Origin of the sequence: Maribellus luteus (genome assembly GCF_003576475.1) — a bacterium.
Lineage (GTDB): Bacteria > Bacteroidota > Bacteroidia > Bacteroidales > Prolixibacteraceae > Draconibacterium > Draconibacterium luteum.
In genome coordinates this window covers 576714-634384 of record NZ_QWGR01000002.1, presented here as the reverse complement: position 1 = coordinate 634384, position 57671 = coordinate 576714, and the positions used below count along the sequence as shown (strand labels likewise).

Here is a 57671-nt window from a genome sequence, read left to right as displayed (position 1 = left end):
GCGACAGTATTCCTCCGTTCAGCGATTCGTGGGTTTTGTATTCGAAAATTGCCTATGCGGTATCGGATTATCCCGACCGCGATTTTAAATTCCAAAAGATTGTTTTACAGGGACGCGCAGCCGAAGGCGACTCCAGTGCCTGGGACGCGCAAATGGCGCATAACCCGCACCTCCAAAAATTCAACAGCAAATACTACCTCTATTATGTTAGCGGAAAAGATCCGGGACCGCAAGCACCGGGATCTCCCGGCGAGCATGTAAACCTGCGGAACCGCGTTCAGCAAAGCCAGTGCATCGGAGTCATTGAATTTGCTTCGTTTGACGACCTTCTGAGCGGGAATTTCACCCGCTCCGACCAACCGCTTCTTTCGCCCCGTACGCGGGTAAAACCCGACAACATTGTAAACCCGTCGCCGGAAGGAACGGAAGCCAAACCCGACAATATTATTGCAGTGAACCCCTCGGTTGTGCAACGCCCCTCGGATGGAAAATACCTGCTTTATTTCAAAGGCAATTTATACGAGCCACACTGGAAAGGCGTGCACGGCGTTGCCATCAGCGACTCGCCAACGGGTCCTTTTACCGCCACCGATGCATTTGTGTTTGATGTGAGAAACGATGACGGAACACTGGCCAACGGCGAAGATCCCTTTGTGTGGTACCACTCCCAAAACAAAAAATTTTATTCGGTACTGAAAGACTTCACCGGCCGGATTACTTCGGGCAAACCCGGGCTGGCGATCCTGGAATCGGAAGACGGCCTTGCCTGGACCAAACCCGCACATTCGTTTTTCATGAAAAAACAGGTGATACTCGCCGGTGGTGATACGCTGAAAGTAAGCAACCTCGAGCGCCCGCAACTGCTAATCGACGAATCGGGGCACCCGCTTGTGTTGTATGCCGCCTGCTCGGTAGATGCAGTGGGGCAAAAAACCGACGGAAGCACCTTTAACATCCACATTCCTTTACGTTCGGAGTAAAAATTTAGAATACTCACTGCCTATTTCCCTTGCCAGGTGTGGAAATTCGGGTTGCCCGGATTGGAACAAACTCCCGGCAATCAGAATAAATTCTTCTGTTTTTTACAATTTAAATACAAACGATTCGAATTGGGTCGTTTCACTTTTACCCGCATTGAATTTCGCTAACTTTAATGCCGGTTAGAATATCAGAAAACAAGAACAAGTTCACGTACATGAAAACCATTGAAAACAACCCAAAAGGAAAAACCGGAAAGCGAATTATTGCAGGCATACTGGTTCTTATTATTTTACTGATCGTTGCCTTCCTGCTTTTTTCGCCCGGCCTGGCACGAAATTACCTGAATAAACACGGCAAAGAGCTTACCGGACGCAGGCTTTCGATTGAAAAAATCAACATCAACTATTTTACATCACGCGTACAGCTGAGCAATGCAAAAATGTTTGAATCCAACGATCAGGATATTTTTGTGGCACTCGACACCCTGGTGGTTGACCTGAAACCGCTTCGCCTCTTTAAAAAGGAAATCTTTGTTCAGCAGTTCAAAGCGGTCAACCTCGATGCACGAATCACCCAGCAGGATACCTTATTCAATTTCGATGACCTGCTTGCCTTCTACTCATCCGAAGATACGCTTGCCGCAGAAACGGAATCATCTCCCTACAGTTTCGATCTGAACAACCTGGAGATCGACCGGGGCCGTTTAAGTTACACCGACCAAAGCATCCAAAACACCATAACCGTTAAAGACATTACGTTTCTGATCCCTCATCTGTATTGGGGAGGCGAACGGGACAGCAAGGCCGACATTGCCTTCGACCTCGGAACGGGCGGCAGTTTCAGCAGTAGCTTTGATTACAATATTGAAACCGGTGCCTATACCGGCGAAGCCAGCCTCACCGCTGTGGATCTGGAAATAATGCTACCCTACATTCAGCAACAAATGCATTTTAATTCGATCGACGGAACGCTTACGGCCGACATCCGTTTCAGCGGATCGCAGGAAGACCTCTCCGAATTCCTTTTATCGGGAGATGCCCGGATCGACAGCGTTTCCATCACCGACAGCGACGGGAAAAAAGTACTGGGAGTTGCTGAAGCAAAAGCTCACTTAAAAGAAATGAAACCCTTAAAATACCAGGCTGAAATAGGCAAGGTTACATTCGACCAACCCTACATGTACCTGGAACTCGCTGATTCGCTGTTCAATTTTGAAAAGCTGCTGGTAGAATCAACTGAAGATGAAATTACTGAAGACGAGGAAGAAGCCACTGTATATGCATTTCTTATTGACAGCCTGCAGGTAAATAACGGGTGGATCGACTTTAGCGACAAACGTTTCCGGGAAGAGTTTAACTACGAACTTTCCAAAATCGAAGTAAATACCGAAAACCTGTCGCTTGATACCGACTGGCTCACATTAAATGCCAACATGCTGCTGAACAAGCGCGGCAAACTGGAAGCCAGGATCGGAGTGAATCCGTACGACCCGCTTTCAAAAATCGACCTGGAATATGTTTTGTCCGACTTTCAGTTACCGGATATCAACATCTACTCCAAGCATTACACCGGGCTGCCCATATTGTTTGGCGACATGTACTATGTATGCAAAACAACGATCGACAAGCGCCAGCTCAACAGCAAAAACAACCTGATCATCCGCGATGTGGAGCTGGGAAGAAAAAACGGGGGATTGTACGACATTCCGCTAAAACTGGCTTTGTTTATTCTGAAAGACATTAACGGCGATGTGAAACTCGACATTCCGGTAACCGGCGATTTATCCGATCCAAGAACCCGCATCGGGCGAATTGTATGGACCACCCTGAAGCAGTTTACCGTAAAGATTGTTGCCTCACCTTTTAAAGCGTTGGGGAATCTGCTGGGGGCACAACCCGACGAACTGGAAGAAATCACATTTGGTTACGACGACACTTCGCTTACCGGAAAGCAAGGTCGCGGTATTGACTTGCTGCTGAAACTGGAGAAAATGAAACCGGACATGCAGATCGACATGCAATACCTGAACGACCGTAAACTGGAAAGAGTGGATGCTGCAAAGGAAATCGTTCACCAAAACTACCAGCAGGAACGTCAAAAAACGCCCAATTCCAACCGCAAGGAATACGAAGCCTATCTGAAAGAAAAAAGCGGGATGGATTCTTTGCTGATACAGGATTATGAGCAGTTACTGGCACCCAAAGAAAAAGTGGACAGTGTTGTTCTGGCGCGGGAAAGTATGCGTATACAACTGGTGAAAGATTACCTGACCTCTGAGAATGATTCAACTTCTGTTCGGGTGTTGCCATACGCCGCAGACGAAGTTCTCAACATTGGTAGCCGGCCAAGGTTTCTGATAAAATATCTGTTACGCGAAGATACCGAGCCCTCCGGCACCGGAAACTAAGACAAGCAGAAACGATCAGAGGACAATTTCGAAACGGGCACGGATTCCGAACTGCGGCGCTCCTATCACCGACTTTGGCTGTACACGCCACAAGGCTTCGATGCGGGCCATGCTTAAAATATTTTCGACTCCGGCCCCCAACTCAATGTAGGGTTTTTCCATGTCGTGCACCGGCACCGGAAAACTAACTATTTGCTGGTGTTTATCGCTGACCGAGCCCACCAGCAGTTTGGCTGAAAACACCTCCCTGAAATTGGCTCTTTTCAGTATCGGCACCCGCCGGAAAAAGAACCCGTTTAAGTGGTATTCCATGTAGGCATGAAAATATTTATCGTGTACAAACTCGAGGTAGTTCATCAGGTTAAAGTCGTAGCTGTACAAGCCGTAGGTTTCGTTTCCCCGCGGAATATCCAGCATCGTGTAAGGTAATTTACCCAGCCACGCACCGGCTTCCAGCGCATAGTCGAAACGCGCCATTCCCATGTACACTTCCTGCGCAATGGTAGAAGCTACCCGGCCATAATACGAACGTTCGTTGTTGTAATAAGCCTGCCCTGCAGCAACCGTAAAATGAATGATCGGAAAATCGGAGCCCATGTACAGCCGCAAAAACCCTTTATCCACTACCTTTTCCTCGCGCGAAAAACGGGTGTCGAGGCTGATTTCGGCAGCAGCTACTGAGCCCACAGGTTCGCCGTTCCTCAGGAAAGGATAAAACTCGGGAGAATAGTGACGCGTGTAATTCAGCATCAGTTTGTTCATCAAACCCGGATACCACTCTTTTTCGTATTGTGCGGCTATTTTCTGTTCGCGGTACATTTCATCCAGCGGATCGTTCTTCAGCAATTGCGAAACCAGGTTATTCTCGGTGGCTGTAAACGCATTCTCATACAGGTACAGAATTTTTTCGTTTTCGCCGTGACGGATCATTTTATCGTCGTACGATAGTTTAAAAACCTGCCGGTAAATGGTTTTGAATTTATAACCTGCTCCCAGCATGCCCGAAATTTTCTCGTTGCGGGTGCTGTATCCCAGTCCGCCCCAAACCATAAAACGCGTGCTGATTTCCTCGCTGGTTCGCGCGCCAAAAAACAGCTTGCTGCCTTCTACCTTGTTGGTATTGTAAAAGCTGGTAAAAGGCCCAATTTCAAATTTTCCGAGATCGTAATAACTGGTTACCGACATCCGGGCCAGGTTGTTCACCGTGTTTACCTGTCGGATCTGGCTGATCGAATCAATCGCCTGCCCCAAAAGAATTTGCGATTCGGTAAGCGGCTCCAACCGGTTCATCCGCCAATAGGCAGAATCCCTTTCCAGCGCTTCCGGCAATTTTATGGTTTCGTATTTTGCCTTGGGAGTATTTAATTTTATCTCGCCCGCCGGGTCAATAACCACCTCATCGATAGTGGCCATTTGCGTGTAAAAAAGCGACAAGCGTTTGGCATCCTGGTTCCGGGTTTCAAAGGGAATATAATCAAACAAGGCGTCAATTTTGTTTCGCTTGTAGAAAGGCGTTGAATCGTTTACAAAGTAGTATTCACTGTTCAGGTGAAGTTTCCGCAGAAAATTTATCCCGCTTGTGTTGGAAAGATCGCCGTCAATCTCCACAATCGAATAGTATTTGTTTTCGGTGATGAAATGTCCCTTGAAAGTATTTTCGCCTCTCCGGCGGGGCTGAAAATGTACGCGGTAGTGCATTACTCCATCCACAGAAACGCTGTCGGCCAGAAAATACTTGTAATAGTACCAGCCGTTATTGGAAAGCGGACTCACAAAATTCTGGGTGAAAAGCGGAATATGATTGTCGTAAAAATTCACTTCCATGTCCAGGGCACTTGTATAGCCCGAAATCTCCAGGTCGTTGAGCACCCCCACCCCGTTTGTACGGTCGGCCAGCACCGTAGATTTCATTTTCGACGGCACCTTTTGAATCTCGTTAAAAACCAGCTGTTCAGAAAAATAAAGCGGCAGAAAATGCGTACTGTCCTCCCCCATTTTCAAAAGATTCGGGTTGTTTCGAAAGGCCCTCGAATTCCGCAATTTCTCCCCCACATTATTAATCTGGTACTCCCACTGCGTATATTTTTTATACGAAAACTTGTTGTACTGATCCGGGTTGTTGGCCTCCTTCCGTGCCATTATGTGATTAAACAACTCCCGCATGGGTCCTTCGTCGGGGCTAACTTCCACTTCCTGAATATCAAACACTTCCTCGCTCATGATTATCTCCATGAAGCTCATATCCTCGCGCGGGATCAGTTTATTCACTGCCAGGTATCCGATCGCGGAAAATGCAAGTGTGTCCGTTAGCTTTGGAAAAGGAATTTTAAAACGCCCCAGCGTGTCGGTGGTCGTCCCGATCGTTGAATGTTTGATGATAATATTGACAAAAGGAATCGGGTCCCCGGTATAACGGTCAGTAACAACACCGTTTAACATTTTTTGCTGTCCGCTTACGGTATTCGCAAGCAGCATCAACAGCAAAATAAATATTGTTGTAAAACGGGACCTTGAACCAAACAATAAAGTTTGCGATGGCATGTACTTGTTTTCTGTTTCTGACTTTTTCGCTTCTTCTTTTCAGTTAAAGAATCGACGCACCAAAGTTGTACAAAAAAATAATATGTTTGATACCTGCAGGTATTTTTTTAGATAGATTAAACAAAAGTCCAATAGAAAACACAGCAAACAACTCACTAAAAACAGATTACAAACAAGAACAATATCTTAATCCATCCAAAACCGGTTCTTTTTGAAAATACCTTTTGCCCAGTAAACGAAAGGAGTATCGGCAGCAGCCACCACCCATTTCAGAATGTAAGTGGTAATAAAAATCTCGAGCAGAACGATTCCCTCGTACACACCCCAGAAGGCAATCAGTACAAAAACAGAACTGTCAATCAGCTGCGAAACCATGGTACTCAGGTTGTTTCGGATCCAAAGCTGGTTGTCTTTTGAAAAGCGGTTTTTCCAGAAATGGAAAGCCCATACATCGTGCCGTTGCGAAAGCAGATAGGCCGCCAGACTGGCAATGGCAATACGCGGCATTAAACTAAAAATGGTACTGGTGGCCGAATGCGCGGTAGCGGCAAAATCATCGCCCGAAAACGGGATAAACTGCAAAGCCATGTTCATCAGAAGGGTCATGGAAATAAGGCTGAAAAACCCAATCCACACCGCTTTTTTCGCTTCTTTCTTCCCGTAGTTCTCCGAAAGAATATCCGTAACTAAAAATGAAGTCGCGTACACAATGTTTCCAAGCGTAGACACCAAACCAAAAAGCTTTACGGTTTGGATGACCTGGATATTGGCCACAATTACCGAAATGGGAATCCACATGATCAGTCCCCATTTTCCAAACAGGCGGTACGCCAAAATAATCATCAGAAAGTTAGCCAGCAACATGACCAGCCAAAGCAATTCATTCTGCATTTTTTTCTTTTTTGACTCGCAGGGTGATGCCACCTGCGAAAGTTTAACAATCTTGTTTCGTTCGCAAATGTATAAGAAAAAGACAAAAGAGAAAAGCTGTCCGTGCTAGATCATCCCGCCCAGTACCGACGATTTGATAAAATCACTTTTGTTCATATCGTTTTAATTAGTGGCTTTCGTAAGCAGACTGCTATTGTCGAGCATCAATACACACCCGTTTGCAGCCGTTAATTTTAGTTTGAAATCGTCGGCAGTGGCGGTCATCTCCAATTCAAAAGAGACCTTGCTTTCCATCCCTGATTTCGAAACCTGCAGCTCCTCCAGCGAAGCGGCAAACCGCTGATTCTCGTTCCGAAACTGCTGCTGCTTGTAATACACCAGCCAAAGATGCCGTGCCAGCAACTCATCCAAAGGCATTTGAAAAGATACCTTCGTTGTACCAACCGCCTCTTTCGAGAACTGAACCAATCCCCAACGTTCGGGGAAGTGCATATTGATTACTCCCTGCGGACTCCAAACCCAGTTGTTCTCCGGCAAATTCCTGCCGCTTGCTTTGTCTTTCACCCTTACATATTTCCCGTCAACTACCTCGGTATGCCACTGCACACGCGAAAAGTTCATCTTCCACATGTCGCCGTCACCAGCCGGTTCGAAATGCTCATCGCGCGCAAAAGACGCAAACGGAATTTTAACTTCCACACACCATTTACGGTCCTTATCTGCCGGGTTGTTGAGTGTTCCGTCCACATAAACCGCACTTTCAAAACCCGGAGCGTTCCATTCAATATCCGGTTTTGCCCCGTTTCGGTAAGGCTTGTTCAAAAAAAGATCGAACAGGATGTTTTGAGCGTTTAATTCGTATTCAAAATAATTGTAGCAATCCCGGTCGGGATCAATAAACAGCTCAATGTCGTTTTCGTGGAAAACCACCATGTCGTGCCGGTCGTAATACGCCCAAACATGCGGCTCCTGCAACTCAAAATAGTAGTAAAGATTCTGTGCATCCCACAGCATTTTGAAACGGGTTTCATAAGCAGGACGCGGCTTAAGATCGCCTTCAATATCCTCAAAATACTCCGACCATTCGGCTTTTTGCCAACTCTTTTCAGTGGCTTTTCCATCGATACTTATTTCTTCCTGACACTGATAAGTGACATAAGTCCTGACCGGTGTAAACAGGTTTTCAAACCCCTCAAAATCCTGCGCTGAAGCAATACCCGGCAAACCAAGCACGCTCATTATCCCTGCTATCCAAAAACTGTTCTTCATCTGTATACTTAAGTGCAATACACAAAAATATTAAAAAGAATTACAGAAATTAGCGATCTTTGTAAAATTTTTAAAAAAGATTGACAAAATATTTGGGGCTAAAACAAAGATTGCTTCCCCATCTGCTGATGAAGAAGCAATCTGATTAAGAGTTTATATTTTCGTTGGTGCCAGTACAAGGAAATTCCTACTCCATGTCCACATCCCGTGTAATATAGCTGCGGTAATCTTTCAAAATTGGTTCATATTCTTCGTGAAACAACTCGGAAGTTACCATAAAATCGGCCGTAGAACGGTTGGAAGCGGTTGGGATGTTGTAAAGAACCGTGATACGAAGCAAGGCTTTTACATCCACATCGTGTGGCTGCGGCTGCATTGGGTCCCAAAAGAAAATCAGGATATCGACCTTTCCTTCACAAATCATCGCTCCCAGCTGCTGATCGCCTCCCAGCGGCCCCGACTTTAAGCGGGTTACGGTTGGCGGCACTTCGCCATGCTCTTCGCATTTCTCCTTCAAGGCATCTTCCACCAGTTTGCCGGTGGTACCGGTACAAATCAAATCGTGTTGCCTTAACTCTTTCCAGTTAAAAGCCACCCACTCCATGATATCCTTCTTTCGGTTATCATGCGCTACTATTCCAATGTTTTTCTTCTTTTTCATGTTTAAAATTGTTTTCAGAGCCCGATGTTAACTCTCGCAATTTTCAGAGTTCGTCAATAGCTTAACTCTCTTGACCGGCGCACATCGTACCCTTTGCTTCTTGTTAAAATTTGTTTGTGTTCAGGTAAAAAACCTGTCCTCCGGCAGATAGTTTTATTGGAATTGTATTGCTTTTGAAGCGTTTAAATCATTTTCTTTATCTGATCAATAATTTCCTCTGCCAGTCCGGCGGCCTGCTCCATCGATCCGGCTTCGGCATAAATACGTATAATGGGCTCGGTATTCGACTTCCGAAGATGTACCCACGAATCCGCAAAATCTATTTTCACACCGTCGATATCTGTCACCTGCTCGGCTGCGTATTTTTCTTTTACTTTCACCAAAACTCCGTCCACATCGATATCGGGTGTCAGCTCAATTTTATTTTTTGAAATAAAGTAATCGGGATATGTCTTTCTGAGCTCCGAACACTTCATCCTGCTTTTTGCCAGGTGCGATAAAAACAGGGCAGCTCCCACCAGTGCATCTCTGCCGCTGTGGCTGGCCGGGTAAATAACGCCCCCGTTTCCTTCACCGCCAATAACGGCATTGGTTTCGCGCATTTTAGCTACCACGTTCACCTCGCCAACCGCACCCGCGGCATAGCTTTGTCCGTGTTTTTCAGTTACATCGCGCAGCGCCCGGCTCGACGAAAGGTTAGAAACCGTATTTCCGGGAGTGTGAGCAAGTACGTAATCAGCCACTGCCACCAGTGTATATTCTTCGTTAAACATGCTGCCGTCTTCGCTGATGATCACCAAACGGTCTACATCAGGGTCCACCACAAAACCTACGTCCACCTTTTCATTCCGGATGATTTCGGCAGTCTCCACCAGGTTTTCAGGAAGTGGTTCGGGTGTATGCGCAAAATGTCCGGTTGCTTCGCAATTGATTTCTACCACTTTTTCAATTCCTAAAGCTTTGAAAAGTGCGGGCATGGCCACTCCCCCCACTGAATTCACTGCATCAACCGCCACCGAAAAACCGGCTTTGCGGATCGCTTCCACATCCACCAATTCGAGGTTGAGCACGTGTTGGATATGTGTTTCAGTGTAATCTTTTTCGACAACCGTTCCGAGTGCATCCACTTCAGCAAAAACAAAAGATTCATTTTCTGCTATTTCCAGCACCCTTGCACCTTCTGCCGCATCCAGGAATTCACCTGAAGCGTTTAACAACTTTAATGCATTCCATTGTTTCGGATTGTGACTGGCAGTAAGAATGATCCCACCATCGGCTTTCTCTTCGGTTACTGCAATTTCGGTAGTTGGCGTTGTTGCCAAACCAATGTTTACCACGTTGCATCCCATTCCGGTAAGCGTTGCCACTACCAGCGAGCTAACCATAGCACCGGAAATACGCGCATCGCGTCCCACCACTATCGTAAGGTTTTCTTTACCAGCTTTTTCTTTTGCCCAGGTAGCATACGCTGCCGAGAATTTTACTACGTCCAGCGGACTAAGTCCTTCGCCCGGTTTTCCGCCAATTGTACCACGAATTCCTGAAATGGATTTTATTAAAGTCATCTTTCTTTGTTTTTTGCTGCGACAAAGATAAGCATCACCCTAAGATAAATGGCTAAGAAATATCAGTTAGACCACGGAATTTAGCATTCACAATAATCAAGTAACAAATCGGTAATCAAAAATTAAGATTTGTCCGTCTTTTTCCTGAAAACTGACAAAATGTAAATTCGCCAATTGCAGCTGAAACACTTAGGATTAGGTTTGGGAGGTTTTAAACGTCAACTAAAAAAAGGAGTATTATAAATTTTCGTCTTCGATTCCTTCCAGCTCTTTTAGGGTAGCTTTCAGTTTACTGATATAATTTCCGTAGAGTTTACGAAACCCCCACCGAAGGAAAAGAAATATTCCACCCACCAAAATGGTCAACACAAGCAACCCGATTACGATCAGCAGTACCAGTTTTCCGGAATCGATCTGCAATACTTCGCCTGCCTCACTGGCCATACTAACATTTACACCTTGGTAAAGCCCCGATATAAACGCCAGACCAATCGCCACCATAAACGTCGCCAGCGCCAGGTAAAACAGCCTTTTGTATAACTGCAAGGTATTGATGATCTTTTTTAAAGTCTCCCGAAGATCACAAATCACATCGCAGTTTTTTCGTACCCGGTAATATTTAATTACAAAATACAGGAATGTGGTAAATATAAGTGCGTTGCTAAAAACCCCAAGAAATACCAGCCACTGGGGAACATTCACTCCCTCCGGCAAACTTTTCAGCACTGTTGGCGACACGAAGAAATCGTCGAAAGCAAATAACAAGATCAAAGCGAACAACACCAGAAAGCCAATTCTGATATTCCGGTCGATTCGCTCAATCAGGCTGCCGGTGCGCTTGCTCAGCATGCTCCGCAACTGGCTTTCATCCAATTCCTTTCCGGCAGGAAGCTTATTCCAGGTTTTCTTTAGATCGTTTAAATCCATTTGCTATGCTTCTGTATCCATGAATTTCTTTAGTTTCTTCTTGATCCGGTTCATCTTTACGCGCACATAATTTTGCGTGATTCCCGTGATCTCTGCGATTTCCTCGTACTTTTTATCTTCGAGAAAGAGCAGAACAATCGATTTTTCAATACCTGTTAAATAGTTAATCGCCTTGTGTAACTCTTTTATTTTCTCTTCGGTTTCCGTATCGTAAGCTTCATCAACAATCTGAAAATTCTCGTAAGTGAGAAGATTCTGATCGGGCCTTCTTTTACTTTTCTTGAAGGTCGTTATTGCTGTATTCAGCGCAACCCGGTACATCCACGTCGAAACCTTCGACTCCTCTCTGAAAGTTGGGAATGATTTCCAAAGCTGTGCTACAATTTCCTGGAAAAGGTCGCTCCGGTCATCGTCCGTGTCGCAATAAATATTGCAGACTTTGTGGATGATGCCCTGATTTTTCTGTATTATCTGTAAAAAGTCCCTTTCCAAAATCAGGTTATTAGTAGCTAATTTGGGTTTAAATTACACCGCTCAATCACCTAAAACACAGGCTATCATGTTTGGATGTGTTTTCAGAATCAGAGTTTGGCCCTGTCCGGCTTTCTCGTTTTCTGAAAACACGGAATATTTGTGTCGTTGAAATTAATTCATTTTCAGGAATTTCACCTCATTATCTGTTAAAAAACGCCATTTACCGCGTGGCAGATTCTTTTTGGTAAGCCCGGCAAACAACACACGGTCCAGTTTTTTAACCCGGTAGCCCAAATGCTCGAATATACGACGTACGATCCGGTTTTTGCCTGAATGGATTTCAATCCCGATTTCAGTTTTCGCTTCCGCATCAATGTAGCTGATCGCATCGGCAGCTATAAATCCATCTTCCAGTTCAAAACCGTCGGCAACTCTTTCCAGGTCAGCTTTGGTCAACGGTTTGTCCAAACTCACCTGGTACACCTTTTTCATGTTGTGGCTCGGGTGCGTCAGCTTTTTCGACAAATCGCCATCGTTGGTAAAAAGCAGCAGACCGGTGGTATTCCGGTCGAGTCTACCTACCGGGTAAATGCGTTCGTCACAGGCATTTCGCACCAATTCCATCACGGTTCTTTCGGCGTGCGGATCGTCGGTAGTTGTTACAAAATCCTTGGGCTTGTTCAGCAATAAATAAACTTTCTTTTCTGCACTTAGCAAGCGGCCATCAAAACGTACTTCGTCGCCCGGCATCACACGGGTTCCAAGCTCTGTGATCACTTTCCCGTTTATGGTAACCACACCGGCAGTAATGTAAGTATCGGCTTCGCGGCGCGAGCATACTCCGGAATTGGCAATGTAACGGTTCAGGCGCATTCCTTCCGAAGAAAGTGTGCGGTCTTTCGGTTGTTTTACCGTTTTCTCGGCCTGCGTTTTACGTACAAAAGGTTTCTTCTCCCATTTACGCGGAGCAAATTCTTTTTTGGGTTCTTCTTTGACTACCGGTCTCGACTTGCCAACTCTTTTCCCTGTTGGAGCCGGTCCAGTTTTTTTGGGGGGCCGTCCCGGCTTCCCTGTATTGCGGGCGCTGCTTCCGCTTCTGTTGTTTTGCCTGTTCATTGCTGTTTTTACTTTTTGCAAAGATCGATAAAAATTCGGATTACAGATTTTATTTGCCTCAAATCCATTAATTTCGGGAAAACATTTCAAAAAAACATTTTATGCAGTCACACGAAATAGATTACAAGATTATCGGACATGATGTACAACTGGTAGAAGTGGAGTTGGATCCGGGCGAAACCGTAATTGCGGAAGCAGGAGCCATGCTTTATATGGAAGAAGGAATTGATTTTCAGGCTCGGATGGGTGACGGATCGAATCCCGGGGCAGGCTTTTTTGACAAACTGCTTTCGGCCGGATCGAGGCTGATAACCGGAGAATCGCTGTTTCTTACCCACTTTACCAACCGCGGATGGGGTAAAAAACATGTTGCTTTTTCGGCTCCTTACCCGGGAACCATCATTCCGCTGAACCTACCTTCTCATGGTGGCAGAGTGATCGTTCAGAAAGACGCTTTTTTATGTGCTGCGCTCGGAACCAAAATTTCGATCACCTTTAACCGGAAACTAGGAGCCGGATTTTTTGGCGGCGAAGGCTTTATTCTTCAACAACTGGAAGGCGATGGAAAAGCATTTATTCACGCCGGAGGAACGGTTATCGAACGGCAACTAAACAACGAAACATTGCGGGTTGACACCGGTTGTATTGTAGGATTTGAAACATCGATTGATTACAGCATTGAACAAGCCGGAGGATTGCGCTCTATGGTGTTTGGCGGCGAAGGAATTTTCCTGGCCACATTGCGGGGTACCGGAAAAGTGTGGCTGCAAAGTATGCCTATCCGGAAACTGATTGCCGAACTTTCGCCCGCAGGTGGCAATGCACGAAAAGAAGGCCGATCGGGATTACTGAATCAGATTTTGGAAGGATAATTTTTAGTAAGCAGTCGCAGTTGGCAGTTTTCAGAACGAAAGAGCCTAAAGAATAAAAAATGGCGGGAAGTATAAAATCACTTCCCGCCATTTTTTATCGCACAAAACGAATCTTTGGCAAGTAGCGGGCTTCATTCCCCTGATTGATACGAAACGTATTGCGTACAACCAGTACGATATTATACAAATACAAACCGCCAATGGCTATTATTTTATAAACCGGGTTTCCGAGTATTGACAGAGAAACATCGCCTGACTGATGAAGCCGGTAGTACGTACTCCCAATAAGCCAAATGTAGGTCAGTAAAAGTACGATGGTCCAGGTAATCTGAAAATTGAGCACATTTTTAGCCAACTGATCAATTTGTTTCAGCCTGCCTTTTTTCGATATCCACATAATGAGTGGAATAATGATTCCCAACAAAGGAAAAACAATAAACCCAAGTGAAGAGAGATTCAGCGACATCAGGAAACCTTTGTCCTCCTCGGCTTCCCAGTCCATTAAATCTTCGGGCGCCACATCCAACACCTCCGACAAGCGGATCAATGTATCGCCACGGGGTTCTGTTTCCCCGTTCTCGATTCGTTGCACGGTTCGTAAACTAACCTTCGATTTTTCGGCCAGTAATTCCTGTGATAATCCTTTTCGTGTTCTTAATTCCCGAATGTTCTTGGCCAGATTTTGCTTGCTCATTTTTTTTATTTTGAATTCTGCAGCAAATGTATCTTGTGCAGCGCTGCCAGGTAACGTCAAGCCTGCGTCATTTCTGCGTCATATGTGCCAGAACATAAAAACAAGCAAAATACACTCCCTTTTAATCGTTCCGAAAACTGCGACTGCTTACTGATCACAAAACGCTTTCTCAAACAACTCCCGGCAAACTGATTCCTTTGATTTTCCGGTACAGATCGAGGGCAAACACATCGGTCATTCCGGCAACAAAATCAACTACCGACTGTATTTTTGAATAAGTTGATTCATCAGCAGGTTTGTACTGACCGGGCAAGAGCGAAAGGATTTTCTTACTATATTTCTCTTCCGGTGTCATAATCGCCTCCACAAATTCATCCAGCAACGTACCTATAATTTTATAACCTGCGATCTCGATCTCCACTACCGTGCGATGGTTGTACACTTCGGCTACCGATATCTTTTGCACGCGTTTCACTGCTGCATGCTGAACTGCCGGCAAACGATCGATCAGGCTTTTCTTAAAAGTGCCCGCCAGTATTTCTCTTTCGTTTTCCTCAAAAATGCGGATACACTCGTAAATCAACTTCCCAATCACTCCGGCACGCAGGTAGCTGATTTGCTCGTTGCGGTCGGTCACTTTTAGCAGTGTATTTTCAATCCGGTCGAGTTGCGCTTTTTCTGTTTCGGAATCGTAAAAACCCAGAAACAAATCTTTGATGGTATCGTAATTCAGAATTCCCAGCTTGAAAGCATCTTCCAGGTCCATGATCTGGTAGCAAATATCATCCGCTGCTTCTACCAAATACACCAGCGGGTGACGGCAAAAACTTCCGTCTTCGTTCCGGTGTATGGAAAGCGTTTCCGCAATCTTCAGGTAGTTTTCCTTGTCCGACTGAAAAAAGCCAAACTTTGATTTGGTAGCTGCCGTTGATTCAAACGGGTATTTAACAATGCTTGCCAGTGTAGAGTAAGTTAAGGCGAAACCACCATTGCGCTTCCCGTTAAACTGGTGAGTCAGCGTACGAAATGCATTGGCATTCCCGTCAAAATGCGTAAAATCCCGCCATTCTCCGGGGCTCAACTCTTGTTCAAATTTCTTCCCGTTTCCTTTCAGAAAAAAATTGGAAATAGCGGCTTCTCCGGAATGACCAAACGGCGGGTTTCCCAGATCGTGCGCCAGGCAGGCAGTGGAAACAATACTGCCTATTTCATGAATCAACTGATTTTCCGGATATTTTTTGACCAAACGTTCTGCCAGAATACTTCCAAGCGAGCGCCCCACGCTTGCCACTTCCAAACTGTGAGTCAACCGGTTGTGCACAAACACATGCTCGGGAAGCGGAAAAACCTGGGTTTTGTTTTGCATCCTCCGAAAAGGCGATGAAAAAATAATGCGGTCGTAATCGCGCTGAAACTGTGTCCGGTCTTCGTGAGCCGCCAGTGGCTGATGCTCCTCCATTCCCAGCCGTTTGGCAGAAAGCAGTTGGTTCCAATCCATTGTAATCGTTTAAGTCACGAAAATAATGAAATTCCCCGATGAAGACAGAAAAATCAGAAGTATCGGCTGCTCAAGAAGTGAAGCAAACGGATCAGTCCAACATTCGGGTTATTTTTATTTTCAAACCTAAATTGAATCATATTTAATTTTAAGTGAACCCATTCCCTATTGCAGCTCGATATTAATGAGCTCCAGAATTTACCTTTCAGTCTAGTTGCTTTGTCAGCTTATGGACAACACTCCCGCACTCGCATTACTTCAGGTTCCGCCTACAGGAAAATGCGTTAAGAAAGAAAAGTCATGCAGCGTTAAGAAAGAAAAGCTGTTTGAATCCCGATCTTAAAATCGGGATGAGTTTCTTTTCTTTAAGCGGAATGATTTTGATTTTAGCAATTTTCCTGTCAGCGGCGGCTTTTTTGAATACTTTTTCAGCTGAAGGAAAAAGTATTTCCCGTCTGGAAAGACAAAGAGCAATAATACTGTCAGTTGAATTCAGCAATACCAATCACCTATAATAGTAATTGATCCGATTTCTGCCTGAAAAAATATACTCCACCTGTTTTTTTGAACTAAGCCAAAAGTTCTCAGTAAAATCTAAACCTTAACGGCCTGATGGCACTAACGATTTAAACAGGTAAGGTATTTCTGTTATTACTGATTTTTGGCTTATCAGCCGGATTTTACTATTTGTCATGACACAAATAGTAAACACAAAAGTCTAGGCTGCGTCCACTTCGCACGAAAAAACTACGTGTTGCCGGCTAAGAGTTCGGAACTCCCCCGAATGCTCGGGGTCAAACAGCCGAACTCTTTTACGCCGTCTTCACTTGTTTTTCGGCTCACCGGACGAGGCCAACGTATTCCGACCACTATGGCATTTATAGAAATTGCTCCGTCTTACCATATAAAAGATGAAGGCACCCCACAAGAAGAACTGGTAAAATATTTATTGGCAACTTTGTTGATTTCACCCCTGACATTAATCTGGGTGAAGCAAAGCAGAATTAGTCGCGCCAGAAAGTACGGGTAAAAATGATAATCACACTGTAAATCTCCAGCCGCCCGATCAACATCAGGAAAGTAAGAAAATATTTGGCACCGGCCGGCAAATGCAGAAAATTACTCACGGGACCAACCGTTCCGAAACCGGGACCGATGCCCGCCATGCTGGTGGCAACCGCTCCGAACGAGGTTGCCAGATCTTCGGTCCACAAAAGCATCACCATGGTCCCAATCAATACAATAAAATAATACACAAAAATAAAGGTCATGATCTGTGTCACATGCTCATCCCGCACCCGCTGTCCGTTGTAATGAAGAAGCTTCACCTTGTTGGGCGACAATATTTCGCTGAAAGTAAGCTTCATCTTTTTCAACGCAATTACATGGCGAATCACTTTCACTCCCCCGCCGGTTGATCCTGCCGAAGCCCCAATCAACATCAGCATCCCGATCAGGAGTATTGCCTGAACCGGCCACTGAAGATAGTCGGCCGTTGCAAACCCGGTTGCGGTAATAATTGACACAACCTGGAAGAACGCACTTCGGAAGGCACTTTCCAGTCCGTATTCCTGGTGAATAAAATAAAGTACCAACGTTATAATTCCACCAACAAACAGGATCACTAAAAGGTAAGCTCTTAATTCCTCGTTGTGAAAAACGGATTTAAAACGCCGGCGAAGCATCAGAAAGTGCACCGTAAAATTTATTCCCGATAACAACATAAAAAACGTTATCACATACTGAATGTAGGGCGAATAACCGGCAATACTGTCATTCTTTGTGGAAAATCCACCGGTAGCAACCGTGGCAAAGGAATGACAAACACTGTCGAACAAAGGCATTCCTCCAATGCTCAGAAAAATTATTTCGGCAACGGTAAGCCCCATGTAAATCAGCCAAAGATTCCGGGCCACTTTGCGTATGCGGGTCGATATTTTTTCGTTGTCGACATTCGAGGCCTCGGAATAAAAAAGGTAGATACCGTGTATTTTCAGAAAAGGCATAATGGCCACCACCAAAACAATGATTCCCATACCACCAATCCAGTGGGTTTCTGAACGCCAGAACAAAATACTTTTCGGAAGCGCTTCAATATCGGCCAATATGGAAGAGCCAGTGGTTGTAAAACCGGAAAAGGATTCAAAAAAAGCATTGGTAAACGACGGTATACTGTTGGTAACCTGGTACGGAATGGTGCCCACCAAACCCATGATTACCCAGGCCAGACAAACAATTACAAAGCTTTCGCGAATAGACGGTTCGTGGTATCGCTCCCGGCGGGTTAACACATTCAGTGCAACTCCGGAAACAAAAGTAACCGCAAACGACAACAACATTTTAAATGCAATCTCCTCTTTGTAATAAAACGAAACGCCCACTGCCATCAGCATAAAAAGGCTTTCGAATACCATTACAATGGAGATAAAATGGAGAAGAAGTGCACTATTAATCTTCGATCTCTTCATACTTAGATCCGCGAAACAAGGTTGCAGTTTAGCCTACTATGAAAGTATGCCCCTGTACTACAACATAAATTTAAAGAATTGGATTGAATTATTAACTCCCGGTTTGTTTAATGAAAGATTACAGGGGGCGGAAGATTGGCATAAAAAAGTGCATTGATCTGCAAGACGCCAACATCTTCCCAAGGTCTTGATTCTACAGAAACGACAGACTCTTCATGCCTTTTGAGCTCACAATCACATGAGAACAAAACCGCTTCTTCGTTTTCTTCTACCTCCTCCAGAAAGGCCGGTTCGTCGGCACAAAAAGAAAAATCTTCCCGGTCGTACAGAAGCGACGAAGTGTGCGCTTCAACCATACTCACCGTATGGACTAAACCCGATAAAATTCCGTTAATTGGAAAGAGTAAAATAAAAACGATGATCAATCGGCTCAAAGCTTTCTTCCTTAAAATTCGGAACAAATGTAATATCCACCGCCTCAAGTTCCCTTTATAAAAAGAAGAAAGAGCCTAATATTGACTATTATTTAATTCTGTTAAAAAGAAAACAAAAACGATCTATACCACTAAACAACAAACCATTACAGCTCAAAGCGTATAGGTAGAGTATTTCCGAATCTCGCCGGCCAGCTCTTTGGCGCGCTTTCCGGTAATTCCGTTCAGGCGCTCCCAAAATTTTGGCCCGTGGTTTTTTATTTCGGTATGAACCAACTCGTGCAGCAGAATATAATCAATTAAACCATCAGGCAGTTTCATCATTTGCAGGTTCAGGCTAATGTTATTCGACGATGAACAACTGCCCCAATTGCGGCGGTTATCGCGAATGGTGACTTTGTTATAACTAAAGCCATGATGTTGGGCCAGCTCCGCCAACCTCCCGGGCAATAGTTGTTTGGCTTCGAAACGATAAACCTCGGTCAAGCACTTTTCGGCAAAAGCCGTTGATGCTTCCGACTCAAAATCAGCGAGCATAATCCGGATAAGTTTTCCCTTTCTGCTTACCCGGTTTTCATCGGCTTTCAGAAACTGAACCTGGTAAAATTTGGTTTTCATTTCTTCCTCCGGATTAATCCTGGTTTTTCGCGTTTCCATTTTTGCCTTTTGCTGCAAAATCCACGCTTCATTCTTCCACACAAAATTCAGTACTTCTTTTTCTGAAACATAAAAAGGATACGATACAAGTATTGATTTATCGGGTTTAATGCTTAGCTTTATGTTTTTAGAACGACGATTTTTTGAAAAAGTAACGTTCCCAATATGTTTTAATTGAACCACTTGGTTGGGCATCTGTTATGATAGTAAAATTCAAAACCAAAGATATCAAACATGGGCAATAAAAAGACCGAGGTTTTTGTAAACCTCACCAAAAATGACACTCTTGTTGCATTGGACGATAAAATTCTGAAAGGCAGTTTGGTTTTCGACTCTCTGAATCCATTCCCGGGTTATTATCACGAGCTTCCGACCGATGCCAGTTCCATGTTCATTTACATGGTACTCGGGAAACAGTATCCGCTGGAAGAAATTCTTCGTGCAACACAAAACATTGAAAAGCAGTACGACTGGAGTTTTGATGCCGGCAAAGCGTACATTACCATTGGCTCAACCAACCTGGACGCTATCAGGCTGCGCCACCTACCGGAACTAGATTTGGTGGAAAAAATACAGGAAGCTTATGTAAATCAAGGCATCACTTTCCTGATGGGAAAAAAGCATACCGGCAAACTGGAAGCACGTACCAAAATTGTAAAATTCCTGGTTCTTGAAGAATTGGCACCAAGTATTTACATGAATGCCAACGACAACACCTTTGCATACATTTATGTACCGCGCTACCTGGATGCGGAAGAATTCATAAAAGTTTCGATGGACGTGAAATACAACTGGGAAGGCCACGAATTTGATGCAGCAAACGCCTCTGTTTATTCCAATGGCAAACTATACGAAGCAGTGCGTATCCGTTCCGACAAAATGGACATTGAATATTTAAGCGCTATCCAAAAACTGTACGAACAAAAAATGAAATAGTATTTCACACAGATAAAGGAAAGGTGGTTCAGTGAGCCACTTTTTTTATTTTCCACACCCGCCCCAAATGCCCGAAAATTATTACCCAATTTTAATACCTTTGTTGATGTTCAGCAGTTAAGTATTGATTGAAAACCTTATCCAACATCCCGATGGAAAACAAAACACGTTTTATTATTATTGCTTTGGTCGTTGTAATTCTGGCAGGGATCAGTGCCATCTTCCTGCTCCGGCCTGCTACCAATTCCACTGCGGATCGTCCTTCTTACCAAACAGAAACCATCAGCCGTGGTAAGGTATTTTCATCGGTTAAAGCATTCGGCACCGTGGAATCAGAAAAAGATTTGCTCATACTTTGTCCTGAAAGAAGCATAATAAAAAAGGAATATAAAACTCCCGGCAACAAAGTGGCCAAAGGCGACCTCATCCTTGAACTCGACGGAGAGAGCGTACAGGAAGACATTGCCAGAATGGCCGCTCAGCTTGAGATGCGCACAAATGCAGTGGAGAAAATCCGTCTGAATCTTGAAAGTACCCAAATCGATCTGAAACATAACGAAGAAGTCAAGAAGAACCGAATTGAAAAGTTAAAAACCATGCTGGCCGACCAGGAAAACCTGCTGCAGGCAGGCACCATTTCAGAAAACCGTGTGGAAAGAACCCGGCAGGAGATCGACCTGGGGGAAAAAGACCTGCAGAAACTGATGGACAAAAACACGCTTCGCATTGCCCAAATGGAAGCCGATGTAAACGGACAACTCCTGCAACTGGAAACCCAAAAATCGAATTTGGCAGAAAAAAAGGCATTACTCAGCAAACTTCGGATTGCAGCACCTGTTCCGGGGGTGATTCTTGAAGTGGGGGGTGAAAACGGTTCGCGGGTAGAAAGCGGGCGAATGCTGGTTCGCATGGCAGACCTCTCTTCGTTTAAGTTGGTTGGAATGATCGACTCGCAATACTCCTTCCTTATCAAAACCGGCAACAAAGTACTCGTTCATACCGACGGCGGCGACCTGAACGGGCAAATCGGAAAAATTATTCCGATTATGGATGAGCGTATCCAGTTCGATGTTCATTTAAAAGAAAAAAGTGATCCCAAACTAATTCCGAACCAAAACCTTGCACTCGATATTATTACCAGCGACCAGGAAAACGTACTCCGGGTGAAAAAGCAGCCTGGTTTTGAAAACAGCACACGGCAAACTTTGTATGTGGTGCAGGGAAACAAAGCCGTAAAAACTGAAGTAGTTTTTGGTACGGTTGGCAGCGACTGGTGCGAAATAGTTTCCGGGCTAAATGAAGGCGACATTGTTTTAACCAATGGTCCCGATCCGCTTACCAGCCCCGAGGTCATTGATTTTGAATAAGCGTTTCTTATCCGCTACTTCCCTTTTTAAAAAAGCGTTCAATACAAATCCTTCCATTGGCGCTTAAACCGGCAATCTCAATTTTTGAGGATTCCATGCCCCTATTTTCATGAATTTGATTTAAATTGAAGAAGAAACATATGTTTATCACTCATTATTTCACTTTAAAAATCATTTCATGAAAAAATTAGTAGCTGAGTTTATCGGAACCATGTGGCTGGTAGTCGGTGGTTGCGGGAGTGCAGTTTTTGCAGCAGCCTATCCCGATCTGGGGATCGGTTTTGCCGGAGTAGCGCTTGCATTCGGATTAACAGTATTAACTATGGTATATGCCATCGGGCATATCTCCGGGTGTCATCTGAATCCTGCAGTGTCAATTGGACTTTGGGCAGGAGGCCGTTTCGACGGCAAAGACCTGGTACCTTATATTATCTCCCAGGTTTTGGGCGGAATTGTAGGGGCAGCTATTCTTTACATTATTATTACAGGTTCGGGGAAAGAAATCGGCAGCTTTGCAGCCAACGGTTTTGGCGAACACTCTCCCGACGGATACAGCATGGTTTCGGGCCTCGTAAGTGAGATTGTAATGACCTTTATGTTTTTGATCGTTATTTTGGGAGCCACCCATTCAAAAGCCCCAAAAGGATTTGCCGGAATTGCCATTGGTCTGTCTTTAACACTGATCCACCTGATCAGCATTCCAATTACCAACACATCGGTAAACCCGGCAAGAAGTACCAGTCAGGCATTGTTTGTCGGCGATTGGGCACTGGGACAATTGTGGCTTTTCTGGGTAGCGCCGATTATCGGAGCTTTGATTGCCGGTTTTGTATACAAACTGGTTTCGCCCGAAGAAAAATAAGATACATCATACAAAACAAAAAAGAGTAGTATTCGCAACTACTCTTTTTTTGTTTTTCGATCGCGCCTGCATCATAGATCTCCGGCTAAGCCACGCTTTGCCAAAACTGTCGCACTGCCTGAGCAAATTCACAGAGTACGCCAAAGACGCTGCTCTTTAATTTCTTCCCCGGAATTTAATTAACCGCTAAAGGTTCGTGTACTAAATTAAACGACAACGGAGTTGTATTTACGAGGTTATCGTTGATCGGACAACGTTTTTTTATCAACGATATCCAGTGGCTTATCTTTTCAGCGCTTGCATCCGTTTCAGGGAAAAAATCGACGTTAATTTGTTTAAAACCGGCACGCTCTTCATCCGACTTTCCCAAAAACCGGGCGGGATTTAAATTGCCTTCAACCTGAATTTTCAATCCCGCCAGCTTTATTCCCAGTTCTTTTGCAGTTAGGTGTGCCACCACATTGATACAACCGGCATAACTTGCCAGTAAATATTCAACCGGATTTGCTCCCTGATCATCTCCTCCCAGCGCAGGTGGTTCATCAACTACAATAGTAAACTGCCTTGCACTTACCGCTAAACGAGCGGCGGATTGGGCTTCGCCTTCAATTTTAAATGTTAAATCTGACATAATTCTTGAGTTATAATTATAAAAAAAGCCCTTCACTGAATCGTGAAGGGCTTACTGTCTTTATATAAATACTATCTGTTCTGCGTTATCGAAGCATAGTATCACCCTCCACATGTTTTAACAACATACAGCAACACATACACATCATCGGGTTGTTTGCTATGGAAAGTGATAAAATCATTCTTTTCAATTTTCGTTTTGCTTCCGCTATTTTGTCTTTGCAAGTAAATTCATTATTTATTATGAAAACAAGATTCAACCTAAGAATACCGGTTTATTTACAATTTCTTCATTAAGAATAGTTCCTGAATTTCAGCGTTGAGGGAAATCTTGTAGTAAAAACAAAAAAAAGAGCAGTCCGCCAGAACTGCTCTTTTGTGGAGAATATCGGAATCGAACCGATGACCTTTTGACTGCCAGTCAAACGCTCTAGCCAACTGAGCTAATCCCCCGTTTGAGGTTGCAAATATAGAAATATTTTTTTCAAAACATCCAACAAAATTTGTGGTAAAATTTTTGTAGCAAAAATACAGGGACAAATTTTACGATTATTCATGAACAGTGTTCATAACGGGGAATTATTCGAGACATTAAATTAAAAGATTTAGAGCTTGTAAATAAATATTATTTTCTATCTTTAAACCCCGTTTTTAAGGGGACAAAATTCGAATAAAACAAGTAAAAATATCTAAAGTATGGAACTTAAAAAATCGCCGAAAGCCGATCTTGAGAGCCGTAAGAATACTTACTGGTTATTAGGGTTGGTAGTGGCTTTAGGCATCACACTTGTTGCCTTTGAGTGGACCACAAAGCCAAGTAAGGCTGATTCGCTGGGACAGGTTCAGGCACAGGAAGTGGAAGAAGAAATTATTCCGATCACTCGTGAGCAGCAAGTAAAACCACCGCCACCACCACCTCCGCCAAAAGTTGTTGAAGTATTGAATATTGTTGACGACGAGGTGAAAATTGAAGACGAACTCGAGATCGAAGACACTGAAGCAGACGAAAACACCGTGATCGATGTAGCTCCGGTAATTGAAACTGCTGAAGAAGAAGAAGAAGATGAAGCTCAGGTTTTCCTGATTGTGGAAGACATGCCTGAATTCCCGGGTGGTGACCTGGCATTGCGTAAATACATTGCCAACGCTATCAAGTATCCTGTAATTGCTCAGGAAAACGGAATCCAGGGTAAAGTTTATGTAACTTTTGTTGTTGGAAAAGACGGAAAAGTAACCAATGCAAGTATTGCAAGGGGTGTTGACCCGTCGCTCGACAAAGAAGCACTTCGCGTTGTAAACAGCCTTCCTACCTGGAAGCCCGGGAAACAACGTGGTAAACCGGTTAATGTATCGTACACGGTACCAATTAACTTCGTGTTGCAGTAATAACAGAAAGACAATATCTTTGCACTCCTGTTTCTTTTGAGGCAGGAGTTTTTTTGTGATTAAAAATTAGACAATGATAGAAACAGCACCAATAACAGAAAAAGCAGTAATTGTTGGATTGATCAACTCTCAGCAGGATGAACGACAGGTAAAGGAATATCTCGATGAACTGGAATTTCTGGCAGACACAGCAGGTGCTGTGGTCTTGAAGAAGTTCACCCAGAAAATGGATATTCCCAACAAGGCCACCTTTGTTGGGCCCGGAAAACTGGAAGAAATCGGAAACTACATAAAAGTAGTGGAAGCCGATACCGTTATTTTCGACGATGAGCTTTCGCCCACACAACTTCGAAATATAGAACGTCAGCTGGAATGCAAAATTCTGGACCGCACCAACCTGATCCTGGATATTTTTGCCAAACGTGCACAAACGGCCCATGCAAAAACACAGGTGGAGCTGGCCCAGTATCAATACCTGCTTCCGCGACTGACCCGGATGTGGACCCACCTGGAACGTCAGCGGGGTGGTATCGGGATGCGTGGCCCGGGTGAAACACAGATTGAAACCGACCGCCGTATTATCCTCGAGAAAATTGCCCGGTTAAAAGAGCAGCTGATTAAAATCGACAAGCAAAAAGCAACCCAGCGGAAAAACCGCGGAAAGCTGGTGCGTGTTGCTTTGGTAGGTTACACCAACGTGGGCAAATCAACGATTATGAACATGATGGCCAAATCGGAAGTGTTTGCCGAAAACAAACTTTTTGCAACGCTCGATACAACCGTCAGAAAAGTGGTGATCGAAAACATTCCCTTTTTGCTGGCCGATACGGTAGGTTTTATCCGGAAACTTCCTCACGGACTGGTTGAATCGTTTAAATCGACCCTCGATGAAGTGCGTGAAGCCGACATTCTGTTGCACATTGTCGACATTTCGCACCCCGGTTTTGAAGAGCAGATTGAAACCGTAAACAATACGTTAAAAGAAATCGACGCCGGAGACAAACCGCTGATCTATATCTTTAATAAAATTGATGCATTTACCTACGAGGAAAAAGACGAAGACGACCTGACACCACGTACCAAGGCAAATTTCACCCTCAATGAATGGAAAAATTCGTGGATGGCAAAAGACAACACACCCGCTTTGTTTATTTCTGCCATCGAGAAAGAAAACATTGATGTATTTAAGCAAAAGATATACGACGAGGTAAAAAAGATACACGTACAACGGTTCCCGTTCAACGATTATCTTTATGAAATAACAGAAGAATAAATTTTATTCCCGGCAATTTTTATCTCCCTGCTTATTCAGGCAAACCGAATACAAATCGGTTCTCCTGTCTTTTAAATTACGCACCGCTCCAAAAGAGTGCAGCTCTTTTAGCAGGTCAAGGTCAGCATCCGCTACCAGTATCATCTCGGTATTGGCAGTGGCTTCTGCTTTGATTCCGTTGGCGGGGAATGAAAAATCGCTCGGGGTGAACACCACCGACTGCGCAAACTGAATATCCATGTTTTCGACCTTGGGTAAGTTACCGACGGAACCGGCAATCGCCACATAACATTCATTTTCGATGGCACGGGCACGGGCACAATAGCGAACCCTCGAGTAACCGTTTTGGGTATCTGTCAGGAAAGGAACAAACAAAATATTCATTCCCTGCTGCGCCAGAATTCTTGGCAACTCCGGAAATTCTACATCGTAACAGATCAAAACGCCCACCGGGCCGCAGTCTGTTTCAAAAACTTCCACGGTATTCCCTCCCGACAAGCCCCACCATTTGGCTTCATCGGGCGTTACATGAATTTTCTCGTACATTTCGTAAGTGCCGTTTCTACGGCACAAAAAACCAACGTTGTACAATTTCTCATCCCTCATAGCCGGCATGCTGCCTGTTACAATATTGATATTGTATGAAATGGCCAGTTTTAAGAAACGCTCTTTAATCTCTTCTGTATATTCCGCCAGTTTCCGAATGGCCTCCGCTTCTGTCAGATGATTGTAATCCGCCATCAGCGGGGCATTGAAAAACTCCGGGAAAAGAACAAAGTCGCTTTTGTAGCTCGAAACCGCATCCACAAAATATTCCACCTGGGTAAAAAGCTCATTGATGTCTTTGTACAGCCGCATTTGCCATTGTATCAACCCAATCCGGACAACCGATTTATGTGCTCCCGCTTTGTCCGAAATTTTCTGGTAATAAATATTGTCCCACTGAAGCAGAACAGCATAATCTTTCGATTCTTTATCGCCGGGCATGTACCCTTTCAGCACCTTCTTAACATGGAAGTCGTTCGAGAGCTGGAAGGTTAAAGTAGGATCGTACAATTCGCGCAACTTTACCTTTTGAATATATTCTTTCGGAGTAACTTCGCTGGCATGCAAATGATAATTCGGAATACGCCCGCCAAATACGATGGCTTTTAAATTGAGCGTTTCACAAAGTTCTTTTCGTGCATCGTACAACCTGCGGCCAATCCGAAGCCCCCGAAAATCGGGACGAATAAAAACATCAATCCCGTAAAGAACATTTCCTTTCGGATTATGTGTATTAAAAGTATATCTCCCGGTTATTTCCTGGTAGGTATGATCATCTCCAAACAATTCGTATTTCACAATGATGGAAAGTGCACAACCCACCACCACATCGTTTACCAGAACAGCCAGCTGGCCTTCAGGAAAGATTTTTAAGAGCTTTTGAAAATGAAGTTCGCTCCAATAAGCACCCGGCCAGTTGGCATAAGCTTCGATCATTGACTTCTTTAGTTCTTCGTAATCTCCCAGGTTCAACTGCCTCAACTCAACGGTATCTATTTGCTCCATAAATTATTTGTGATTTTGATACTGCTCAATTTACTAAAAAAACCGAAGTCCCAAAAACGAAAAAAGTCCGGTAGTACCGGACTTTCTTAATATTTAATTTTTTCGTAAAGGCTATTTTACCTCACCGTTGGCTACCAGCCACTCTGCAATTTGCACTGCATTTAAAGCGGCACCTTTCTTAATCTGATCGCCTACACACCAGAAAGTGATTCCATTCGGATTGGCAACGTCTTTGCGAATTCTTCCCACATAAACATCGTCTTTACCCGAAACAAACAAAGGCATCGGATATTGCTTTTCTGCAGGATTATCCACCACTGTCAGGCCTTCAAATTTTTCAAAAGCAGCTTTCACTTCTTCTACTGAAAGTGGCTTTTCGGTTTCCACCCAAATGGCTTCTGAATGGGCGCGGGCCACCGGAATACGCACACAAGTTGCACTTACTTCAGCTTCAGTGTGCATAATTTTCTTGGTTTCCCAGTTCATCTTCATCTCTTCCTTGGTATAATCGTTCTCCAGGAAAACGTCGATCTGCGGGATAATATTCATTGCCAACTGGTACGGGAATTTGCTGATGGTTGGTTCTTCGCCGCTGGCAACTTCCTTCACCTGGTTTTCCAATTCTGCAATTCCCTGTGCTCCTGCACCACTCGCTGCCTGGTAAGTAGCCACGTGAATGCTTTTGATCGGAGAAAGATCTTCAATCGGCTTCAAAGCCACTACCATCTGAATAGTAGAACAGTTTGGATTGGCAATAATGTTTCTCGGACGATTCAGGCAATCCTCCGCATTTACTTCGGGTACCACCAACGGCACGTCATCGTCGTAACGAAATGCACTCGAGTTATCGATCATGATAGCTCCGTGTTTGGTAATGGTTTCAGCATATTCTTTTGAAATACCCGCACCGGCCGAAGTCAATGCAATATCTATATCTTTAAAATCGTCGCCATGTTTGAGTTCCTTCACAGTTAGCTGTTTACCCTTGAATTCATAGGTACGGCCGGCACTCCTTGCCGAGCCAAAAATCACCAACTCGTCCATCGGAAAATTCCTTTCTGCGAGCACTTTCAGGAACTCCTGTCCTACGGCACCGCTCACGCCAACAATTGCAACTCTCATGTTTGAATCTTTTAATAAATTAAAGTCCTTGCTATCAATTAAGTGGGCCAAAGTTAGTATTTTGCAAATAATTGTAATGTTATGGAGCCCAATCTTCAAAAAATATTAACATTCTTCCTTGTCTTTTTTAGCCTGTCGGGGCACTCTCAGGAAATATGGAATGAGCATTTCCCGCTTCCTGAAAAAGGAATATGGGGTTCGGGGGACGGAAACACCCTTCTTTTCGATTTTGAAGGCATCACATCCTGGACACTCGAATATGAAAATGTTGTGCTTTCAAACGCTGACGATTACGCTAAAACAGTTACAACTTCGGGTGGAAGATTTGAATGTCGCGACATCAACGGCGAAGTAGTTTGGCGGTCGGAAGAAATCGATATCTCGGATTATAAGAATGTCAGCATTCAGCTCATTGCCAGTGAAACAGGCAGCGGAGACAACCCGGAGACCAAATTCCTAAAAGCCTTTTATCGGGTGGATGATGGTCCGGCTTTACTTTTTGAAAACAATGGAGAAAATGCCGGGAACTGGGGCCTTGACACCGCGCACCAAGCCAATCTGAATGGAGAAAAGCTACAGATCGTAGTGCAAATGAACAATCACTATGCATCGGATAAGGTAATTTTGGATGAAGTGGTGGTAAGTGGTGAAGAAAAGAATCCGGTGTTTATTGAGCCGGGCGATGTGTTGATTAGCGAAGTACTTTTTAACCCGGTTCCGGATGGAGAAGATTTTGTGGAGATTTACAACCGCTCCGAAAAGCAAATTCCCCTCAATAAACTATACCTGGCTTCGCGCGACAAGGAACTCGAACTCACTCAAATTTATGCGCTCACCACAGAAAAGCTGTTCTTCGAACCCAACAGCTACCTCGCGCTTACCAAAGATACCAACGGCGTTTTTCTGTGGTTTACCATCGAATGTCCCGGCTGTTTCCTGCAAATGGAGAAATTCCCTTCGTTTAACAACGATGAAGATTACGTGGTTTTGCTCAACAACGAGCTGGAAGTAATCGATGAATTATCTTACACCGAAGATTTGCATCTCCCCGTTTTTCACGACCGCGAAGGCATTTCACTCGAACGGATTTCTTTTTCTACCCCCACTAACGAATCAACAAACTGGCACTCTGCCTCTTCCCTATCCGGTTACGGAACACCGGGTTATAAGAACTCACAAGCAGTAGACAGCCTTGCTGAAAATGCCGCCATAAGCTTTGAACCGGAGTCTTTTTCGCCAAATGGTGACGGCTATAACGATGAATATTTGATTCGTTTCCAACTCGAGAAACCCGGTTACCTGTGCAATGTCAGCATCTTTGATGCAGCAGGGCGGCTCATAACACAGCTGGCACAAAACAGCGTTTTAGGAACCGATGAGAAACTTGTGTGGGATGGAACCGATGAAAACGGGCAAGTTCAAAAACTGGGTGTGTATGTTGTTTTGGTTGAGCTGTACGATCTCAACGGAAATATTACCCGCTATAAGGATGGAGTAGTTTTAACCGATGTATTGAAGTAAACCTAAATGAACTTTAAATTTTATGAACCACAATAGACATATAGAAAACATAGAAATGCAAAAAATCTTTGTGTCCTATGTCCCTATGTGGTATTTAAAATCTTTCTTAGAGGTGAAAAAATATGCTTCTCGAACAATAGCTGGGAGCACAATTTATGACAATACTTTTTATACAGGTTCCTATTCAAATTCCAAACTTTTGGAACATTTCAAAAGCATCTTTTATTCAAAGCAATGTCGGAATAATCTTTATTTCATTGCTGATAATTGTGTTTACAATTGTGCTATCGGGCCAGTTGTTTTATCTGCCCGAAAAGATAAAACAACACTTCAGGGAACAATTTCCCGAGTTTGCGGTGTAACTTTAGCCACAATACAAATACAAACAATAGAAACCAAATCTCAATATTCTCTACAAAAATATGAAACGTAATTTCTTCTACTTTGCCTGGCGGGAATTTATACGGTCGGCCTCGAAAAACAAAAACATGGCGACCAAGGGAGTGCTTATTTTCCTGGCCCTGTATTTTTCACTGATCGGAACCGTAATGGGTTTTCAACTGGCTGGGAACATGGCCAATGTGCCGGATAAAATGCAAGCTTTTAATGCCCTGATTTTTATATACGCCGGTTTTGATCTTGTAATGCGCATCATGGTACAAAACCTGCCCACCTTCGGATTTCAGCCGTTTATGATCATTCCGGTAAAACGAAAAAGGATTGCCCGTTATATGCTGAACAAATCGTTGCTGCATTTTTTTAATGTACTGCCTTTGTTTTTGCTTTTGCCGTTTACCTTTAAAATTGCGGTGAATGAACTGCCCCCCCCTGTTTTGGCAGCCTGGCTGGGATCGCTTGTACTAATGATTTTTGTAAACCATTTTCTGGCCATTTACATCAAGTGGCGCACCAACGAATCAGATGTTTTGTTTTACGGATTTCTTGCAACAGCCGCGGGAATTGCAGCTTTGCAGTATTTTGGCCTTGTGAATATCAACGAGGCCTTCGGACAAATGTTCGATTTTGTAATTGCCAATCCTCCGGCAGCACTCATCTTCCCCGTGTTGATTGTCGCCCTTTATCTGCTGAATCAAAATTATATTAACAACCGGTTTTACCTCGACGAGCTTAGCCAGAAGAAAAAAGAAGGCAAGGCGCACGACTTCTCGTGGCTAAACAATGTGGGTAGTTACGGACAAATGTTGTCGCTCGAAGTAAAAATGATCCTGCGCAACAAACGTTCAAAAAGTTCGGCTGTAATGTCGCTGCTTTTTATGTTTTACGGACTACTGATTTACCGCGATTATAAACCTGACGGACCGGAGTTTATTTTAGTGCTTGGCGGAATGTTTATGACCGGTATTTTCAGCATGATGTACGGTCAGTTTTTCCCGGCCTGGCACGGAAAATACTACCCGCTGCTAATGGCACAAAACGTAAAAATGAAACAGGTGCTGCAATCGGCCTTCTTTCTAATGGCGGCAACCAACATCGTTTTCTACCTTCTGTCGCTTGGCTACATGTACATTACACCCAAAGTTTTATATGTGCATTTTGTGGTCATGCTTTACAATGTTGGGGTAAATTCGTGGGTAATTTTTGCGCTCGGACTCAACAGCCGCAAAGCCATCGAACTTAACCAGCGCGCCGCGTTCAATTACCAGGGCGTTGGAGCAACCCAGTGGCTGATGACCTTCCCGATCCTTTTTGGCCCTTTGGCAATTTTCGGGCTGATTTCCTGGGCTTTCGGCAACATTGCTGCTTACATTATTTTTGGAGCACTTGGCCTGATCGGGATTATTCTGCATCCCAAACTGATCGATTATTTTACCGGGCAATACCTGAAACGCAAATACAAAATGATTGCAGGCTATAAAGCCACTTAAGAGCCTCCCCCGACCCCTTCAAAGGAGGGGAGAAAAAGGGAGCAAATACAAAATGGCATAAATTAAATAAGAAATAAACAATAACTTTTTAAACCTTCCCCCTTAGGGGGAATAAAAGGGGGCTAACATGATACAAGCAATTAACCTACAGAAAGAATACAACGGAACCACCGTACTGAATTTACCGGAACTAAGCATCGAAAAAGGCGAAGTTTTCGGATTGGTGGGCAATAACGGCGCCGGAAAAACCACCTTCTTTTCGCTGCTGCTCGATCTTATTCGTGCCACCCGTGGCAAAGTGATCATCAACGAAATTCCGGTGGCCAAATCGGAAGACTGGAAAGAACAGGTTTCGGCCTATATCGACGAATCCTTTACCATCGGATACCTTACTCCCGACGAGTATTTTAACTTTATTGGCGAACTGCGCAACCTCAATACTACGGATGTAAAAGCCTTTCTTGAAAAATTTGCCGATTTTTTTAAAGACGAAATTGTGGGTAAAAAGAAATACATCCGCGACCTTTCAAAAGGAAATCAGAAGAAAGTGGGTGTTGTTGGCGCTTTTATGGGAAATCCGGAAGTAATTATTCTTGACGAGCCTTTTGCCAACCTCGATCCTTCGTCGCAATACCAGCTGCGAAACATGATCAAGGAAATCGGAAAGCAAAAGGATAAAACGATTCTGATTTCGAGTCACGACCTGGACCATGTTGCGGATGTTTGCTCCCGGATTGTGATCCTTGAAAAAGGAGAGATAGTTCGCGATGTTCAGAAGACCGAATCAACTCTGGCCGAGCTGGAAGAATTCTTTACCGGGGTAAAAAAGGAAACTTCTTTTATCGACGAGCTATAAAATAATACAACCCCCTTTCAATCAACAAAAAACGTTAGGTTGCAGATGGTTTTTTCTGTAATTTTAACAGAAATTTACCCGAAATGGAAAGTCACGAACAGAATATTAAGCAGGCCTATTCCAAAATGGCACAGCTGTGTAGCCGATCGGAACAATGTTCGGCCGATATCCGCAAAAAAATAATGGCCTACGAAATTGTGGATGAAATAGTGGATGAAATCATCTCCAAACTGATTGAAGAGAAGTTCATCGACGACGAAAGGTATGTTCGTGCTTATGTAAACGACAAGTTCAAAATCAACAAGTGGGGCAAAGTAAAAATGCGGCACTACCTGCTTGCCAAAGGACTTTCAGACGAAGTGATTCAAAAAGGGCTTGAAAACATTGACGAGGAGAAATACAAAACACTTTTGATCAAAACCATGAAGGCCAAGGCCAAAACGCTCAAAAAGAAAAGCCGCTTCGAAAAAATGGGACAGGTTATCCGTTACGCACAAAGCCGGGGTTTTGAACCGGAACTGATCCACCGCCATTTGAATGAAGTATTGGAATAGCAGATTAGATATTAAACAACATAAAAATATTACCTATCACGCAAAATTCGTCACCTTTTTTAATCAGTAAAAAATATAAATTAGCTCTTAATATTATTGTAAATAAAACACACATGCGTCTGACGTATTTTATCCTGATCGTTTTTGCATCAAATTTTGTATTTGCACAAAAAAATGTATCCAAATCACCCCGTCCCTCTTGGGTAAATGAAATCACTTACAGCAATGAAGCTGTTTACGACGAGAACAGTGGTTATCAGTACCTGCTGGTTGATTTTCAAGATAACTTTATCGAAAAAGCGTCCTTTAAGCACTTTGTCATTAAACTAAGCAATTCAAACGGAATCCAATCCAATTCCGATATTACGGTAGCTTTTGATCCTGCTTACCAAAAACTGCTTTTCCACGAAATTAGAATAATTCGGGATGGTCAAAATATCGACAAACTAAATCCGGAAAATATACAGGTAATCCAACGCGAGTCAAGCATGGAAAGAGCCTTGTACGATGGTTCCCTGACCGCCATTATCAATTTGACTGACGTCAGGGAACAGGACATTGTAGAGTATTCGTATACAACAATAGGATTTAACCCTATTTACAAAGGCCATGTTTCCAATACTTTTTACCACCAGTTTGCAATTCCTGTTAACCATATTTACAACAGGTTGATCACTAAAAAAGAAGAGTACCTGGAATACAAATTATACAATGAAACCAAAGTGCCTTTAATCAAAGAAAATCATGAGAACAAAGAATATATATGGGACCTTGATGGTCTCGATTTTAAACTATTTGACGACTATGTTCCCTCGTGGATAGAAATTCACAAACGAGTTTCCTTTACAACATTGAAGAACTGGAACGAAGTAGGTAACTGGGCACTTCCGTTGTATCACGTAAATATGGATACGGTTAAGAAAATTGCAGATTCGATAACCAAAAGTAAAGATAAAGACCAGGCAGCCGTTGATATTATTCGATTCGTACAGGACAAGATTCGTTATTTGGGTTTTGAAGACGGGATCAACGCTTTTAAACCCAATCAACCCGAGAAAGTATTCAGGCAAAGGTATGGTGACTGCAAAGACAAATCGTTGTTGCTGGCTTCATTATTACGTTCTGTCGGGTTTGATGCCCATCCAATTTTGGTAAATACCTATTTAAGACATGAGACAATCAATGAACTTCCGTCAATAAATGCATTCAACCATTGTATTGTCTCCTTCAAAATCGATGACAAAAATTATTTTGTAGATCCTACTATTTCGGATCAAAGAGGGGGTCTGAAAAATATTCCAATACCGGATTATGGCTATGGTCTTTTAATCAAGGCAGGAGAACAAGCTCTAACTCCAATTACACAAAAATCAAAACCCCTCATTAAAATCAATGAAGTTATCAAACTGGATTCGATAAATGGCAATGCTGCGTTTTCAGTTACAAGCAACTATACCGAATCGAAAGCTGATGGAATAAGGAGCTATTTCAATTCAAACGCAAGAGATGTCATTAAAAAGGAGTACACTGATTTTTACAGGAACCTATATCCCCGAATAGAACAGGCTAAAGACATCCAGTTGCTTGATAGTGATACCTCAACCATCGATGAATTAACGGTTAAGGAAGAATATTTTGTAAAAAACATATGGGAAAATTCAGCCACAGACAATCGGATTTATTGTGAAATTTATCCATTGGTTCTTGAAACTTATATTGACTACTTTAAATCTGCCAACCGGGAAACTCCCTATTATTTGGGTGAACCTTTTACCTACACGCAAACCAGCCAGGTAATAATGCCCGAAGACTGGGACAACGACGACTATGAAATCACCATTAAGGGACCGGGATTTAAATATGACAATGAGATTTTCTGCACCGGTCGAAAAATTAAGATCGTTCATAAATTCGATTTACTTAAATCTTCCATTCCGGGAGATTCCATTGAAACCTTTCTCTCTAAAATTGATGAAGTTAAAACGGAAATGCACTATTATATCACATATAATCCGGATCGGGCAGGCTTTAAAGTAAGCTGGATATCTGTTTTGCTTGCTATAATATCGACTTTAACAACCACCGGTTTTGCAATCTATCTTTACAAAAATTTCAATCCCGCACCTAAAGTTCCCGACACCAACCAAGCCATCGGAGGATGGATGGTTCTCCCTCTCATAGGACTTTGTCTGACTCCTTTCGTAATTTCAGGGCAATTATTCTCTCAAGACTTTTTTAACCACAATACCTGGATTGGCGTTTACAACAAAGAAGCTGCCGTTCCAATAAGCTTCCTCTTTATTCTGGGTGGGGAAATCATATTTAACTTCTTTCTTCTTGTTTTTGCTGTTTTCTTAATTATTATCTTCTTTCAGCGAAGAACCAGTCTGCCCATTTTTATCTCGATCTTTTATGCGGTAATGCTGATCGGATCAATAGCCGATTTTGCAGCCACAAAGCTGATACTCTCCAGTTTTCTGACGGAAGAAGACATAACCGAAAGTGTCAAGGCAATCTCTAAAGCTTTTGTTGCTGCCGTAATCTGGATTCCCTATTTTCAGGTTTCCGAACGGGTAAAAGATACTTTTTGTAAAACAAGAGTAAAAAAGCCAACGATGAATGAAAAACAGGAAATTCTCCATACATAAAGGCCTGGAAAGTTTCTCATTTGCCTTTAATGGGCTTCTAATTCTATTCAGGAAAGAACACAATGCGCGTATTCATTTTGTAGCCGCATTGGTAGTGATAGTTGCCGGAATCATTTTTCGTATTACTGCGTTCGAATGGCTGGCCCTCGTTTTTGTAATCGGTTTGGTTCTTGCATTGGAAGCCATCAATTCAGCCATCGAAAACCTGGCCGATTTTGTTTCCCCTCACAAACACGATCAAATTAAAAAAGTGAAAGACCTGGCCGCTGCCGGTGTTTTAATCGCTGCCGCAACAGCACTCATCGCAGGTCTGTTGATTTTTCTGCCAAAAATCCAGGCTCTGTTCATCACAGAATAAGTAAGAAAAGAAACTTTGAACCCTGAACTTTAAACTCTAAACTTTTCCTGCTACCTTTGCAAACCATCATAAAAAGCAATAAATAATGATTTTAAAGGAACAGGTAAAAGACCTTGTTGAGCGCCGGGATGCGCTGAGGAGGCATCTTTGACTACGATGCAAAGTTGATCGAATTAGAAGAAGAAGAACTCAAAACACAAGACCCCGATTTTTGGAACAACCCCAAAGAAGCGGAAGCCCAGATGAAAACGATTCGTGCCATCAAAACGTGGACCGATGGTTTTCAGAAAGTAAACAACGCTGCCGAAGATTTCCTGGTGTTGTACGAATTCTTTGAAATGGAAGAAGCTTCGGAAGAAGAAGTGGAAAGCTCGTACAAAGAAACACTAACCCTGATTGAAGAGTTGGAAGCCAAAAACATGCTTCGCAACGAAGAGGACCACCTTGGCGCGGTACTGCGTATTAATGCAGGGGCCGGAGGCACTGAAAGCAACGATTGGGCAGACATGCTCTTCCGGATGTACACACGCTGGATCGAGAAAAACGGCTACAAAATGAAAATAGCCGACATGCAGCAGGGCGACGAAGTTGGGGTAAAAAGCTGTACCATCGAAATTGAAGGTGAATTTGCCTACGGTTACCTGAAAAGCGAAAACGGGGTTCACCGCTTGGTACGCCTGTCGCCTTTCAATGCTCAAAACAAACGAATGACTTCGTTTACCTCGGTATATGTTGCTCCGCTTGTCGACGACTCGATTGAAATTGAAATCAATCCTGCCGACATTAGCTGGGACACGTTCAGGAGTGGCGGTGCCGGCGGACAAAATGTAAACAAGGTAGAAACAGGGGTTCGCTTACGGCATGCTCCTACCGGTATTACCATTGAAAACACGGAAAGCCGGTCGCAGCTTGGGAATAAGGAAAATGCCTTGCGTTTGCTTAAATCACAACTGTACGAACTGGAGCTGCGCAAACGCCGTGAAAAAACGGCCGAGATAGAATCGCAGAAAAAGAAGATCGAGTGGGGCTCTCAGATTCGTTCGTATGTGCTGCAACCCTACAAAATGGTGAAGGATTTACGCACCGGTTACGAAACCGGGAACGTGAATGCGGTGCTCGACGGTGACCTCGATGGATTCATCAAAGCCTACCTGATGGAATTCGGCGGAGAATAGCAATAAAGAAAATTCTTATAGTTGGCAATCCTCGTGGCTCAGTAACGGGATATTACGCCAACTTTATTTCAGCAGAAAAGCCGAAAACCGAATTTTCTTTATCTCACCCCTCTGTCATCCGCCAGTTGACAGATGACATCTCCCCTGAAACTCAGGGGAGAATAGATGGAATCCCCGTGGCAAGCCACGACGAATTATTTGATTAAAAACAGCCTTTCCTCTTGGAAATATCAGGGGCTTTTGGCATCTTGGGGCTGTCAGTGTTCTGGTTGTTTAAACATGCAAATACCGCGCACATGTATTCAAATGAAAAATTCATAAACAGGGAAATCAGTTGGCTGTCGTTTAACGAAAGGGTACTCCAGGAAGCGGAAGACCCGGAAACTCCCTTATTCGAAAGAATCCGCTTTATTGGTATTTTTTCCAACAACCTCGATGAGTTTTTCAGGGTGCGTGTGGCTACGGTGCGCCGCATGGTATCGCTAGGGAAAGACGAAGAAAACCTGTTGGGAGATATGACTCCCAACCAACTTCACAACAAAATTCAGCACATTGTTCATCAGCAACAACGCAAGCTGGATGTGATTTTCAACGACATCCTGGCAGAGCTGGAGGACAACAATATTTTCATGATCAACGAAGCCCAGCTGACCGAAAAGCAGGGCAAGTTTGTCAAATCGTATTTTTACGACAAGGTGTTGCCCAACCTGGTGCCGATCATGCTGGGTAAAAACAAGTTCCCCTATTTGCGCGACCGCTCGGTTTACCTGGCCGTTAAACTCTCGCAAAAAAACAATCCAAAGGAAGTACTGTATTCGCTGATACGGATTCCGGGACGCTCGGTACCGCGTTTTTTGGTTTTGCCTGAAGAAGACGGAAAACAATTTGTGATGATGCTCGATGACATCATCCGTTTCTGTATGGAGGATATCTTCTTTTATTTCGACCACGACCAATACGATGCCTACACCATAAAAATTACACGCGACGCAGAGCTCGATCTTGACGATGATATTTCGAAAAGCTTTATCGAAAAAATGAGCCAGAGCCTCAAAAAGCGCAAAAAAGGCAAGCCTGTTCGTTTGATTTACGACCGCAACATGCCCGACGACCTGCTTCAGTTTTTGCTCAAAAGAATGAAACTGGCAGAAGGAAGCGACGCGGTTCCGGGAGGCAGGTACCACAACCAGAAAGACTTTATGAATTTCCCGGAGATAGGGAAAAAGCATCATTATTATACCAACCTGCCGCCGTCGCGCCACAAAGACCTGCCGCCGTTTACCAGCGTTTTGAAGGTATTGAGACAGCAGGACATTATGCTGCATTATCCTTACCAGACATTTAACCACTTTATTGATTTTCTGCGCGAAGCTGCCATCGATCCGCAGGTAAAGGAAATAGGGCTGACGATTTACCGCGTAGCCAGTGATTCGAAAGTGATGAACGCCCTGCTGAATGCGGTAAGAAACGGGAAGATTGTAACCGTGGTGATCGAATTACAGGCCCGCTTCGACGAAGAAGCCAACATATTCTGGTCGAATAAATTACAGGAAGAAGGCGCCAACGTAATCAACGGTGTCCCCGGTATGAAAGTACACAGCAAACTGGCGTGGGTGCAACGCAAGGAAAACGGAGGAGTGCGCAACTACGCCTACATCGGAACGGGTAATTTCCATGAAGGCACAGCCAGGGTGTATGCCGATGAAGGCTTGCTAACTGCCGACCCGCGACTCGCAGACGAGGTGCAAAAGGTATTCGAGTTTTTCAAACAAAACTACCTCCACTACAACTACGAACACCTGGTGGTTAGTCCGTTTGCCATGCGCAAATACTTTGAAAAACACATCGACCAGGAAATTAAACTGGCCAAACAGGGGAAACCTGCCTGGATGATCCTGAAAATGAACAGCCTCATCGACCCGGGCATGATGATAAAACTGTACGACGCCGCAAAAGCCGGGGTAGAAATTCAATTGATCGTAAGAGGAATCTTCGGGTTAAAAACCGGCGAAAACGGGCTTAGCCACAACATTACGGCCATCAGCATTGTAGATAAATACCTGGAACATTCGCGCATTTTTCTGTTTGGTGCGGGTGGTACCGAAAAAATGTACATTTCCTCTGCCGACTGGATGCCCCGTAACCTTAACCGCCGAATTGAGGTAGCATGTCCGATTTATGATGCATCCATAAAAGCAGAGCTGAAAGAGATGTTGCTCATTCAGTTACGCGACAATTCCAAAGCGCGCGTTCTGGATCCCGATCTCTCCAATCAGTACTCGGAAGACGGGCTTGACAAAAAATTCAGGGCACAGGAAGACTACTATCATTATATTAAATCGATTACTCATTCGGCACAGGAAGAGACCATTAATACAACAGAGTAAAATTCATTAAAATGAAGATATACCACAATCCCCGTTGTTCAAAAAGCCGCAACGGACTCCAATACCTCGAGAACAAAGGCTGCCAGTTTGAAGTAGTTAAATACATGGAAGAAGGCATCAGCGAAAAAGAGCTGAAAGAAATTATCGCGCTTACCGGGAAAAAGCCTTTCGACTTTGTACGCACGCACGAGCAGGATTACAAAGACCTCTACAAAGGAAAAGTTCTGAGTGACGAGGAGTGGATAAAAATACTGGTTCAAAATCCCAAATTACTGCACCGCCCCATTGTAGTGAACGGCGATAAAGCTGTTTTGGGAAATCCACCGGAGAACATCGACCAAATCATGTAATTAAACATAAGGCGCTGATTCCCGGACACATACTGCGCTTGCAACTTCGGAAATCTTTGTATATTTGCAGCCGTATTAACCACGTGTGCTTGATAACCACGTTAAAAACAAGTAAATGAGAACAACTGTATCAGTAACTTTCATGCTGGCGGGTATTGTTTTTGCAGCCTGCCTCATCCTTTCCAACATTCTTGCAACGAAAATTATGATGATTGGCCCGTGGTCGGCTCCTGCCGGAGTTTTGATCTTTCCGCTGGCGTACATTATTAACGACGTAATTGCCGAAGTGTGGGGCTACCAAAAAGCCCGTCTGATTATCTGGGCTGGTTTTGGCGTAAACATTCTCGCAGCTTTGTTTATTACTTTGGCCATTGCAGCTCCCGCCGCTCCGTTCTGGCAAAACCAGGATGCCTTTGCCACCACTTTGGGCAGCACTTCGCGTATCGTCGCAGCCAGTTTACTGGCCTATTTGCTGGGGTCTTTTTTGAATGCTTATGTAATGAGCCGCTTCAAAGTAATGACCCGAGGCAAAAACTTTTCCTTGCGTGCCATTGTATCAACCCTGGCCGGCGAAGGTGCCGATTCACTCATCTTCATCACCGTTGCCTTTGCCGGAGTATTTCCTGTAAATGTTATGCTGACGATGATTCTGACACAGGCACTGATCAAAACCGTTTATGAGATTCTGGTGCTTCCGCTTACCATCGTAATTGTAAACAAGGTGAAAAAGCTGGAAGGCATCGATACCTACGATTACAATGTCTCGTACAATCCGTTCCGCTTAAAACAGGTTTAAAATGATAGCAGAGAAAGCCCTTGTTGTTTTCTCGGGCGGACAGGATTCTACCACTTGTCTGTTCTGGGCACAGCAGCATTTTTCGGAAGTGCAGGCCATTGCTTTTGATTATGGCCAGCGGCACAAAATTGAGCTGGAAGCCGCGAGAAGCATTGCTGAAAAAGCAGGTATTCAACTCCACATTTTCCGAATGGACCTGTTGGGACAACTCACGCAAAATGCACTCACTTCGCAGGAAATGGAAGTGGAAGAAGCAAAACCGGAAGACCGGCCCCCCAACACGCTGGTGGAAGGACGAAACATGTTGTTTCTGACCTACGCAGCCATTTTTGCCAAAGCCCGCGGTATTCATCATTTGGTAACCGGTGTGGGACAAGCCGACTTTAGTGGCTACCCCGATTGCCGGAACGACTTTATTCTGTCGCTGAATTCAACCCTGAATTTATCGATGGATTATGACTACACGATTCACACTCCCCTGATGTGGAAAGACAAAGCAGCAATCTGGCAACTGGCGGATGAACTTGGAGTGATGGAAATTGTACAAAACGAAACCGTAACCTGCTACAACGGCGTAAAAGGCAAAGGTTGCGGACATTGCCCGGCCTGCATGTTGCGCAACCGCGGACTGGAAAATTATCTAAATTCAAAAAAAGCATGAGCGATTTAAAACACCTCGGAAACGAAACGAACTACCTTTTTGATTACACACCCGGTGTATTGGAAACCTTCGACAACAAACATCCGGAGAATGATTACTGGGTGAAATTCAATGCACCTGAATTTACCAGCCTTTGTCCGATAACCGGGCAGCCCGACTTTGCAACGATTTACATCAGCTATATTCCGGGTGAAAAAATGGTGGAAAGCAAAAGCCTGAAACTTTACCTGTTTAGTTTTCGCAACCACGGCGCGTTTCACGAAGATTGCATCAACATTATCATGAAAGATTTGATCGGGCTGATGGAACCGAAGTACATCGAAGTTTGGGGAAAATTTCTACCACGTGGCGGTTTAAGCATCGATCCGTACAGCAATTACGGCAAACCCGGGACCCGTTACGAAGAACTGGCCTGGCACCGCATGCAAAATCATGATCTGAATCCGGAAAAGATCGATAACCGCTAAGAAGATTGCTTTTTCATTGAAAGAATAAGAAGCAACCTATAGTCTTTTTACTGCAAGGATTTGAAAGATTACTTTGCGATCAGGTTTTGGGCTTCGCGAAGAATCCGGTTGATCTGTTTTTCCGGCAAGCCCATTTCCCGAAGCAAATCAGGTTGGTTATTGAGCTCGCTGCAAAGAACAATGCCCTTTTCAAGTAATTGCTGTTTCTGGGCTTTGCTTAGCGAAATCAGTGAAGTAAGCGGATGCAGTCCCGACTTATCAATGTACTGTTTCAACCCTTCTCCCTCCGGGAAATCCCATGATACCATAAACAACCCGACACAGGTTCCGTAACTCGTGGCATCCTCGCTAAAACGAGTATTGGTAACTACGCCGCCGTGGTACTGAAGATCGGTACCGTATTGTTTTTCCCAGGCTGCTTTCACATCCAGAAAACGCGAATGAATATACAGGGGCACCTGTACCCCGCTTTTTGTCAGGCTATCGCTGTGAAACTTGCATTCGATCATCAGCATTTCTCCGTTTTTTCGGGCCACCACATCCACCTCGTGCTGCACACATTTCCCCTTAACAATCACGCCGGTCTCCACCTGGTATCCCATGGTTTCGAGCACCCGCCCCACAAATTTTTCAAAAGGAAATCCGGTTGGTCCCAGCTCCATAATCGCATTTTTCAGACGGTAACGTCCGGCCATTTTATACGATTCTTTTTTCAAAAGACTAAAGGCCAACTGGTAGATCTTCCGCGTCGGAATCCCGTCGTACAACTCATCCCGGACCAGCCGGACAATGTGTTCCTGCTCCTGTTTCCCTGCCCCCGACGACTGAAGTGCCTGTTTAAGTTTTCCGGCATCAAACAACACTTTCTCTCCGTTTCCCTTTGTAACGTGCAAATTCATGGATTTTTGATTTTGCCTCTAATTTAAAGGATATTTTGTATCGTTGATGGATATTCCCGTTTTCCAGACAAAAGTGTTCAATAAAATTTCAGGGAATTGTCTTATAGAAGCAAACTACTCAATTATGGGACAGCCTTTTGCTTCGGCTTTTCTTTGGCTTATCAGCCGGATTTTACTATTTGTCATGACACAAATAGTAAACACAAAAGTCTAGGCTGCGTCCGCTTCGCACGAAAAAACTACGTGTTGCCGGCTAAGAGTTCGGAACTCCCCCGAGTATTCGGGGTCAAACAGCCGAACTCTTTTAACGCCGACTTCACTTGTTTTTCGGCTCACCGCCCAAGGCCAATGTACGCTTCCAATCTTAGTTCCGAACAGAGATGAAGCCTCGCAGAAAAACCATAAAAAAAACCGGCTGTCTGCTGACAACCGGTTCATTATTTTTACTCTTCCCTAAATCGGGAGGTTCTACAGTCCTAATTTTTCTTTGATCAAACCCGGAATTTCAGAAGGTTCTTTTGCCACCGGAACACCAGCCGCATTAAAAGCCTTGATCTTTTCTTCGGCGGTTCCCGAACCACTGGAAATAATTGCCCCGGCATGTCCCATCCGTTTTCCGGGAGGAGCCGATTGTCCGGCAATAAAAGCAACCACCGGCTTGGTCATTTTCTCTTTGATAAATTTGGCCGCCTGCTCTTCTGCATCGCCACCAATCTCACCAATGACTACCACGGCATCAGTTTTCGGGTCGTTCTCATACATTTCCAGTAAATCGATAAAATACAAACCGGAAACAGAATCACCACCGATCCCGACGCAGGTTGTTTGCCCCAGATCATTCTCTGTCAACATGTTTACAACTTCGTAGGTAAGTGTCCCCGAACGCGAGATCAAACCAATATTTCCGGGTTTAAAAATCATTCCCGGAAGAATTCCGATCAAACATTCACCCGGCGTGATCAGGCCCGGACAGTTGGCGCCCACCAACTTGGTATTGTTTTTCTTCAAAACCGGCATTACGCGGATCATATCCTGCACCGGCACATGCTCGGTAATACACACCACCAGGTCAATTCCGGCATAACTCGCTTCCAGGATGGCATCACCGGCAAAAGGCGCCGGAACAAAAATTACGGAAGCATTAGCCCCGGTAGCTTTCACAGCGTCTTCAACCGTATTAAAAACCGGAATGCCTTCTACTTGCTGCCCCGCTTTTCCCGGAGAAATCCCACCAACGATGTTGGTGCCGTAAGCCTTCATTTTACTGGTATGGAAAGCACCGTCGCGTCCGGTGATTCCCTGCACAATTACTTTGGTATCTTTATTTATAAGAATGCTCATTTCTCTAACTTTTTACTTTCGACTTTTCACTTTTGACTTAGCTCTATCGCTTTCTGTGCTGCTTCGCTCATGGTTTTCACCACCGGCAACCCGGTCTTTTCTATAATTTCGAGCCCCTCTTTGGCATTGGTTCCCGACAGGCGAATCACGATTGGAATATCGGTTTTTATCTGATCGAGCGCAGCCACCAAACCACGGGCCACGTCATCGCAGCGGGTAATTCCACCAAAAATGTTGATCATCACCGATTTCACATTTTTATCGCCCAGCAGGATGTTCATGGCATCAACTACTTTCTGCGGATTGGAAGAACCACCAATATCTAGGAAGTTGGCAGGCTCTCCTCCATACAACTTGATCATATCCATGGTAGCCATTGCCAGGCCGGCGCCGTTCACCATACACCCGATGTTTCCATCCAGTTTGATATACGAAAGTCCTTTTGCGTTGGCTTCCAGCTCTTTTTTCTCGTTCTCGTCGGCTTCGCGCATGGCAATAATTTCTTTTTGACGGAACAAGGCGTTATCGTCAAAATTCATTTTACCGTCGATCGCCAAAACTTGTTTATCCGGAGTCAGTACCAGCGGATTGATTTCAGCCAGAGAAGAATCGGTTTCAATATAGAGTTTGTAAAGCTTTACCAGGATTTCGGCTGCCTGACGTATCTGTTTCGGATCGTTAAACAGCTGCAAAGCCACTTTGCGCGCCTGCCAGTCCATCAAACCCATGGTTGGGTCGATCGGCATTTTAATGATCTTCTCAGGATTGGTTTTTGCTACTTCCTCAATCTCCACTCCCCCTTCGGAACTGGCCATCAGGGTTACAGCTTTTGCATTTCGGTCGTTGATCAGGCCAACATAAAATTCTCTGTCGATATCCACGGCATCGGCAACCAGTACTTTTTCAACCGTTATACCTTTGATATCCATTCCCAGTATCAGTTTGGCCTTTTCAATTGCTTCGGCTTTGGTAGTTGCCAGTTTCACTCCACCGGCTTTTCCTCGTCCACCAACCAATACCTGGGCTTTAACAACCCTCAGTTTGTCCTTGTCCGAAACTTTCTTTTTTACTTCATCTACCGAATGGCACAACTCTCCTTCCGGCACAGGAATCCCGTACTTCCTGAATAAATCTCGGGCTTGATATTCATGAATTTTCATGTGTTTAAATTGTTTTTCGCCGAATTATGAAAGCAAACCAAAAGAACCTGAATGTTGCGGTTTTTTACTAAAGGTCTGTGCAATCGTTCATTTTCGGCCTGTTACGGTTGAAAAAATTATCGTTAAATTTATCAATTATTTAACCCTCAAACGACCAAATTGTTTTCTTTTTTTTATGACCTACAACACATTTCCTGTGTAACTTTTATCACATGTTTTAAAAATATTCCGGAAGAGAAGAGTCAGGCTGGCTGACTTCCGAATTTTCGTTAGTTTTGTGCCTCAATTTCTACTCTTATGAAGGATTTAATCAAACAGGTTATAGAGGATGAAGCGCAAGCCATCCGAAACATTCCGGTTAGCGACGGAATGATTACAGCGATCGAACTGATTTACGAACGGGTACACCAGAGAAAAGGGAAACTGGTAACCAGCGGAATGGGGAAAGCCGGGCAAATTGCCTTAAACTATGCCACCACATTCAGTTCTACCGGAACACCGGCCGTATTTCTTCACCCCAGCGAATCGCAGCACGGCGACCTGGGAGTATTGCAGGAAAACGATGTATTGCTGGTGATCTCCAACTCGGGCAAAACCCGCGAAATTATTGAGTTGATTGATCTGGCCGAAAACCTTCACGAAGGTTTGCCATTGATCGTTATTTCCAGCAACCCGGATGGAGTACTGGCGCAAAATGCCGATGCATTCATTTTTACCGGCAACCCCAAAGAGGTATGCTTGCTGGGCTTGTCACCCACAACTTCTACCACCGTAATGACCGTAATTGGCGATGCTTTGGTAGTTTCGATGATGAAAAAGATCGGTTTTACGAACGAAGAATATGCCAAGCGTCACCACGGAGGCTACCTGGGAGACAAATCGCGGATGCAGGCAAAAACCGACAAAAAGTAGAACCTTAGCACTACAATCAGAAATTTCGGAAGGGGCATTTCCCGAAAGAGGTTTCATAAAATGAAGACAAATGAGAATTACCAAAGAAAGCACTGTAGGATTGGTTATTGACATACAGGAACGTTTGTTCCCGGTAATGCACGAAAAAGAAACGCTGCTGAAAAACTGCCAGATACTTATCGAAGGCTTGAATCATTTAAGTGTTCCCGTGCTGGTTTCGCAGCAATACACACGTGGTTTGGGCGAAACACTGCCCGAAGTAAAATCACTGTTTACGGAATTTGAATATCTTGAGAAAAAAGATTTCAGTTGTTTTGATGTTCCGGAAATTCGTGAAAAGCTGGACGCTTTCAACGCCAAAAACGTAATTATCTGCGGCATTGAATCGCACGTTTGTGTTTTGCAAACCGCGGTTGATCTAAAAGAAGCCGGTCTGAACCCGATTGTGGTGATGGATTGCGTTTCGTCGCGTACCCCGGAAAACTTCGAACTGGCTAAAGAACGCTTCCGTCACGAAGGCATTTTGATGACTTCGTACGAATCAATTCTTTTCGAGCTAACGCGGGCAGCCGGCACCGATGAATTCAAAGCCATATCCAAACTGGTGAAATAACACTCAGCTAATCAGGTTAAAAACCATATAAAAAAAGCAGGGAGTACCCTGCTTTTTTTTATGAGAGTCAATTTTAAAAAATATCCAATTCTCAATTTTGAATGTAAAATATCCAACAAAATCCGGGAAATTGGATATTCTGCAATAAAAAAAATCCAGAATAGGGGTCTACATCTAACCTTCATTTCTGCTGGTGATTCCCCGGAATCATGATTGTTTTGTTTTGTATTTCAACTCTTTTCTTATTTTTAACCAACCGAACCAATAGTAACCGTTTTTAACCATGAACAGAACAATCCTTTCGCTCGTACTGATTTTTAGTGCTTTCTCCGTTTTTGCTCAAAACCTGCCAGCTCCAACCGGCTTGCTGACAGAACTGCTTCGGGAGCCTGAAAAGGCCGTTATTACCGACTCCAATCCCGAGTTTGGATGGATCTTTCCGCAAGAAGGAGTAACTCAAACTGCTTACCAAATACTGGTGGCTTCTTCTCCCGGTCTGTTGACTGAAAAGGGTGCAGATTTGTGGAACAGCGGAAAAATCAATACCGCAGCTTCGATCAACGTTTCATACAAGGGAAAGAACCTGTCGCCCCATTCAAAATACTGGTGGAAAGTAAAGGTGTGGGGGAAGGATGGCAAAGCGAGCGTATACAGTGAACCTCAGCAATTCATTACCGGCACCTTCGATTGGAGAAGCGACGAGTGGACAGGTGTCAGCAATTGGGTGGAACTGGCACCCGGCAACTGGGTAACAGAAGACCGGCAAATGGCGAGCTTCACCCAAAAAGAACCGGTTTTATTCAAAAAAGTAAGTGAAGGAAACTGGTTTGCCGATTTTGGACAGGCAGCCTTTGCTACAGCTGACTTTTCAATTACTTCGGATGTTGAAGGACAAAAGATCAGAATTTACCTGGGTGAACGAAAAAATGAAGATTTATCGGTGCATAAAAATCCGGGGCGTAGTAACATTGGCTTCTTTCAAACAGAAATCGAATTAAAAAAGGGAACTCACACTTACCAGGTAAAAATTCCGCCACACAGCGCCCGTTATCCACACAGCCAGAAGATGGCGCCCTTTTATCCCGAAGTAGTCCCGTTTCGTTACACAGAAATTGAAAGCGACGGAAAAATAAAGGTAAACAGCATCACGCAGGAAGCGCTCTATTATCTGTTTGACGACAGCCAGTCGGCCTTTAACAGCCCCAATGAGAACCTGAACAAAGTGTGGGACTTGTGCAAATACACGCTCAAAGCCACGCCGTTTCTAGGGGTTTATTCCGACGGAAACCGCGAGCGAATGCCTTATGAAGCGGATGCTTACATTCAGCAACTGGGACACTATGCGGTAGATCGTGAATTTTCGGCGGCACGCTACAGCCTTGCGTTTTTGGTTTCGCATGCCAGCTGGCCAAGCGAATGGCAAATGCATACGGTAATGATGGCCCGGGAACACTACATGCACACCGGCGACACCGAATTTCTGGCAATGATCTACAACGACCTGAAAAAGAAAACACTGATCGACCTGCAGCGCGAAGATGGCCTGATTAGCACCAAAACCGGCAAACTAACCCCCGAGGTTCTGAAAGGCATCCATTTTACGGGAGAAAGATTCAGAGACATTGTGGACTGGCCGCCTGTAGAAAACGACAACTATGAATTTGCGGATTACAACACCGTGGTTAATTCATTTTACTTTTATTCGCTGAAATGCATGTCGGAAATTGCCGCCGCACTTGGAAAAAACGAGGACAGCAACTTCTATAAAACACATACCGAAAAGGTGAAACAAAGCATTCTGCGCAACATGTTTGACACGCAGAAAGGCTATTTTGTGGATGGGAACGGTGCCGGCCACGCGAGTTTGCATGCCAATATGTTTCCGCTGGCGTTCAACCTGGTTCCAGAGAAAGACATTCCTTCGGTGGCCCAATACATCAAAAGCAAAGGAATGGCGTGCAGCGTTTACGGCGCCCAATACCTGCTGGAAGCATTGTACAATGCGGGAGAAGCTGAATATGCCCTGAAGCTGATGACATCGGAAGACAAAAGAAGCTGGATGAACATGATAAAGGTTGGCTCTACTATGACCACCGAAGCCTGGGACGAAGCCTACAAGCCCAATCTCACCTGGAATCATGCGTGGGCAACCGCTCCGGCCAACATTATCCCGCGGCGTTTAATGGGTATTCAACCCGTAGATCCCGGCTTTAAGACTTTTGCTGTAAACCCGCAGCCAACCGGGCTTCAAGACATCCAACTCACCATCCCGACAATTCGCGGAGCAATTACCTGTAAGCTCAAAAGCAATCCGGAAGAATGGGAAATGGAACTTTCGGTACCCGGCAACAGCGAAGCACTGGTACTTCTTCCCTCAGAACTTGCGAATGTAAAGGTTAACGGGAAAAAAGCAGAAGTCAATTCAACAGTCGAATACCTCGGCATGTCCAGGAATTTATTTAAACTGGCCAGTGGAACTTACCTTATTTCAGCAAAAAAATAGATCTTTGCAGCCAGAAAGGGATTAATTATGCTTGAGATTTGTGCCATCGCTTCCGGAAGCAACGGAAACTGTTATTACATAGGAAACCACACCGATGCGGTTTTGATCGATGCCGGCATTTCGACCAAACAGATTCTGTTGCGCATGAAAGAACGCGACCTGGATGCGGCAAAAATCAAAGCATTGTTCATCACTCACGAACACGGCGATCATATGCGGGGGGCGCGCGTATTAGGGAAAAGGCTTCAGATTCCGGTGTACCTGACCGCCAAAACCTACAACAGCTCGTATAAAAACCTACGGCCCGACTACCCAAAATTCTTCTCTCCTGAGGATGTCATTCCAGTCGGAGATTTTACCATTCACCCGGTGCTTAAGAACCACGATGCCGCCGAACCTTGCTCTTTCAGAATTGAATATCAAAACCAAAACATTGGCGTTTTTACCGATATTGGCGAAGCCTGCAACAATGTAAAAACACACCTCCAACTGTGCGATAGCCTGTTTCTGGAATCAAATTACGACGAAAAAATGTTGTGGGAAGGAAGTTATCCGTGGCACCTGAAAAAGAGAGTGGCATCCGATGTCGGGCATCTTTCCAACGACCAGGCCTTTGAACTCTTAACCCAGCACGCCGGAGAAAACCTGCAATGTGTGTTCCTTAGTCACTTGTCGAAAGAAAACAATACGCCGGAAATAGCCTTCGAAACCATGCAGCCGTTTACCGAACGCTTTGCGGTTAAACTGACTTCGCGCCACGAAGCCTCCGAAGTTTTTCAGCTTCAGTAAAAAAATCCCGAACCGGTTTTACAACCAATCCGGGATATCTGTATCTCCTGTAATTTTTTAGCTGTTTAACAGATGGTCGCTCAGCGCCTGCAATGTTTTTACTTTTTGCGAGGTTGGCACCAGCACCGAAATATTGTAACGGCTTCCTCCGTACGAGATCATTCGGATGGGGATTCCGTCCAGCGCATGGAAAACCTTCGACGCAAAACCATGTTCTTCCTGGATAATATCGCCCACAATGCAAACAATCGACAGATCGTGGTCGATTTCCACGGAACCAAACTTATTTAACTCTTCGTGAATCGCCTCCAGGTTCTGCACGTGGTCAATCGACAGGGAAACGGCAACCTCCGAAGTGGAGATCATATCGATGGGTGTGCGGTATTTCTCAAACACCTCGAAGATGCTTTTTAGAAAACCGTAAGCCATCAACATTCGTCCCGAACGAATTTTAACCGCGGTAATTCCGTCTTTGGCAGCCACAGCTTTAATTCCTTTTCCATCCGATTCTGCGGTTATCAATGTTCCTCCATCTGAAGGATTCATCGTGTTTTTCAGGCGAACCGGGATGTTCTGAACCCGTGCCGGCAACACGGTTTGCGGATGCAGGATTTTTGCACCAAAATAGGCCAACTCTGCCGCCTCGTTAAACGACAGTTGTTCAATTTTCCGGGTGTTCTCCACAAAGCGCGGGTCGTTGTTATGAAAACCATCAATGTCCGTCCAAATCTGAATTTCTTCGGCATCAATGGCCGCCCCGATCAAAGAAGCAGTGTAGTCGCTTCCCCCTCTTTGCAAATTACTAATGTCGCCATTGGCATCAAGGCAAATAAATCCCTGTGTAATATAATAGTCGGCCTCCCCGGCTTTATCGATCACGGGTTTAATGTGCTCCCGGATGTACACCATATCAGCAGACTTGTCTTCGTCAATTTTCATGAACTCAAGAGCGGGCAGAAGCTTGGTATTGTATCCGTTTTCGTTCATCAAAACCGTTACCAATTGGGTAGAAATAATCTCTCCCTGCGCCAGAATGGTATTTTCGCCCACCTCCGTAAAAACGCCGGCAGTAAAAGATTTGATGGTATCAAAACTGGCCTTCACAATGGCGAGGCCGGCCTTTTTGTTTTCTTCCGACTGAAACAATTCGGCAACCACCTGCTTGTACTTGGCTTCCAGTTTACCGATGGCAATATTCGCACTGTCCTTGTTCTTTTTGTGCAGAAAATTTGAGATTTCAACCAAAGAGTTGGTTGTTCCCGACATGGCCGAGAGTACTATTATTTTATTCTCGCCATCAGTCACCAGGTTCATCACAGCCCGCATATTCTCAGGCGAGCCAACCGATGTTCCTCCGAATTTCAATACCTTCATACCTATAAATTTTCAATCGATTTTCGAATTATTTTAAAAAGTCTGTTTGATAGCCGTCTTAACTGCTTATCAGTGCAATAAAACAAAAAAGCCCGGATTTTGTGCGAAATGCCCCCCGCTTCATCTTCACTTTTACAATAGATTTAAACTCTCCATAAAACGCCGGCACGATTACCTTTGCAAAGCCCGTTTTTTCAGCATACTCAAAACCTAAAGAATTGGATACAGACAGGTCCTAAAAAATATACGAACTCCTATTAAAGTCGCCCAAAAAAAGCCCATTAAAACAATAAAAATCAACTTCATTACAAATGACAAATAGAAATTAAACCGGGAGTTAAACATGAATACCAGGCAACAATATTGGTACCCGGCTTTTCCCGACGCTTTAAACGCCGGGAAACACTGACCCTTACACTTTTAGTTTTTCAAGAAAAAACTCAACCATTCCAATGCCCGACTCATCTTCAATTCCAATAGCCGGAGCATAGATCACAGCCTCCAGGCCCAACTTATCCGCTTTGTTCTTCAACGCTTTGGCATGCAAGGGATGATGATTCAGCTCATCTTCACTTCTGGGAATGCCTCCTTCGGCTTTATTCAGCACAAAAAAAGGTGGGGCCTTTTGATCCATCTTCCCCAAAAAATCGAGATCCTGCCGAATGGCGGTTTGCTTGTACAAATCCATTCCTTCCGGCGATTTAAACCCAAAGGCACGTGCAATCACCAGCAAATCCTGCGGACTTTCCATTTCGGGCAAACCCAGTATTCCTGACCATTGCAGAATATCGTAAGTTGCCTGCGTGGCAAAAGCTCCGGCACAAACAATCCGGGTTGATTCGCGCAAAACAGGATCAGCATTTTGAGGATCGGCCATATCTTCTGAGAAAGCCAGCCACAAACAGGTCCCGGCTCCTGCAGACCCTCCGGAGCAGGCAATACGGTTTTTATCTATGTTGTATTTTTCGGCATGATGACGAATGTATTGCAGACACCTTTTGGAATCAGACATACTACCCAGAATACCATACGGAGGTTCGTTCAGGTAACGGTAATTAATGGTGGCAACCGAAACACCCGCTTTCAGGAAACGGGGCCAGTCTTCCGAATCGTAGTACCTCGACTTATCGCCACCAATAAACCCGCCGCCGTGTATAAAAATTACAAGCGGTGTCGGTTCTTCCGAATCGGCCAACCAAATATCAAAGGTATTTTTTTCGTGATCACCGTAACGTTCGTTACAGAAAGTAGCGCGCACGCCCGCCGAATTGACAGGCTCCATCATTTGCTGCTGTTCCTCCATAGATTTCAAAAATAGGGGAACAAATGTAAAAATATTGCCTACACGAGCCAAAGACAGGCCTGATTATTTATCGAAGTCCTGACAAACAACTGCTTGCTCTGGTTAAAACGTCCCAAAAATGGCGTGCTTTTCCGAATTAAAATAAATGGTGGAATAAATATGAAAATTCTCTTTATTGGTCGTGAGTTTTCGCTCCATGTACAAAACGGGTTGCCCCGGCTTTAAATGCAGCAACTGCCCGATCTTTACAGTTGGTTTTACCGCCTTCAGCTTTTGCTCGCCACCAATAATTTCAATCTGGTAATTTTGCCGCAAAATCTCAAACAACGATTTATTCTCGAACGAACGCTGTGCAATCCGCGGCAGGTAAATATTCGGAAGATGGTTGATATCATAAAAAACCGGCTCCTCTTCCACATACCGCAGCCGTTCCATGTAAATACAGCCCGACTCCTGTTCGAGTTCCGAAAGCTCAAAGGGAAAATCTTCAGGCCAGGCTTGCACCGCTGGTTTTTGCAGGATATCTGTTTTCAGGTAACGCACCCCAACTGCCGAAGCTGTTCCGGCAATTGAAAGAATACCAATATTCTGCGGAGGTTTTCGCACAATACTTCCCTTGCCCTGTTTTTTGAAAATAAGGCCGTCTTTCACCAGCGTCTCCAAAGCATGACGCACAGTGGGGCGCGTCATCTCATAAACGGCACTTAATTCATTCTCAGAAGGCAAAAGATCACCCTCCTGATACACCCCGGTCAGAATTCGTTTCCGGAGCACCTCGTACAACTTCCGATATTGAGGTAAATTTTCCATGTGACCTCAAAGTTAAAATTTTTTTAAAATATGGCAACACAACTTGTAAATACAAGTTATAAAATATAATTTTACATCCGCATTTTAGAATATCACTATTTAATTGATTTATTGATATTTAAAAACAAGCACCAATATTATTTGTATTTACAAGTACGACAAATTAATAAAACGATCAAATATGGCAACACCTGTAATGATGCCACGACAAGGACAATCAGTTGAATCATGCATCCTTGGACAATGGCACAAAGAAGTAGGAGAAGAAGTCAACGAAGGCGACATTCTGTTCTCCTACGAAACCGACAAAGCCTCGTTTGAGGAGGAAGCCAAAGAAAGTGGCATTTTGCTGGCTACATTTTTTGAAGAAGGCGACGAGATTCCGGTATTGACAAATGTGGCGGTAATCGGTAAAAAAGGAGAATCAATCGAAGAATTCAAACCCGGAGCTTCGGAAGGAGAAGCAGAAAAAGCTCCCGAGGCAGTAACAGAAGATGCGCCCAAGGTTATTGAATTTGAAGTAGAAGAAGACCAGGCAGGAGCACGACTGCGAATTTCGCCGCTGGCCCGTAACATGGCAGAGAAAATGGGTGTTGACATCCAGACGCTGAAAGGCACCGGCCCACACGGAAGAATCATTGCCCGCGACATTGAAGAAGCCGCACAAAAACCAGTTGCCAAAGCAGTTATGGAAGCGCCGGCAGTAAAAGCCGCTCCCGTGAGTAAACCTGCGCCCGCAGCTGTTCTAGAAACCGGAGATGATTTTGAAGTAAAAGCCATTCCGAATATTCGCAAGCTGATTGCCAATGCAATGCACCAATCGCTGCAAAACTCGGCACAGTTAACGCACCACATGAGCGCTGATGCCCGCCAGTTAATGAAACTGCGCAAGAAATTCAAAGCTCAGCTCGAAGCGGGCGAAATCAAACAAAACGTTACCATCAACGACCTGGTTTGCTACGCTGTTATCCGCGCTTTGGAAAAATATCCGCAAGCAAACACGCATTTCCTGGGTGATAAAATGAGATGGTTCAAGAAAGTTCACCTTGGGCTAGCCGTTGACACAGAGCGCGGATTGATGGTACCCGCATTAAAAAATGCCGATGACCTTTCCATAACCGGTCTTTCAGGTCAGTTAAAACAATTGTCGACCGCAGCCCGTGCCGGAAATGTAAATCCTGATTTACTAAGCCCTGCTGCCGCTACTTTCACCGTTTCGAACCTTGGAAATTACGGCGTGGAAATGTTTACGCCGGTGATCAACCTGCCGCAAACTGCTATACTGGGAGTCTGTACCATTGTTCCGCGCCCGAAAGAACTGGAAGACGGAGTCTATGGTTTTGTTCCGATGATGGGACTCTCGCTGACTTACGACCACCAGGCACTTGACGGCGGAGAAGCAACGCTGTTCCTGGCTGAAATCAAAAATCAAATCGAGAATTTACAAGTTTAGAGTTCAGTGTTCAAAGTCCAAAGTATGTTCTACTCTGAACACCGGACTTTAAACTCTGAACTGGCTGTTAGAATTTTGAAAAACATATAAATCAGACAAAATGCCAAAAGTACAATATATAAACCCGGACGAAGTACGTAAACCCGGTCAGATTGAGTTCAAACCTATCCCGGTAAACCAGTACAACAAAACAATAGAAGACGAGAAAGAAAATTTCTCGAACGACGACCTGATTCGCATTTTCCACGACATGGTGGTTATCCGCGAATTTGAAACCATGCTCAACCTCATAAAAACACGGGGGGAATACAACGAGGTTCCCTACAACCACCCAGGCCCCGCTCACCTTTCCATCGGGCAAGAAGCTGCGGCAGTTGGGATGGCTTACACCCTGGGAGTGGAAGACTTTATTTTCGGATCACACCGCAGCCACGGCGAAATTCTGGCCAAAGGTCTTTCGGCCATTTCCAAACTCAGCGACGAGCAACTGGAAAAAATCATGGACTCGCATTTTGACGGAATTACTGCCGCACCGGTAAAAGCCGGCCACACCGGAACCACCAAGGAACTGGCCATAAAATTCCTGATCTACGGAACGCTGGCTGAAGTTTTTGCCCGCGAAACCGGCTTCAACAGAGGACTTGGCGGATCGATGCACGCTTTCTTTACGCCCTTTGGTGTTTACCCGAATAACGCCATCGTTGGAGGCTCGGGCGACATTTCGGTGGGTGCTGCGCTTTACAAAAAAGTAAACCGCAAACCGGGCATCGTGGTGGCCAACATTGGTGATGCATCAATGGCTTGCGGCCCTGTTTGGGAAGGCCTGACATTTGCCACCATGGACCAGTTTAATGAATTGTGGGAAGGCGACATGAAAGGTGGACTGCCGCTGATCATTAACATTATGAACAACCAATACGGAATGGGCGGACAAACCTGCGGCGAAACCATGGGATATAACATTGCAGCCCGCATTGGTGCCGGATTGAACGACGACCAAATGCATGCCGAACGTGTGGACGGTTACAACCCGCTGGCAGTGATCGACGCTTACAAACGGAAAAAGAAAATTCTGGAAGAAAAACGCGGTCCGGTGCTGCTCGATGTGCTGACTTACCGTTACAGCGGCCACTCGCCTTCCGACGCCTCATCGTACAGATCAAAAGAGGAAGTGGAAGCCTGGGAAGCGCAGGATTCAATTATCTGGTTTGGAAAAGAACTGGTTAAAGCAGGCGTTGCCACCGAAGAACAACTGGAGGCGATCAAAGCGGAAACTACCGAGTTGATTACTTATGCGCTGAAACTGGCCATCGACGATGAAGTTTCGCCACACATGAACATGAAAAAACATCCGAACCTGATCGGAGAAATGATGTTCAGCAACCAGTCGGTGGACAAAATGGAAGACCGCCCTGTGGAAGTAAACCACCCGATGGAAGAAAACCCACGCGTTCAGCAACTGACCAAAAAAGAGCGTTTCATGTTTGATCAAAACGGGAAGCCTCATTCAAAAATTAAAACCTACGGATTACGCGATGGTATTTTCGAAGCCATTGTTGACCGCTTCTACAAAGACCCAACTCTGATTGCCTACGGAGAAGAAAACCGCGACTGGGGCGGCGCATTTGCTGTGTACCGCGGATTAACCGAGGCACTTCCCTACCACCGTTTGTTTAACTCACCCATTGCGGAAGCATCGATTGTTGGAACCGCGATTGGCTATGCGATGTGCGGTGGCCGCGTTATTCCGGAGATCATGTACTGCGACTTCCTGGGCCGCGCCGGCGACGAAGTTTTCAACCAGCTTCCAAAATGGCAGGCCATGAGTGGCAACGTACTGAAAATGCCGGTGGTGATCCGTGTTTCGGTAGGTTCAAAATACGGAGCGCAACACTCGCAGGACTGGACTGCTTTAGCGGCTCACATCCCGGGATTAAAAGTACTTTTCCCGGTAACTCCTTACGATGCAAAAGGCTTAATGAACGCAGCTCTCCAGGGAACCGACCCGGTTATTTTCTTTGAAAGTCAACGCTTGTATGATATTGGCGAGCAGTTCCACAAAGAAGGTGTTCCGGCAGAATACTACGAACTTCCGATGGGCGAACCGGATATCAAGAAAGAAGGAAGCGACGTAACCATTCTGACCATTGGCGCTACTTTGTACCGTGCTTTGGATGCCGCCAAAACACTGGAAGAAAAATACGGAGTATCGGCAGAAGTGATCGATGCACGTTCACTGGTTCCGTTTAATTACGAACCGGTAATCGAATCGA

49 protein-coding genes and 1 tRNA gene (2 of these 50 cut by a window edge) are annotated in these 57671 nt (G+C 44.5%); 27 read left to right on the top strand and 23 right to left on the bottom strand.

Translation table 11 applies throughout. The annotated features are described in order from the left end of the window. Both D1614_RS05320 and D1614_RS05315 read left to right on the top strand, forming a co-directional pair. On the top strand, positions 1-980 hold the 3' portion of the coding sequence (locus D1614_RS05320; RefSeq protein ID WP_119436854.1) for a glycoside hydrolase family protein. 229 nt of this gene lie to the left of the window's left edge; the window shows 980 of its 1209 coding nt (coding positions 230-1209); its start codon lies beyond the left edge, outside the window; it ends in the stop codon at positions 978-980. 215 nt (positions 981-1195) lie between these two features. Further along, entirely contained in the window at positions 1196-3388 is a 2193-nt protein-coding gene (locus tag D1614_RS05315; protein ID WP_162304419.1) for a DUF748 domain-containing protein, read from the top strand. 15 nt (positions 3389-3403) lie between these two features. Here the strand turns inward: D1614_RS05315 and D1614_RS05310 are convergent, their stop codons facing one another. The 8 genes from D1614_RS05310 to D1614_RS05275 form a co-directional block, all read right to left on the bottom strand. Beyond that, a complete protein-coding gene (locus tag D1614_RS05310) occupies positions 3404-5863 on the bottom strand; it encodes a DUF5686 and carboxypeptidase-like regulatory domain-containing protein (RefSeq protein WP_162304418.1) in 2460 nt (819 codons plus the stop codon). Positions 5864-6115: 252 nt separating this feature from the next. Beyond that, on the bottom strand, positions 6116-6820 hold the full coding sequence (locus D1614_RS05305; protein ID WP_119436922.1) for a queuosine precursor transporter: 705 nt from the start codon (positions 6818-6820) through the stop codon (positions 6116-6118). Between the two features lie 162 nt (positions 6821-6982). Next, a complete protein-coding gene (locus D1614_RS05300; RefSeq protein WP_119436851.1) occupies positions 6983-8089 on the bottom strand; it encodes a carbohydrate-binding family 9-like protein in 1107 nt (368 codons plus the stop codon). A 187-nt stretch (positions 8090-8276) separates the two neighbouring features. Then, positions 8277-8750 (bottom strand): methylglyoxal synthase, encoded by a 474-nt coding sequence (locus D1614_RS05295; RefSeq protein WP_119436850.1) that lies wholly within the window; start codon positions 8748-8750, stop codon positions 8277-8279. Between the two features lie 182 nt (positions 8751-8932). Continuing rightward, the gene (gene glmM / locus D1614_RS05290) at positions 8933-10315 is read right to left on the bottom strand and encodes a phosphoglucosamine mutase (protein ID WP_119436849.1); all 1383 of its coding nucleotides are present in this window, start codon (positions 10313-10315) and stop codon (positions 8933-8935) included. 237 nt (positions 10316-10552) lie between these two features. Beyond that, on the bottom strand, positions 10553-11242 hold the full coding sequence (locus D1614_RS05285) for a DUF8845 family protein (RefSeq protein WP_119436848.1): 690 nt from the start codon (positions 11240-11242) through the stop codon (positions 10553-10555). A 3-nt stretch (positions 11243-11245) separates the two neighbouring features. Continuing rightward, positions 11246-11734, bottom strand: a complete 489-nt coding sequence (locus D1614_RS05280) for an RNA polymerase sigma factor (RefSeq protein ID WP_119436847.1) — start codon at positions 11732-11734, stop codon at positions 11246-11248. A gap of 153 nt (positions 11735-11887) precedes the next feature. Then, entirely contained in the window at positions 11888-12832 is a 945-nt protein-coding gene (locus D1614_RS05275) for a pseudouridine synthase (RefSeq protein WP_119436921.1), read from the bottom strand. Between the two features lie 101 nt (positions 12833-12933). Between D1614_RS05275 and D1614_RS05270 the strand changes: the two genes are divergently transcribed. Continuing rightward, entirely contained in the window at positions 12934-13704 is a 771-nt protein-coding gene (locus D1614_RS05270; RefSeq protein ID WP_119436846.1) for a TIGR00266 family protein, read from the top strand. A 94-nt stretch (positions 13705-13798) separates the two neighbouring features. On the opposite strand, the gene D1614_RS05265 is transcribed toward D1614_RS05270, so the two are convergent. From D1614_RS05265 to D1614_RS05240, 5 genes are all read right to left on the bottom strand, one after another. Beyond that, on the bottom strand, positions 13799-14398 hold the full coding sequence (locus tag D1614_RS05265) for a helix-turn-helix domain-containing protein (protein ID WP_119436845.1): 600 nt from the start codon (positions 14396-14398) through the stop codon (positions 13799-13801). A 169-nt stretch (positions 14399-14567) separates the two neighbouring features. After that, entirely contained in the window at positions 14568-15896 is a 1329-nt protein-coding gene (locus D1614_RS05260) for a deoxyguanosinetriphosphate triphosphohydrolase (RefSeq protein WP_119436844.1), read from the bottom strand. Positions 15897-16900: 1004 nt separating this feature from the next. Beyond that, positions 16901-18364, bottom strand: coding sequence for a TrkH family potassium uptake protein (locus D1614_RS05250; RefSeq protein WP_119436842.1), 1464 nt, complete (start codon positions 18362-18364; stop codon positions 16901-16903). Positions 18365-18471: 107 nt separating this feature from the next. After that, positions 18472-18798: a hypothetical protein gene (locus D1614_RS05245; protein ID WP_147384030.1), complete on the bottom strand. Its 327-nt coding sequence runs from the start codon at positions 18796-18798 to the stop codon at positions 18472-18474. A gap of 153 nt (positions 18799-18951) precedes the next feature. Beyond that, entirely contained in the window at positions 18952-19650 is a 699-nt protein-coding gene (locus D1614_RS05240) for a M48 family metallopeptidase (protein WP_119436840.1), read from the bottom strand. A gap of 39 nt (positions 19651-19689) precedes the next feature. On the opposite strand from D1614_RS05240, the gene D1614_RS05235 reads away from it, so the two are divergent. The 3 genes from D1614_RS05235 (at position 19690) to aqpZ (ending at position 22620) form a co-directional block, all read left to right on the top strand. After that, on the top strand, positions 19690-20391 hold the full coding sequence (locus tag D1614_RS05235) for a hypothetical protein (protein ID WP_119436839.1): 702 nt from the start codon (positions 19690-19692) through the stop codon (positions 20389-20391). Positions 20392-20543: 152 nt separating this feature from the next. Beyond that, positions 20544-21758, top strand: coding sequence for an efflux RND transporter periplasmic adaptor subunit (locus tag D1614_RS05230; protein ID WP_147384029.1), 1215 nt, complete (start codon positions 20544-20546; stop codon positions 21756-21758). Positions 21759-21936: 178 nt separating this feature from the next. Next, a complete protein-coding gene (aqpZ, locus tag D1614_RS05225; RefSeq protein ID WP_119436837.1) occupies positions 21937-22620 on the top strand; it encodes an aquaporin Z in 684 nt (227 codons plus the stop codon). A gap of 175 nt (positions 22621-22795) precedes the next feature. Here the strand turns inward: aqpZ and D1614_RS05220 are convergent, their stop codons facing one another. Further along, the gene (locus tag D1614_RS05220) at positions 22796-23251 is read right to left on the bottom strand and encodes an OsmC family protein (RefSeq protein WP_119436836.1); all 456 of its coding nucleotides are present in this window, start codon (positions 23249-23251) and stop codon (positions 22796-22798) included. A gap of 378 nt (positions 23252-23629) precedes the next feature. Beyond that, a tRNA-Ala gene (locus D1614_RS05215) sits at positions 23630-23703 on the bottom strand. Between the two features lie 243 nt (positions 23704-23946). Here D1614_RS05215 and D1614_RS05210 point away from each other — a divergent pair. Together D1614_RS05210 and hflX are read left to right on the top strand one after the other, a co-directional pair. Continuing rightward, complete coding sequence (locus D1614_RS05210) at positions 23947-24636, top strand: energy transducer TonB (RefSeq protein WP_119436835.1); 690 nt, start codon at positions 23947-23949, stop codon at positions 24634-24636. 73 nt (positions 24637-24709) lie between these two features. Then, the gene (gene hflX / locus D1614_RS05205; RefSeq protein WP_119436834.1) at positions 24710-25909 is read left to right on the top strand and encodes a GTPase HflX; all 1200 of its coding nucleotides are present in this window, start codon (positions 24710-24712) and stop codon (positions 25907-25909) included. A gap of 3 nt (positions 25910-25912) precedes the next feature. On the opposite strand, the gene D1614_RS05200 is transcribed toward hflX, so the two are convergent. Beyond that, complete coding sequence (locus D1614_RS05200; RefSeq protein WP_119436833.1) at positions 25913-27460, bottom strand: bifunctional GNAT family N-acetyltransferase/carbon-nitrogen hydrolase family protein; 1548 nt, start codon at positions 27458-27460, stop codon at positions 25913-25915. 111 nt (positions 27461-27571) lie between these two features. Further along, entirely contained in the window at positions 27572-28582 is a 1011-nt protein-coding gene (locus D1614_RS05195) for an aspartate-semialdehyde dehydrogenase (RefSeq protein WP_119436832.1), read from the bottom strand. An 81-nt stretch (positions 28583-28663) separates the two neighbouring features. Here D1614_RS05195 and D1614_RS05190 point away from each other — a divergent pair, with 81 nt between their 5' ends. The 13 genes from D1614_RS05190 (at position 28664) to queF (ending at position 42241) form a co-directional block, all read left to right on the top strand. Then, positions 28664-30103: a lamin tail domain-containing protein gene (locus D1614_RS05190; RefSeq protein ID WP_119436831.1), complete on the top strand. Its 1440-nt coding sequence runs from the start codon at positions 28664-28666 to the stop codon at positions 30101-30103. Positions 30104-30125: 22 nt separating this feature from the next. Continuing rightward, positions 30126-30536 (top strand): hypothetical protein, encoded by a 411-nt coding sequence (locus tag D1614_RS25535; protein ID WP_147384027.1) that lies wholly within the window; start codon positions 30126-30128, stop codon positions 30534-30536. Continuing rightward, positions 30526-31989, top strand: a complete 1464-nt coding sequence (locus D1614_RS05180; RefSeq protein ID WP_119436829.1) for a DUF5687 family protein — start codon at positions 30526-30528, stop codon at positions 31987-31989. Before D1614_RS25535 ends, D1614_RS05180 begins: the two co-directional genes overlap by 11 nt. 127 nt (positions 31990-32116) lie before the next feature. Further along, positions 32117-32845 carry an ABC transporter ATP-binding protein gene (locus D1614_RS05175; protein WP_119436828.1) on the top strand — a complete coding sequence of 243 codons (729 nt, stop codon included), beginning with the start codon at positions 32117-32119 and terminating at the stop codon, positions 32843-32845. Positions 32846-32928: 83 nt separating this feature from the next. After that, entirely contained in the window at positions 32929-33399 is a 471-nt protein-coding gene (locus D1614_RS05170) for a regulatory protein RecX (RefSeq protein WP_119436827.1), read from the top strand. 113 nt (positions 33400-33512) lie between these two features. Continuing rightward, positions 33513-36047, top strand: coding sequence for a DUF3857 domain-containing protein (locus D1614_RS05165; protein ID WP_119436826.1), 2535 nt, complete (start codon positions 33513-33515; stop codon positions 36045-36047). Then, complete coding sequence (locus D1614_RS05160) at positions 36019-36405, top strand: diacylglycerol kinase family protein (RefSeq protein WP_119436825.1); 387 nt, start codon at positions 36019-36021, stop codon at positions 36403-36405. The genes D1614_RS05165 and D1614_RS05160 overlap by 29 nt, the downstream gene beginning before the upstream one ends. Positions 36406-36490: 85 nt before the next feature. Then, a protein-coding gene (prfB, locus tag D1614_RS05155) for a peptide chain release factor 2 (RefSeq protein ID WP_119436824.1) occupies positions 36491-37580 on the top strand; the annotation gives its coding sequence in 2 pieces (ribosomal slippage) (positions 36491-36553 and positions 36555-37580; 1089 coding nt in all). A gap of 296 nt (positions 37581-37876) precedes the next feature. Continuing rightward, the gene (gene ppk1, locus D1614_RS05150; protein ID WP_119436920.1) at positions 37877-39967 is read left to right on the top strand and encodes a polyphosphate kinase 1; all 2091 of its coding nucleotides are present in this window, start codon (positions 37877-37879) and stop codon (positions 39965-39967) included. An 11-nt stretch (positions 39968-39978) separates the two neighbouring features. Beyond that, positions 39979-40317: an arsenate reductase (glutaredoxin) gene (gene arsC / locus D1614_RS05145; RefSeq protein ID WP_119436823.1), complete on the top strand. Its 339-nt coding sequence runs from the start codon at positions 39979-39981 to the stop codon at positions 40315-40317. A gap of 115 nt (positions 40318-40432) precedes the next feature. Further along, entirely contained in the window at positions 40433-41113 is a 681-nt protein-coding gene (locus tag D1614_RS05140) for a queuosine precursor transporter (protein ID WP_119436822.1), read from the top strand. Position 41114: 1 nt separating this feature from the next. Further along, entirely contained in the window at positions 41115-41774 is a 660-nt protein-coding gene (gene queC, locus D1614_RS05135) for a 7-cyano-7-deazaguanine synthase QueC (protein WP_119436821.1), read from the top strand. Further along, positions 41771-42241 carry a preQ(1) synthase gene (gene queF / locus D1614_RS05130; RefSeq protein WP_119436820.1) on the top strand — a complete coding sequence of 157 codons (471 nt, stop codon included), beginning with the start codon at positions 41771-41773 and terminating at the stop codon, positions 42239-42241. Before queC ends, queF begins: the two co-directional genes overlap by 4 nt. 68 nt (positions 42242-42309) lie before the next feature. On the opposite strand, the gene D1614_RS05125 is transcribed toward queF, so the two are convergent. From D1614_RS05125 to sucC, 3 genes are all read right to left on the bottom strand, one after another. Continuing rightward, positions 42310-43140 (bottom strand): restriction endonuclease, encoded by an 831-nt coding sequence (locus D1614_RS05125; protein ID WP_119436819.1) that lies wholly within the window; start codon positions 43138-43140, stop codon positions 42310-42312. 468 nt (positions 43141-43608) lie between these two features. Further along, positions 43609-44481 carry a succinate--CoA ligase subunit alpha gene (gene sucD, locus D1614_RS05115; RefSeq protein ID WP_119436817.1) on the bottom strand — a complete coding sequence of 291 codons (873 nt, stop codon included), beginning with the start codon at positions 44479-44481 and terminating at the stop codon, positions 43609-43611. Between the two features lie 26 nt (positions 44482-44507). Then, positions 44508-45641 carry an ADP-forming succinate--CoA ligase subunit beta gene (gene sucC / locus D1614_RS05110; RefSeq protein WP_119436816.1) on the bottom strand — a complete coding sequence of 378 codons (1134 nt, stop codon included), beginning with the start codon at positions 45639-45641 and terminating at the stop codon, positions 44508-44510. Positions 45642-45938: 297 nt separating this feature from the next. Here sucC and D1614_RS05105 point away from each other — a divergent pair, with 297 nt between their 5' ends. The 4 genes from D1614_RS05105 to D1614_RS05090 all read left to right on the top strand — a co-directional run bounded on the left by D1614_RS05105 (position 45939) and on the right by D1614_RS05090 (position 50458). Beyond that, entirely contained in the window at positions 45939-46553 is a 615-nt protein-coding gene (locus D1614_RS05105; protein ID WP_119436815.1) for a KpsF/GutQ family sugar-phosphate isomerase, read from the top strand. Between the two features lie 70 nt (positions 46554-46623). Continuing rightward, positions 46624-47166: an isochorismatase family protein gene (locus D1614_RS05100; RefSeq protein ID WP_119436814.1), complete on the top strand. Its 543-nt coding sequence runs from the start codon at positions 46624-46626 to the stop codon at positions 47164-47166. Positions 47167-47449: 283 nt separating this feature from the next. After that, positions 47450-49669, top strand: a complete 2220-nt coding sequence (locus tag D1614_RS05095) for an alpha-L-rhamnosidase-related protein (RefSeq protein ID WP_119436813.1) — start codon at positions 47450-47452, stop codon at positions 49667-49669. Positions 49670-49696: 27 nt separating this feature from the next. Next, on the top strand, positions 49697-50458 hold the full coding sequence (locus D1614_RS05090) for an MBL fold metallo-hydrolase (RefSeq protein ID WP_119436812.1): 762 nt from the start codon (positions 49697-49699) through the stop codon (positions 50456-50458). Between the two features lie 57 nt (positions 50459-50515). On the opposite strand, the gene D1614_RS05085 is transcribed toward D1614_RS05090, so the two are convergent. The 3 genes from D1614_RS05085 to D1614_RS05075 form a co-directional block, all read right to left on the bottom strand. After that, positions 50516-51832: an aspartate kinase gene (locus D1614_RS05085; RefSeq protein WP_119436811.1), complete on the bottom strand. Its 1317-nt coding sequence runs from the start codon at positions 51830-51832 to the stop codon at positions 50516-50518. A 412-nt stretch (positions 51833-52244) separates the two neighbouring features. Continuing rightward, positions 52245-53135 (bottom strand): alpha/beta hydrolase fold domain-containing protein, encoded by an 891-nt coding sequence (locus tag D1614_RS05080; RefSeq protein ID WP_119436810.1) that lies wholly within the window; start codon positions 53133-53135, stop codon positions 52245-52247. 102 nt (positions 53136-53237) lie between these two features. Further along, positions 53238-53945, bottom strand: coding sequence for a GntR family transcriptional regulator (locus tag D1614_RS05075; RefSeq protein WP_119436809.1), 708 nt, complete (start codon positions 53943-53945; stop codon positions 53238-53240). Positions 53946-54126: 181 nt separating this feature from the next. On the opposite strand from D1614_RS05075, the gene D1614_RS05070 reads away from it, so the two are divergent. Next, on the top strand, positions 54127-55398 hold the full coding sequence (locus D1614_RS05070) for a dihydrolipoamide acetyltransferase family protein (protein ID WP_119436808.1): 1272 nt from the start codon (positions 54127-54129) through the stop codon (positions 55396-55398). Positions 55399-55498: 100 nt separating this feature from the next. Further along, positions 55499-57671: the 5' portion of an alpha-ketoacid dehydrogenase subunit alpha/beta gene (locus tag D1614_RS05065; RefSeq protein ID WP_119436807.1), read on the top strand. The gene runs 296 nt beyond the window's last position; 2173 of the gene's 2469 nt are visible here — the first part of the coding sequence; it begins with the start codon at positions 55499-55501; its stop codon lies off the right edge, out of view.

Coding starts and splice junctions, on each gene's coding strand:
- D1614_RS05315 (WP_162304419.1), top strand. CDS start 1,196: ATGAAAACCATTGAAAACAACCCAAAAGGAAAAACCGGAAAGCGAATT.
- D1614_RS05310 (WP_162304418.1), bottom strand. CDS start 5,863: ATGCTGCTTGCGAATACCGTAAGCGGACAGCAAAAAATGTTAAACGGT.
- D1614_RS05305 (WP_119436922.1), bottom strand. CDS start 6,820: ATGCAGAATGAATTGCTTTGGCTGGTCATGTTGCTGGCTAACTTTCTG.
- D1614_RS05300 (WP_119436851.1), bottom strand. CDS start 8,089: ATGAAGAACAGTTTTTGGATAGCAGGGATAATGAGCGTGCTTGGTTTG.
- D1614_RS05295 (WP_119436850.1), bottom strand. CDS start 8,750: ATGAAAAAGAAGAAAAACATTGGAATAGTAGCGCATGATAACCGAAAG.
- glmM (WP_119436849.1), bottom strand. CDS start 10,315: ATGACTTTAATAAAATCCATTTCAGGAATTCGTGGTACAATTGGCGGA.
- D1614_RS05285 (WP_119436848.1), bottom strand. CDS start 11,242: ATGGATTTAAACGATCTAAAGAAAACCTGGAATAAGCTTCCTGCCGGA.
- D1614_RS05275 (WP_119436921.1), bottom strand. CDS start 12,832: ATGAACAGGCAAAACAACAGAAGCGGAAGCAGCGCCCGCAATACAGGG.
- D1614_RS05270 (WP_119436846.1), top strand. CDS start 12,934: ATGCAGTCACACGAAATAGATTACAAGATTATCGGACATGATGTACAA.
- D1614_RS05265 (WP_119436845.1), bottom strand. CDS start 14,398: ATGAGCAAGCAAAATCTGGCCAAGAACATTCGGGAATTAAGAACACGA.
- D1614_RS05260 (WP_119436844.1), bottom strand. CDS start 15,896: ATGGATTGGAACCAACTGCTTTCTGCCAAACGGCTGGGAATGGAGGAG.
- D1614_RS05250 (WP_119436842.1), bottom strand. CDS start 18,364: ATGAAGAGATCGAAGATTAATAGTGCACTTCTTCTCCATTTTATCTCC.
- D1614_RS05240 (WP_119436840.1), bottom strand. CDS start 19,650: ATGCCCAACCAAGTGGTTCAATTAAAACATATTGGGAACGTTACTTTT.
- D1614_RS05235 (WP_119436839.1), top strand. CDS start 19,690: ATGGGCAATAAAAAGACCGAGGTTTTTGTAAACCTCACCAAAAATGAC.
- D1614_RS05230 (WP_147384029.1), top strand. CDS start 20,544: ATGGAAAACAAAACACGTTTTATTATTATTGCTTTGGTCGTTGTAATT.
- aqpZ (WP_119436837.1), top strand. CDS start 21,937: ATGAAAAAATTAGTAGCTGAGTTTATCGGAACCATGTGGCTGGTAGTC.
- D1614_RS05220 (WP_119436836.1), bottom strand. CDS start 23,251: ATGTCAGATTTAACATTTAAAATTGAAGGCGAAGCCCAATCCGCCGCT.
- D1614_RS05210 (WP_119436835.1), top strand. CDS start 23,947: ATGGAACTTAAAAAATCGCCGAAAGCCGATCTTGAGAGCCGTAAGAAT.
- hflX (WP_119436834.1), top strand. CDS start 24,710: ATGATAGAAACAGCACCAATAACAGAAAAAGCAGTAATTGTTGGATTG.
- D1614_RS05200 (WP_119436833.1), bottom strand. CDS start 27,460: ATGGAGCAAATAGATACCGTTGAGTTGAGGCAGTTGAACCTGGGAGAT.
- D1614_RS05195 (WP_119436832.1), bottom strand. CDS start 28,582: ATGAGAGTTGCAATTGTTGGCGTGAGCGGTGCCGTAGGACAGGAGTTC.
- D1614_RS05190 (WP_119436831.1), top strand. CDS start 28,664: ATGGAGCCCAATCTTCAAAAAATATTAACATTCTTCCTTGTCTTTTTT.
- D1614_RS25535 (WP_147384027.1), top strand. CDS start 30,126: ATGAACCACAATAGACATATAGAAAACATAGAAATGCAAAAAATCTTT.
- D1614_RS05180 (WP_119436829.1), top strand. CDS start 30,526: ATGAAACGTAATTTCTTCTACTTTGCCTGGCGGGAATTTATACGGTCG.
- D1614_RS05175 (WP_119436828.1), top strand. CDS start 32,117: ATGATACAAGCAATTAACCTACAGAAAGAATACAACGGAACCACCGTA.
- D1614_RS05170 (WP_119436827.1), top strand. CDS start 32,929: ATGGAAAGTCACGAACAGAATATTAAGCAGGCCTATTCCAAAATGGCA.
- D1614_RS05165 (WP_119436826.1), top strand. CDS start 33,513: ATGCGTCTGACGTATTTTATCCTGATCGTTTTTGCATCAAATTTTGTA.
- D1614_RS05160 (WP_119436825.1), top strand. CDS start 36,019: ATGAAAAACAGGAAATTCTCCATACATAAAGGCCTGGAAAGTTTCTCA.
- ppk1 (WP_119436920.1), top strand. CDS start 37,877: ATGTATTCAAATGAAAAATTCATAAACAGGGAAATCAGTTGGCTGTCG.
- arsC (WP_119436823.1), top strand. CDS start 39,979: ATGAAGATATACCACAATCCCCGTTGTTCAAAAAGCCGCAACGGACTC.
- D1614_RS05140 (WP_119436822.1), top strand. CDS start 40,433: ATGAGAACAACTGTATCAGTAACTTTCATGCTGGCGGGTATTGTTTTT.
- queC (WP_119436821.1), top strand. CDS start 41,115: ATGATAGCAGAGAAAGCCCTTGTTGTTTTCTCGGGCGGACAGGATTCT.
- queF (WP_119436820.1), top strand. CDS start 41,771: ATGAGCGATTTAAAACACCTCGGAAACGAAACGAACTACCTTTTTGAT.
- D1614_RS05125 (WP_119436819.1), bottom strand. CDS start 43,140: ATGAATTTGCACGTTACAAAGGGAAACGGAGAGAAAGTGTTGTTTGAT.
- sucD (WP_119436817.1), bottom strand. CDS start 44,481: ATGAGCATTCTTATAAATAAAGATACCAAAGTAATTGTGCAGGGAATC.
- sucC (WP_119436816.1), bottom strand. CDS start 45,641: ATGAAAATTCATGAATATCAAGCCCGAGATTTATTCAGGAAGTACGGG.
- D1614_RS05105 (WP_119436815.1), top strand. CDS start 45,939: ATGAAGGATTTAATCAAACAGGTTATAGAGGATGAAGCGCAAGCCATC.
- D1614_RS05100 (WP_119436814.1), top strand. CDS start 46,624: ATGAGAATTACCAAAGAAAGCACTGTAGGATTGGTTATTGACATACAG.
- D1614_RS05095 (WP_119436813.1), top strand. CDS start 47,450: ATGAACAGAACAATCCTTTCGCTCGTACTGATTTTTAGTGCTTTCTCC.
- D1614_RS05090 (WP_119436812.1), top strand. CDS start 49,697: ATGCTTGAGATTTGTGCCATCGCTTCCGGAAGCAACGGAAACTGTTAT.
- D1614_RS05085 (WP_119436811.1), bottom strand. CDS start 51,832: ATGAAGGTATTGAAATTCGGAGGAACATCGGTTGGCTCGCCTGAGAAT.
- D1614_RS05080 (WP_119436810.1), bottom strand. CDS start 53,135: ATGGAGGAACAGCAGCAAATGATGGAGCCTGTCAATTCGGCGGGCGTG.
- D1614_RS05075 (WP_119436809.1), bottom strand. CDS start 53,945: ATGGAAAATTTACCTCAATATCGGAAGTTGTACGAGGTGCTCCGGAAA.
- D1614_RS05070 (WP_119436808.1), top strand. CDS start 54,127: ATGGCAACACCTGTAATGATGCCACGACAAGGACAATCAGTTGAATCA.